Annotated in this window: 41 protein-coding genes and 2 tRNA genes (1 of these 43 only partly in view); 36 read left to right on the top strand and 7 right to left on the bottom strand. The window is 73.0% G+C overall.

What is annotated here, in order from left to right:
* Positions 1–32: 32 nt before the first annotated feature.
* A complete protein-coding gene (gene pepN / locus ACZDWJ_RS02460) occupies positions 33–2,576 on the bottom strand; it encodes an aminopeptidase N (RefSeq protein ID WP_463519327.1) in 2,544 nt (847 codons plus the stop codon).
* Between the two features lie 250 nt (positions 2,577–2,826).
* Between pepN and ACZDWJ_RS02455 the strand changes: the two genes are divergently transcribed.
* The 17 genes from ACZDWJ_RS02455 to clpX all read left to right on the top strand — a co-directional run bounded on the left by ACZDWJ_RS02455 (position 2,827) and on the right by clpX (position 18,040).
* Positions 2,827–4,383, top strand: coding sequence for a CHAP domain-containing protein (locus tag ACZDWJ_RS02455; RefSeq protein WP_463519326.1), 1,557 nt, complete (start codon positions 2,827–2,829; stop codon positions 4,381–4,383).
* Positions 4,384–4,439: 56 nt separating this feature from the next.
* On the top strand, positions 4,440–5,039 hold the full coding sequence (locus ACZDWJ_RS02450) for a mycothiol-dependent nitroreductase Rv2466c family protein (RefSeq protein ID WP_463519325.1): 600 nt from the start codon (positions 4,440–4,442) through the stop codon (positions 5,037–5,039).
* Positions 5,039–5,662, top strand: a complete 624-nt coding sequence (locus tag ACZDWJ_RS02445) for a maleylpyruvate isomerase family mycothiol-dependent enzyme (RefSeq protein ID WP_463519324.1) — start codon at positions 5,039–5,041, stop codon at positions 5,660–5,662. The genes ACZDWJ_RS02450 and ACZDWJ_RS02445 overlap by 1 nt, the downstream gene beginning before the upstream one ends.
* Before the next feature lie 30 nt (positions 5,663–5,692).
* On the top strand, positions 5,693–7,486 hold the full coding sequence (gene metG / locus ACZDWJ_RS02440) for a methionine--tRNA ligase (RefSeq protein WP_463519323.1): 1,794 nt from the start codon (positions 5,693–5,695) through the stop codon (positions 7,484–7,486).
* A gap of 55 nt (positions 7,487–7,541) precedes the next feature.
* Complete coding sequence (locus ACZDWJ_RS02435) at positions 7,542–8,111, top strand: LURP-one-related/scramblase family protein (protein WP_463519322.1); 570 nt, start codon at positions 7,542–7,544, stop codon at positions 8,109–8,111.
* A 14-nt stretch (positions 8,112–8,125) separates the two neighbouring features.
* A complete protein-coding gene (locus ACZDWJ_RS02430) occupies positions 8,126–9,013 on the top strand; it encodes an alpha/beta hydrolase (RefSeq protein ID WP_463519321.1) in 888 nt (295 codons plus the stop codon).
* A 58-nt stretch (positions 9,014–9,071) separates the two neighbouring features.
* Positions 9,072–9,581 carry a ribose-5-phosphate isomerase gene (locus ACZDWJ_RS02425; RefSeq protein WP_463519320.1) on the top strand — a complete coding sequence of 170 codons (510 nt, stop codon included), beginning with the start codon at positions 9,072–9,074 and terminating at the stop codon, positions 9,579–9,581.
* Between the two features lie 13 nt (positions 9,582–9,594).
* A complete protein-coding gene (locus tag ACZDWJ_RS02420; protein WP_463519319.1) occupies positions 9,595–10,425 on the top strand; it encodes an Fpg/Nei family DNA glycosylase in 831 nt (276 codons plus the stop codon).
* A gap of 64 nt (positions 10,426–10,489) precedes the next feature.
* On the top strand, positions 10,490–11,530 hold the full coding sequence (locus ACZDWJ_RS02415) for a PP2C family protein-serine/threonine phosphatase (RefSeq protein ID WP_463519318.1): 1,041 nt from the start codon (positions 10,490–10,492) through the stop codon (positions 11,528–11,530).
* 77 nt (positions 11,531–11,607) lie between these two features.
* Positions 11,608–11,681 (top strand) — tRNA-Gly (locus tag ACZDWJ_RS02410).
* A gap of 44 nt (positions 11,682–11,725) precedes the next feature.
* A tRNA-Pro gene (locus tag ACZDWJ_RS02405) sits at positions 11,726–11,798 on the top strand.
* 196 nt (positions 11,799–11,994) lie between these two features.
* Entirely contained in the window at positions 11,995–13,392 is a 1,398-nt protein-coding gene (tig, locus tag ACZDWJ_RS02400; RefSeq protein ID WP_463519317.1) for a trigger factor, read from the top strand.
* A gap of 203 nt (positions 13,393–13,595) precedes the next feature.
* Complete coding sequence (locus tag ACZDWJ_RS02395; protein ID WP_463519316.1) at positions 13,596–14,786, top strand: esterase/lipase family protein; 1,191 nt, start codon at positions 13,596–13,598, stop codon at positions 14,784–14,786.
* A complete protein-coding gene (locus ACZDWJ_RS02390; RefSeq protein WP_463519315.1) occupies positions 14,783–15,265 on the top strand; it encodes an SRPBCC family protein in 483 nt (160 codons plus the stop codon). The genes ACZDWJ_RS02395 and ACZDWJ_RS02390 overlap by 4 nt, the downstream gene beginning before the upstream one ends.
* A gap of 83 nt (positions 15,266–15,348) precedes the next feature.
* Positions 15,349–15,990: an ATP-dependent Clp protease proteolytic subunit gene (locus ACZDWJ_RS02385; protein WP_463519314.1), complete on the top strand. Its 642-nt coding sequence runs from the start codon at positions 15,349–15,351 to the stop codon at positions 15,988–15,990.
* 10 nt (positions 15,991–16,000) lie between these two features.
* On the top strand, positions 16,001–16,606 hold the full coding sequence (locus ACZDWJ_RS02380; protein WP_463519313.1) for an ATP-dependent Clp protease proteolytic subunit: 606 nt from the start codon (positions 16,001–16,003) through the stop codon (positions 16,604–16,606).
* Positions 16,607–16,756: 150 nt separating this feature from the next.
* Positions 16,757–18,040, top strand: coding sequence for an ATP-dependent Clp protease ATP-binding subunit ClpX (clpX, locus tag ACZDWJ_RS02375; protein WP_463519312.1), 1,284 nt, complete (start codon positions 16,757–16,759; stop codon positions 18,038–18,040).
* Between the two features lie 256 nt (positions 18,041–18,296).
* On the opposite strand, the gene valS is transcribed toward clpX, so the two are convergent.
* A complete protein-coding gene (valS, locus tag ACZDWJ_RS02370) occupies positions 18,297–20,921 on the bottom strand; it encodes a valine--tRNA ligase (protein WP_463519311.1) in 2,625 nt (874 codons plus the stop codon).
* Positions 20,922–21,032: 111 nt separating this feature from the next.
* Here valS and ACZDWJ_RS02365 point away from each other — a divergent pair, with 111 nt between their 5' ends.
* The gene (locus ACZDWJ_RS02365) at positions 21,033–21,917 is read left to right on the top strand and encodes a GNAT family N-acetyltransferase (RefSeq protein WP_463519310.1); all 885 of its coding nucleotides are present in this window, start codon (positions 21,033–21,035) and stop codon (positions 21,915–21,917) included.
* Here the strand turns inward: ACZDWJ_RS02365 and ACZDWJ_RS02360 are convergent.
* The gene (locus ACZDWJ_RS02360) at positions 21,907–23,001 is read right to left on the bottom strand and encodes an NAD(P)-dependent alcohol dehydrogenase (protein ID WP_463519309.1); all 1,095 of its coding nucleotides are present in this window, start codon (positions 22,999–23,001) and stop codon (positions 21,907–21,909) included. The two genes, ACZDWJ_RS02365 and ACZDWJ_RS02360, sit on opposite strands and share 11 nt — an antisense overlap.
* A gap of 67 nt (positions 23,002–23,068) precedes the next feature.
* Between ACZDWJ_RS02360 and ACZDWJ_RS02355 the strand changes: the two genes are divergently transcribed.
* Both ACZDWJ_RS02355 and ACZDWJ_RS02350 read left to right on the top strand, forming a co-directional pair.
* Positions 23,069–24,445, top strand: a complete 1,377-nt coding sequence (locus ACZDWJ_RS02355; protein ID WP_463519308.1) for a bifunctional folylpolyglutamate synthase/dihydrofolate synthase — start codon at positions 23,069–23,071, stop codon at positions 24,443–24,445.
* Positions 24,442–24,906: a DUF4233 domain-containing protein gene (locus ACZDWJ_RS02350; RefSeq protein WP_463519307.1), complete on the top strand. Its 465-nt coding sequence runs from the start codon at positions 24,442–24,444 to the stop codon at positions 24,904–24,906. The genes ACZDWJ_RS02355 and ACZDWJ_RS02350 overlap by 4 nt, the downstream gene beginning before the upstream one ends.
* A 25-nt stretch (positions 24,907–24,931) precedes the next feature.
* Here the strand turns inward: ACZDWJ_RS02350 and ACZDWJ_RS02345 are convergent, their stop codons facing one another.
* On the bottom strand, positions 24,932–26,251 hold the full coding sequence (locus ACZDWJ_RS02345; protein WP_463519306.1) for an aminotransferase-like domain-containing protein: 1,320 nt from the start codon (positions 26,249–26,251) through the stop codon (positions 24,932–24,934).
* A gap of 72 nt (positions 26,252–26,323) precedes the next feature.
* Here ACZDWJ_RS02345 and ACZDWJ_RS02340 point away from each other — a divergent pair, with 72 nt between their 5' ends.
* The 7 genes from ACZDWJ_RS02340 to rodA all read left to right on the top strand — a co-directional run bounded on the left by ACZDWJ_RS02340 (position 26,324) and on the right by rodA (position 33,687).
* Entirely contained in the window at positions 26,324–27,007 is a 684-nt protein-coding gene (locus tag ACZDWJ_RS02340) for a pyridoxamine 5'-phosphate oxidase family protein (protein ID WP_463519305.1), read from the top strand.
* A gap of 9 nt (positions 27,008–27,016) precedes the next feature.
* Positions 27,017–27,424, top strand: coding sequence for a nucleoside-diphosphate kinase (gene ndk / locus ACZDWJ_RS02335; RefSeq protein WP_463519304.1), 408 nt, complete (start codon positions 27,017–27,019; stop codon positions 27,422–27,424).
* Positions 27,425–27,752: 328 nt separating this feature from the next.
* Positions 27,753–28,781, top strand: a complete 1,029-nt coding sequence (locus ACZDWJ_RS02330; RefSeq protein ID WP_463519303.1) for a rod shape-determining protein — start codon at positions 27,753–27,755, stop codon at positions 28,779–28,781.
* Complete coding sequence (mreC, locus tag ACZDWJ_RS02325) at positions 28,781–29,788, top strand: rod shape-determining protein MreC (RefSeq protein ID WP_463519302.1); 1,008 nt, start codon at positions 28,781–28,783, stop codon at positions 29,786–29,788. The genes ACZDWJ_RS02330 and mreC overlap by 1 nt, the downstream gene beginning before the upstream one ends.
* Positions 29,785–30,306, top strand: a complete 522-nt coding sequence (gene mreD, locus ACZDWJ_RS02320) for a rod shape-determining protein MreD (RefSeq protein ID WP_463519301.1) — start codon at positions 29,785–29,787, stop codon at positions 30,304–30,306. Before mreC ends, mreD begins: the two co-directional genes overlap by 4 nt.
* Positions 30,303–32,474: a penicillin-binding protein 2 gene (mrdA, locus tag ACZDWJ_RS02315; protein ID WP_463519300.1), complete on the top strand. Its 2,172-nt coding sequence runs from the start codon at positions 30,303–30,305 to the stop codon at positions 32,472–32,474. The genes mreD and mrdA overlap by 4 nt, the downstream gene beginning before the upstream one ends.
* 1 nt (position 32,475) lies before the next feature.
* Positions 32,476–33,687, top strand: coding sequence for a rod shape-determining protein RodA (gene rodA / locus ACZDWJ_RS02310; protein WP_463519299.1), 1,212 nt, complete (start codon positions 32,476–32,478; stop codon positions 33,685–33,687).
* Positions 33,688–33,711: 24 nt separating this feature from the next.
* Here rodA and ACZDWJ_RS02305 read toward each other — a convergent pair whose 3' ends face one another.
* Positions 33,712–34,827, bottom strand: a complete 1,116-nt coding sequence (locus ACZDWJ_RS02305; protein ID WP_463519298.1) for a calcium:cation antiporter — start codon at positions 34,825–34,827, stop codon at positions 33,712–33,714.
* An 86-nt stretch (positions 34,828–34,913) separates the two neighbouring features.
* On the opposite strand from ACZDWJ_RS02305, the gene ACZDWJ_RS02300 reads away from it, so the two are divergent.
* Both ACZDWJ_RS02300 and ACZDWJ_RS02295 read left to right on the top strand, forming a co-directional pair.
* Positions 34,914–36,551, top strand: a complete 1,638-nt coding sequence (locus ACZDWJ_RS02300; RefSeq protein WP_463519297.1) for an MDR family MFS transporter — start codon at positions 34,914–34,916, stop codon at positions 36,549–36,551.
* 68 nt (positions 36,552–36,619) lie between these two features.
* Positions 36,620–38,584: a TIGR03960 family B12-binding radical SAM protein gene (locus ACZDWJ_RS02295; RefSeq protein WP_463519296.1), complete on the top strand. Its 1,965-nt coding sequence runs from the start codon at positions 36,620–36,622 to the stop codon at positions 38,582–38,584.
* Positions 38,585–38,602: 18 nt separating this feature from the next.
* On the opposite strand, the gene ACZDWJ_RS02290 is transcribed toward ACZDWJ_RS02295, so the two are convergent.
* Entirely contained in the window at positions 38,603–38,953 is a 351-nt protein-coding gene (locus tag ACZDWJ_RS02290; RefSeq protein WP_463519295.1) for a GntR family transcriptional regulator, read from the bottom strand.
* 98 nt (positions 38,954–39,051) lie between these two features.
* Between ACZDWJ_RS02290 and ACZDWJ_RS02285 the strand changes: the two genes are divergently transcribed.
* Complete coding sequence (locus ACZDWJ_RS02285; protein WP_463519294.1) at positions 39,052–39,636, top strand: dihydrofolate reductase family protein; 585 nt, start codon at positions 39,052–39,054, stop codon at positions 39,634–39,636.
* Positions 39,637–39,680: 44 nt separating this feature from the next.
* On the opposite strand, the gene ACZDWJ_RS02280 is transcribed toward ACZDWJ_RS02285, so the two are convergent.
* Positions 39,681–40,631 (bottom strand): DUF4190 domain-containing protein, encoded by a 951-nt coding sequence (locus ACZDWJ_RS02280; RefSeq protein ID WP_463519293.1) that lies wholly within the window; start codon positions 40,629–40,631, stop codon positions 39,681–39,683.
* A 94-nt stretch (positions 40,632–40,725) separates the two neighbouring features.
* Between ACZDWJ_RS02280 and ACZDWJ_RS02275 the strand changes: the two genes are divergently transcribed.
* From ACZDWJ_RS02275 to obgE, 6 genes are all read left to right on the top strand, one after another.
* Positions 40,726–41,901, top strand: coding sequence for a winged helix DNA-binding domain-containing protein (locus tag ACZDWJ_RS02275; RefSeq protein ID WP_463519292.1), 1,176 nt, complete (start codon positions 40,726–40,728; stop codon positions 41,899–41,901).
* Entirely contained in the window at positions 41,894–42,643 is a 750-nt protein-coding gene (locus ACZDWJ_RS02270; protein ID WP_463519291.1) for a TIGR03936 family radical SAM-associated protein, read from the top strand. The genes ACZDWJ_RS02275 and ACZDWJ_RS02270 overlap by 8 nt, the downstream gene beginning before the upstream one ends.
* Positions 42,644–42,962: 319 nt before the next feature.
* Positions 42,963–46,136, top strand: coding sequence for an Rne/Rng family ribonuclease (locus ACZDWJ_RS02265; RefSeq protein WP_463519290.1), 3,174 nt, complete (start codon positions 42,963–42,965; stop codon positions 46,134–46,136).
* A gap of 159 nt (positions 46,137–46,295) precedes the next feature.
* Positions 46,296–46,598: a 50S ribosomal protein L21 gene (gene rplU, locus ACZDWJ_RS02260; protein WP_463519289.1), complete on the top strand. Its 303-nt coding sequence runs from the start codon at positions 46,296–46,298 to the stop codon at positions 46,596–46,598.
* Positions 46,599–46,656: 58 nt separating this feature from the next.
* Complete coding sequence (gene rpmA, locus ACZDWJ_RS02255) at positions 46,657–46,911, top strand: 50S ribosomal protein L27 (protein ID WP_463519288.1); 255 nt, start codon at positions 46,657–46,659, stop codon at positions 46,909–46,911.
* Between the two features lie 120 nt (positions 46,912–47,031).
* A protein-coding gene (gene obgE, locus ACZDWJ_RS02250; protein ID WP_463519287.1) for a GTPase ObgE crosses the window boundary here: on the top strand, positions 47,032–47,597 show its beginning. It continues 988 nt past the right edge of the window; 566 of the gene's 1,554 nt are visible here — the first part of the coding sequence; its start codon is at positions 47,032–47,034; its stop codon lies beyond the right edge, outside the window.

The raw sequence follows: 47,597 nt of genomic DNA, 5'->3' as shown, positions 1-47,597 counted from the left end.
GTCGCCGGGCCCTGGTGGCGTCGGGGCGGGGATCAGCCCTGCGCGTCACGCTCCTGCGCCGCGAGGGCGCGGGCGGCGTCGGCGCGACCCTCGGTGACCAGGCGCTTCGCGCCGGGGGCGGCCGAGGTGGAGGCCAGCCAGGCGTCGACGCGCTCGAGGAGCTCCGCCGAGGCCAGCGGGTGCGGGAAGAGCGCCATCAGCGCCACCTGCGCCTTGTGGGTGCCCAGGTGCTCCCACGCGGTGTCGGCCGCCTCGAGGTACTTCTCGAGGTAGGGCGCGAGGACGTCGGCCTGGCCGTGCCGCATGAACGACACCGCCACCGAGCGCGAGGTCTCGTTGGGGGTGTCGGTGCGCTCGACGACCTGGGCCCAGGCCTCGGCCTTGGCCTCCGCGGTGGGCTGGGTGGCCCGGGCGGCGGCCGCGTGCTCCTGGCCGGCGATGGTCTTGTCGGTCTCGAGCTCGGCGTCGATGCGACCCTCGGCCCGGCCGTGGGAGGCGAGGGCGGTGATGAGGATCCAGCGCAGGTCCTGGTCGACGGCGAGGCCCTCGAGGACGACGGCGCCGTCGAGCAGCCCGGCGATCTCCTCCAGCGCGGCGTCGCTCTTCGCGGCACCGGCCCACGCGCGGACGAACGTCAGCTGGTGGTCGCTGCCCGGCTCCGCGGCCCAGGCGAGCTCGCGCAGGCCGGCCTCGAAGCGCGCCGTGAGCTCGTCGCGGTGCGCGGGGGCGGAGTAGTAGGACGCGGCCGTCGCGGCGGTGGCCGGGATGCGGCTGACGCCCCAGGAGTCGGTCTCCTGGCCGATGTTGGCCAGGACCAGGGCGACGTAGTCCGAGGCCGCCATCTCCGCGTCGCGGGTCATGTCCCAGGCGGCGCCCCAGACGAGGGCGCGGGCGAGGGAGTCCTCGAGGGCGGAGAGGTGCTCGATCGCGGTGGCCAGCGAGCGCTCGTCGAGGCGGATCTTGGCGTAGGCGTGGTCGCTGTCGTTGAGCAGCAGCAGGTCGGGCTGCTTCACGCCGACCAGCTGCGGGACCTCGGTGAGCTCGCCCTCGACGTCGATCTCGATCGCGTCGCGGCGCACGAGGCGGCCGTCGACGAGGTCGTAGAGGCCGACGCCGATGCGGTGACGGCGCAGGGTCGGCCAGTCGGGGTGGGCGGTCTGCCGCACGGCGACGCGCGCGAACGCGCCGTCGGCGTCGAGCTCGAGCTCGGGGGCCAGCGTGTTGACGCCGGCGGTCTGCAGCCACTCCTGCGCCCAGCCCTTGAGCTCGCGGCCCGAGGCCTTCTCGAGGGCGGCGAGCAGGTCGGTGAACTCGGAGTTCCCGAAGGCGTGGTCCTTGAAGTACTGACGCAGGCCCGCGAGGAAGGGCTCGAGGCCGACCCAGGCCACCAGCTGCTTGAGCACCGAGGCGCCCTTGGCGTAGGTGATCATGTCGAAGTTGACCTCGACGGCCGCGAGGTCGTGGTTGTCGGCGGCGATCGGGTGCGTCGAGGGCAGCTGGTCGGCGCGGTAGCCGGTGACCTTGCGGGCGTTGGCGAAGCCGGTCCACGCGTCGGTGTACTCGGTGACCTCGGCCTCGGCCCAGTAGCAGGCCCACTCCGCGAAGGACTCGTTGAGCCAGAGGTCGTCCCACCACCGCATGGTCACGAGGTCGCCGAACCACATGTGGGCCATCTCGTGGAGGATCACCGAGCAGCGGAACTCGTGGAACGAGCGCGGCTGACGGCTGCGGGGGAGGTACTCGTCGCGCAGGGTCACGCAGCCGGCGTTCTCCATCGCGCCCATGTTGTACTCCGGCACGTAGAGCTGGTCGTACTTGCCGAAGGGGTAGGGGAAGTCGAACTGCTCCTCGAAGAAGGCGAAGCCCTTCTGCGTGATGTCGACGAGCACGTCGACGTCGAGGTGCTCGGCCAGCGACTGTCGGCAGTAGTGGCCCAGCGGGATGGTGCCGAACTTGCCCTCGTAGACGTGCTGGACCTCGTGGTACTCACCGGCCACCAGCGCGGTGATGTAGGTCGACATGCGCTCGGTGGTGGGGAAGGTCCACACCGCGACGCCGTCTCCGGCGGGCGCGGGCTGCGGGGTCGGGGCGTTGGAGACGACCTTCCAGTGCGCCGGGGCGGTGACGCGGAAGTCGAAGACGGACTTGAGGTCGGGCTGCTCGAAGGTGGTGAAGACGCGGCGGGCGTCGGGCACCTCGAACTGCGTGTAGGTGTAGACGCGGTCGTCGACGGGGTCGACGAACCGGTGCAGGCCCTCGCCGGAGTGGGAGTAGGCGCAGTCGGCGCGGACGACGAGCACGTTGTCCGACTCCAGCCCCTCGAGCGTGATCCGGCTGTCGGCGTAGACCGTCGCGGGGTCGAGGCTGCGGCCGTTGAGGGTCACCTCGTGCACCGTGGCGCCGACGAGGTCGGCGAAGGTCGAGGCGCCGGGCTCGCGGCAGGTGAAGGTCAGGGTGGTCGTCGACCCGAAGGTCGTCTCGCCCGTCGTGAGGTCCAGATCGATGGCGTACGACGTGACGTCCAGGAGGGCGGCGCGGGTGGCGGCCTCGTCCCGGGTCAGATTGGTTCCAGGCATGCCGATGATCCTGCCACCCGGGTGTCGGCAACGTCACGGGCCCCGTCCCGGGGCGCGTGACGTGCCCGCCGGCCGCGGGTCTGCTGGTGCGCCCGAGACGGGGGAGCACTGGTGGGACAGGTGAGAGAATTGTGAAATTCTTGAACGGTTTCCGCGTGTCGGTGCTTGACCTCGGGTTTACTACCGGCTCGTGATGCATCTACGGCGTGTCGGCTTGACGTTGCTCATCGGCCTTCTCTCGGCGGTGGGCGTGGTGGTCGTGTCCCCGCCGTCGCCCGTCGCCGCGGCCAACGCCTACCTGTGCACCGGGTACGACGCCTGCGCGTCGGCCGGCTACAGCCACGCCGGCTACAAGACCGCCGGCTCGAAGATGTACTGGCGCATGTACGGTGGCCACAACTGCACCAACTACGTCGCCTACCGCCTCGTCCAGAGCGGACTGCCGAACACCCGTCCGTGGGAGGGCAACGGCAACGCCACCAACTGGGGCGTCGCGATGTCCGACATCACCGACCAGACCCCGCGCGTCGGCGCCGTGGCCTGGTGGCGCGCCAACACCCCCGGCGCCGGGTCGAGCGGGCACGTCGCCTACGTCGAGAAGGTCGTCTCCGCCACCGAGATCGTCATCTCCGAGGACATGTGGAGCGGCGACTTCCACTGGCGCCGCATCACCAAGGACAGCGGTCGCTGGCCGGCCGGCTTCATCCACTTCAACGACGTGCCGCTGACGGCGAGCGAGAAGCCGAGCGTCGTCGGCACGCCGGTGGTCGGCAAGAGCGTCTCCGCCGACATCGGCACGTGGCCCGCCGGCGCCAAGCTGTCGCTGCGCTGGTACGCCGACGGCAAGGCCCTCTCGGGCGCCACCTCCAAGACCCTCGCCATCACCCCGGCCCTGCTCTCCAAGCGCCTCAAGGTGCGCGTGGCGGCGAGCAAGACTGGCTACGCGTCGGGCGCCTCGACCTCGAGCAGCAGCTCCGCGACCGCTCCGGGCACGCTGGGCGTCGAGGCGCAGCCGGCCGTGCAGGGCACCACCCGGGTCGGCCAGACCCTGAGCCTCGCCGCGGCGAGCTGGTCGCCGTCGCCGGAGAAGGTCGACGTCCAGTGGCTCGCCGACGGCCAGCCGATCGACGGCGCGACCGAGCCGTCCCTGACCCTGCCGCCCGACCTCGTCGGGTCCCGCATCTCCGCGCGCCAGACCGCCACGGAGTACGGCTACCGCACCTCCACCCTCACCGCGCCGACGAGCACCGCCGTCGCGCCCGGCCTCATCGAGGTCACCAAGCCGTTCGCGGTCACCGGCACCGCCCGCGTCGGCCGCACGCTCACCGTCGGCGGCGGCACCACGACGCCGTCCGACGCGACCCGGCGCTACGCCTGGCTGCGCGACGGCCAGGTGATCTCCGGGGCGAACGAGGCCACCTACGCCGTCGGCTCCGCCGACGCCGGGCACGTGATCACCGCCCGGGTGATGCTCGCCCGCAGCGGCTACTCCGACAAGTGGGCCAAGGCGGCCACCAACGGGCCGGTCACCACCACGCCCACGGTCTCGGTGAGCACCGCCACCAGCCCGGGCGGCGCGCTCATCGTCACCCTGCGGGTCACCGCGCGCGGCGTCAGCAGCGTCACCGGCGCCGTCACCGCCACCGTCGACTCGGTCGTGGCGAAGGGCGACCTCGTCGACGGCCGGCTGCGGCTGGTCATGCGGGGCATCCCCGCCGGGCGCCGCGTGCTCGACCTCGTCTACGACGGCACCGACGTCGTCGAGGCCGCGCACGTGCGGATGGCGGTCACGATCCCGCGCACCTGAGGTCCTGGCCCCGCACGGGTGGAACATCGGACGGGGCGGCGCGGTTGAATGCGGTCATGACGAAAGCCGACTTCTGGTTCGACCCGCTGTGCCCCTTCGCCTGGATCACCTCGCGGTGGATCCTCGAGGTCGAGAAGGTGCGCGACATCGAGGTCGAGTGGCACATCATGAGCCTGGGCTACCTCAACCAGGACAAGGACATCCCCGAGGACTACCGCAAGATGCTCGAGGGCGCCTGGGGTCCGGTCCGCATCGCGATGGCCGTCCAGCAGCAGCACGGCCAGGAGAAGCTCGCCGAGCTCTACACCGCCATGGGCACCCGGATCCACAACGAGGGCAAGGGCCGGGAGAAGCCGGTGATGGCCGAGGCGCTCGCCGCCGTCGACCTGCCCGCCGAGCTCGTCGAGGCCTTCGACGACCCCCAGTACGACCAGGCCATCATCACCTCCCACCACGAGGGCATGGACCAGGTCGGCGACGAGGTCGGCACCCCGACCATCGCCATCGACGGCGTCGCGTTCTTCGGACCCGTCATGACCTCGATCCCGAAGGGCGAGGAGGCCGGCAAGGTCTGGGACGGCGCGGTGGCGCTCGCGGCCTACCCGTACTTCTTCGAGCTCAAGCGCTCGCGCAACCAGCCCCTCGACTTCAGCTGATGGCCGACGGGCACGACCACGCGCACGATGACACCGGCCACGGGCACGGCCACGGGCACGACGGCGGGGGAGCCGGCGGCGTCGACCGCCTCGCGATCCTCGCGCTGATCCGCTCGTTCACCCAGGCCGGCGAGCTCCTCGACCGCATCGGGCCCGACGACCTCGGACGTCCCACTCCCTGCCCGGAGTGGGACGTCCTGGCCCTGGCCAACCACCTGGTCGCCCAGCCCCGCATCTTCGTGACGATGCTCCAGGGCTCGCCCCCGGGCTGGGGACGCGAGGTGCTCACCGCCGAGTTCGGCGAGGAGCTGCGCCGCCGCGGCAACGTCGTCGTCAACCTGTGGCGCGAGGTCCAGGACGCCCCGATGCTCGACCCCGACTGGCACAGCGCCGAGATCGCGGTGCACTCGTGGGACCTCGCCTGCGCGCTCGGCGTCCCCACCGACGGCCTCGACCAGCAGGTCGCCGAGCGGGCCGTCGTCGCGATGGACCGCATCCTCGGCCCCCAGCGCACCGGTCGGGCCTTCGCCGACGCCCGCTCGGCCCCGGCCGGCTCCTCGGCCTACGACCACCTCGCCGCCTACGCCGGCCGCACCGTCCCGTGGGAGCGCCCGGCGGGCTGAGGCCGACCCCCGACTCCTAGGATCCTCCCCATGACCCGCGTGCTCTCCGCCGTCGCCTGGCCCTACGCCAACGGCCCCCGCCACATCGGCCACGTGGCCGGCTTCGGCGTGCCCTCCGACGTCTTCAGCCGCTACATGCGGATGGCGGGTCACGACGTCCTCATGGTGTCGGGATCCGACGAGCACGGGACGCCGATCCTCATCGCCGCCGACGAGGCCGGCCTCACCCCGCAGCAGCTCGCCGACCAGAACCACCGGATCATCGCCGAGGACCTCTGCTCCCTCGGGCTGAGCTACGACCTCTACACCCGCACCACCACCCGCAACCACCACGCGGTGGTGCAGGAGATGTTCCGCGGCGTCCACGACAACGGCTACTTCGTCGAGCAGACCACCTTCGGCGCGATCTCGCCGTCCACCGGCCGCACCCTGCCCGACCGCTACATCGAGGGCACCTGCCCGATCTGCAAGACCCCCGGCGCGCGCGGCGACCAGTGCGACACCTGCGGCAACCAGCTCGACCCCGCCGACCTCATCGAGCCGCGCTCGCGCATCAACGGCGAGGTGCCGGAGTTCATCGAGACCCAGCACTTCTTCCTCGACCTGCCCGCGCTCGCCGAGGCGCTGGGGGAGTGGCTCGACGAGCGCGAGGCCACCGGCCTGTGGCGTCCCAACGTCATCCGGTTCAGCCAGAACATCCTCAAGGACATCCGCCCGCGCGCGATGACCCGCGACATCGACTGGGGCATCGCGGTGCCGCTGGACGGCTGGCGGGAGAACCCCACCAAGAAGCTCTACGTCTGGTTCGACGCCGTCATCGGCTACCTCTCCGCCTCCATCGAGTGGGCCCGCCGCAGCGGCGACCCCGACGCCTGGCGGCAGTGGTGGAACGCCGAGGACGCCCGCTCGTACTACTTCATGGGCAAGGACAACATCACCTTCCACAGCCAGATCTGGCCCGCCGAGCTGCTCGCCTACGACGGCGGCGGCTCCCGCGGCGGCCAGCCCGGCCCGTACGGCACCCTGCAGCTGCCCACCGAGGTCGTCAGCTCGGAGTTCCTGACGATGGAGGGCCGCAAGTTCTCCTCCTCCAAGAAGGTCGTCATCTACGTCCGCGACCTGCTGAGCCGCTACCAGCCCGACGCCTTCCGCTACTTCGTCGCGGCCGCCGGGCCCGAGGCGCAGGACTCCGACTTCACGTGGTCGGAGTTCGTGCGGCGCACCAACGACGAGCTCGTCGCCGGCTGGGGCAACCTGGTCAACCGCACCGCGAGCCTGATCCACAAGAACTTCGGCGAGATCCCCGCCGCGGGCGCGCTCACCGACGCCGACCGCGCCGTCCTGGCCGTCGCCCACGACGCGTTCGGCGTCGTCGGCGACCTCATCGCCCGGCACCGCCAGAAGGCGGCCGTCGGCGAGGCCATGCGGGCCGTCGGCGAGGTCAACAAGTACGTCTCCGACCACCAGCCGTGGAAGCTCAAGGCCCCCGAGGAGCGCGAGCGCCTCGGCACGATCCTCCACGTCGTCGCCCAGTGCGTCGCCGACCTCAACCTCGTGCTCGCGCCGTTCCTGCCGTTCTCGGCCAACGCCGTCGACGCCGCCCTCGGCGGCGCGGGCGACGTCGCGCCGATGCCGCGGCTGGAGGAGGCCGAGGACCTCGACGGCGGTGCCGGCTACCCGATCATCACCGGCGACTACACCCGCGTCCCGGCGTGGGAGCGTCGTCCGATCACCGTCGGAGCGCCGGTGGCCAAGCCGACCCCCGTCTTCGTCAAGCTCGACCCCTCGATCATCGAGGAGGAGCTGGCCCGGCTCGGCTCCTGAGCCCGTCCCGCGCGGCGGGGGACGGACGTCGCGCCCACCGGCTAGATTTCCGGCCATGAGCGCCGCCATGTACCTGCCCTCGTTCCAGGTCAAGCAGAAGTTCGCGATGACCACCAACCGCTACGAGCTCTACGCGCTCGACCCCGACGGATCCGAGGGCCAGCTCATGGGCTTCGCGGAGCAGAAGCGGCTGGCGTTCAAGGAGCAGGTCACCTTCTACACCGACTCCTCGAAGTCGCGGCAGGTCTTCGGGTTCAAGGCGCGCAAGCGCATCGACCTCAACTCCGGCTACGACATCGTCGACGAGGCCGGCGCCCCGCTCGGCTTCTTCCGCAAGGACTTCGGCGCCAGCCTCATGCGCTCCACCTTCCACATGGAGGGCCCCGGCTTCGCCGGCACCGGCCAGGAGCGCAGCCAGCTCACCGCGATCCTGCGGCGCTTCACCGACCTGCCGTTCCTCTCGATCCACTTCGACTTCGTCGCCAGCGACGGCGCGCCGCTGATGAGCGTCGAGCGCGAGTTCAAGCTGCGCGACCGCTACGTCGTCACCGTGCCCGACCAGCGCGTCGACTTCCGCGTCGCCGCCGCCGTGGCCGTCGGCCTCGACGCGCTCATGCAGCGCTGACCCGAGCCGACGCCATGGTGCTGCACCCCGAGGCCCGCAAGGCCGTCGAGCTCGCCGAGCTCGAGCGCAAGGTCTTCGAGCCCGGCTTCGACATCGCCGACGCGCGCCGTCAGGCCCAGGAGACCGCGGCGGCGCAGGACCGCGAGGACGTCGCCTCGGTCCGCGACGTCGACGCCGACGGCGTCGCCTGCCGCGTGTACGTGCCGAGCGACGCCCGACCCGGCGTCATCGTCCACCTCCACGGCGGTGGGTTCGTGTTCAACGACGTCGAGGTGCACGACGTCATCGCCCGGCGCCTGGCCAACCGGGCCGGGCGCGCCGTGGTGAGCGTCGACTACCGGCGCCCGCCCGAGCACCGGTTCCCGGCCGCGCCCGACGACGTCGACGCCGTGCTGGGCTGGCTGGAGCGCGAGGGCGCCGCGCACGGCCTCACCGGACCGCTCTACGCGCACGGCGACAGCGCCGGCGGCAACCTCGCGCTCGTGGCCGCCCTGCGCAACCCGGGCCGGTTCGCGGCGGTCGTGCTCATCTACCCCTTCCTCGACCCGTCCGCGTCCTTCGAGTCCTACCGCACCGAGCAGCACGCCTTCGACGAGCGCGAGGCCGCCTGGTACTGGGAGCAGTACGCCGCCAGCGAGGACGACCTCACCCACCCCGACCTCGCACCGCTGCGCTCGGACCTGCTCTGGACGCTGCCGCCGACCCTCGTCGTCACCGCCGAGCACGACCCGCTGCGCGACGAGGGAGAGCACCTCGCCCGCCAGCTCGCCGAGCTGGGCGTCAGCGTCGTCGGCACCCGGTGCCTGGGGCAGATCCACGGCTTCTGGCGTCACGTCGACGCCTTCACCGCCGCCGACCCGTTGATGCTGCAGGTCGTCGGGTTCCTCGACCTCCACGGCTGACGTCTCGCCGCGCGCCCCCGGGCGTCGCGGCCGGCGACCTCCTTGGGAGGATGGGCGCATGCGCGTGCACCTCGGCTCCGACCATGCCGGACTCGACCTCAAGGACCACCTGCTCACCTGGCTCGGCGAGCACGGCTACGAGGCGGTCGACCACGGGCCGTTCGTCTACGACGCCCTCGACGACTATCCGGTCTTCTGCATCCGCGCCGCCCGCGGCGTCGCGCAGGACCGGGCCGCCGGGCTCGACAGCCTCGGCGTCGTCATCGGCGGCTCGGGCAACGGCGAGCAGATGGCCGCCAACAAGGTCGAGGGCATCCGCTGCGCCCTGGTGTGGTCCGAGGACACCGCCCGTCTGGCCCGTGAGCACAACGACGCCCAGGTCGTCTCCGTCGGCGGCCGCATGCACACCCTCGAGGAGATGACCCGCTTCGTCGAGCTCTTCCTCGTCGAGCCCTTCAGCGGCGACGAGCGCCACGTCCGCCGCATCAACCAGCTGCTCGACTACGAGCGCACCGGCGAGCCGCCCGCGCTCCCGGAGTCCGCGGCAGGCCGCGGCCCCGACGCCTGACCGGGGCCGGCTCGTGCCCGAGGGCCACACCCTCCGACGGCTCGCGCTCGCCCTGGGTGAGGCGTTCGCCGGCGACGCCGTCGCCGTCTCCAGCCCGCAGGGGCGCTTCGCCGCCGAGGCAGCCGAGCTCGACGGCGCCGTCCTGCTGGGCGCCGACTCCGCCGGCAAGCACCTGTTCGTCGAGTTCGAGGGCGAGCGGCTCGTCCACGTCCACCTCGGCCTGATCGGCGTCTTCGACGTGACGCCGGGCCCCGCCCCCGAGCCCCGCGGAGCCGTGCGGCTGCGGATCGAGGGCCCGCGCGCGCACGCCGACCTGCGCGGCGCCACCCGCTGCGACCTCGTCACCCCCGAGCGGCGCGCGGCCGTGCTCGCCGACCTCGGCGCCGACCCGCTGCGTCCCGACGCCGACCCCGACCGCGCCTGGGCGCGGATCTCACGCAGCCGACGCAGCATCGGCGAGCTGCTCATGGACCAGTCGGTCGTCGCGGGCGTCGGCAACGTCTACCGCGCCGAGGTGCTCTTCCGGCAGCGCATCGACCCCTTCCGCGCCGGCACCACCCTGCGGCGCGCGCAGTGGCGGGCGATCTGGGACGACCTCGTCGACCTCATGCCCGAGGGCGTCGCCACCGGACGCATCGACACCGTGCGTCCCGAGCACGCCCCCGAGGCGATGGGCCGCGAGCCGCGCCGCGACGACCACGGCGGCGAGGTCTACGTCTACCGCCGCACCGGCCAGCCGTGCTTCCTGTGCGGCACCACCGTGCGCACCGAGCCGATGGCCTCGCGCAACCTCTTCTGGTGCCCGCGCTGCCAGCGCCGCCACCGTCCGCGCACCGTAGGATGACCCTCTCCGAGGTCGTGGGCGGTGCCGTCACGGCCCTGGAGGTCTCTGCACCGACAGGAGCACCATGACGTCCGTCTCCGCCCTCCGGGCGACGATGAGCCGGCCCGCGCTGGGCCTGGCGGCCGTGGCCGCCGTCGTGGTGCTCTGCGTCGCGCTGGCGCCGGTCGACGTCCCCTTCACCGCGCTGATGGTGCCGCTGCTGGTCGGCAGCCTCCTGCTCAGCCCGCGCGAGATGCCCTGGTTCCTGGCCTGGATGAGCCTCATGCTCGCGCTCTCGGTGGCGCTGCAGCCCGACAAGACCGCCCGCATCATCGGCGCGTCCGGCATCCAGGTGCTGATGATCCTCATCGTCCTGGCCGTCTCGGTGCGGCGCAGCCGCCTCGGCGTCGGCGGGATGCTGGGGGAGTCGATGTTCGTCGACCTGCGCGACCGGCTCCTCGACCAGGGCCGCATGCCGGCGCTCCCGCACGGCTGGACCGTCGAGTCCGCGCTGCGCTCGGCGGGCGGCACGCCGTTCGCGGGCGACTTCGTGGTCTCGACGCGTCGGGCCGAGGGCACGCTCGAGGTGGTGCTCGTCGACGTCTCCGGCAAAGGGGAGGCCGCCGGCACGCGGGCGCTCCTGCTGTCCGGCGCCTTCGGCGGCCTGCTCGGCGCCGTGCCGCCCGGGGACTTCCTCTCCGCCGCCAACGAGTACCTCCTCGGCCTGGACTGGGAGGAGGGCTTCGCCAGCGCCGTCCACCTCTCCCTCGACCTCGACACCGGCGTCGCGGAGGTGCGCAGCGCCGGCCACCCGCCCGGCGTGCACCGGGCGGCCGGCTCCGGACGCTGGAACGTGCTCGGCGCCGAGGGCCCCGTCCTCGGCCTGCTGCCGGGGGAGGACTACCCGCCCGTGCGCATCCGCCTCCAGCCCGGCGACGCCGTGCTCCTCTACACCGACGGCATGGTCGAGGAGCCCGCTCGCGACCTCGACCGCGGCATCGACCGGATGCTCGGCGGCGCCGAGCAGATCGTCCGCGGGCACTGGGACGCCGCCGCCGCACGGCTGGTCGAGCGGCTCGGCTCGGCCACCGACGACCGCGCGCTCGTCGTCATCGCCCGCGGCTGAGCGCGGCGGTTGCGGGCCGCGTCGCGGCCTGTGGCACGATGAGCCCGCACCGGCGCTCGACGAGCGACCGGGGGCACGCGGATGTAGCTCAATGGTAGAGCCCCAGTCTTCCAAACTGGCTACGCGGGTTCGATTCCCGTCATCCGCTCCAAGCCGCTCCGCCGGCCTCCGCGAGGCCCGGCTCGGACGGCTTGGCGGGGCGTAGCGTAGTGGCTAGCGCGCCTGCTTTGGGAGCAGGAGATCGCAGGTTCGAGTCCTGTCGCCCCGACTCCCGGCCCGCCTCCCGGCCTGACCCGGTCCTCGGCCCCTTCCGCGCTCGACGTCCGCCGGTGCCGGGTGATTTCGGCGCGTCGAGCCGCGCTGGGTAGGCTGCCCCGAGGTCCCGTGCGCTGCGGGTGCCGGAGTCCTCCGGCCGGTCGCGAGCGCCGGCACCGCCACCCATCATTCGAACGTAGGAGAAGTCTGTGAAGAGCGCCGTCGAGACCTTGAGCCCGACCCGGGCCAAGCTGACCGTCGAGGTGCCCTTCGAGGAGCTCAAGCCGAGCCTCGACGCGGCGTACAAGAAGATCGCGCAGCAGATCAACATCCCCGGCTTCCGCCGCGGCAAGGTCCCGCCCGCGATCATCGACCGCCAGGTCGGCCGGGGCGTCGTGCTCGACGAGGCCATCAACGACGTCCTCCCGAAGAAGTACGTCGAGGCGCTGCAGGAGAACGACCTCGAGCCGCTCGCGCAGCCCGAGATCGAGGTGACCAGACTCGAGGACAACCAGCTCGTCGAGTTCACCGCCGAGGTCGACGTCAAGCCCGAGTTCGAGCTGCCCTCCTACGACGGCCTCGAGGCCGAGGTCGAGGACGTCGCCGTCTCCGACGAGGACCTCGAGGAGCAGATCAAGGCGCTGCGCGAGCGCTTCGGCACCCTCGCCGACGTCGAGCGCGCGGCCGCCGAGAACGACTTCGTGACCCTCGACCTCGTCGCGGTCCAGGACGGCGAGGTCGTCCCGGGCGCCGAGGTCAGCGGCATGAGCTACCAGGTCGGCCGCGGCGGCATGATCGACGGCCTCGACGAGGCCCTCGTCGGCATGGCGGCCGGCGAGGAGAAGACCTTCTCCTCCCAGCTCGTCGGCGGCGACCTCGTCGGCCAGGATGTCGAGGTCCAGGTCAAGGTCACCGGCGTCCAGGAGCAGGAGCTCCCCGAGTTCGACGACGAGTTCGCCCAGCTCGCCTCGGAGTTCGACACCGCGGAGGAGTTCCGCGACGACCTCCGCGAGCGTCTGGGCCGTGGCAAGCGCCTCGAGCAGGCCGCCGCCGCCCGCGACGCCGTCCTCGAGGTCCTCCTCGAGCAGGTCTCGATCCCGCTGCCGGAGTCCTTCGTCACCGACGAGCTCAACTCCCGCCGCGAGAGCGTCGAGCAGCAGCTCGCCTACGCCGGCATCACGATGGAGAAGTACCTCGAGGACGAGGGCCAGACCCAGGAGGAGTTCGAGGCCGACCTCGACCGCCGGGTCCGCGACGCCGTCACCGCGCAGTTCATCCTCGACGCGATCGCCAAGAAGGAGGAGTTCGGCGTCGACCAGAACGAGCTCTCCCAGCACCTCGTGCGCCGCGCCCAGCAGTCCGGCCAGGACCCGCAGGAGTTCGCGAACCACATGTTCGCGCACAACCACATCCCCGAGCTGGTGCAGGAGATCCTGCGCGGCAAGGCGCTGGCCCAGATCGTCGAGGCCGCGGTCGTCAAGGACGCCTCCGGCAACGTCGTCGACCTGAAGAACCTGCGTCCCGACGGCACCATCGGCGAGCCCGAGGCGGAGGTCGACTCCGACGCTCCTGCCGAGGCCGACGCCGAGGAGACCACCGAGGCCTGAGGTCTCACCCCCACCGCCCCCGTCGTGATCGACGGGGGCGGTGGTGTTTCGCGGGGGGTTGAAAGCTTTGGCGGCCAACCGCTGAAACCCACGGTTGGCGTTCGAAGCTTCGAACGCCAACCGGAAGGTCTGGCGGCTGACCGCCGATACTTTCACCGCGGGCGCCAGTGCACAGATGTACTCCGAACCGGTACCCTGCTTCCATGACCACCGCCCCCGGACCCACGCTGCTCGACGCCGCCTCGCTGCTGTGCGAGGTGGCCGACGAGCTCGTCGTGCGCAGCGCGCGCGACACCCACCTCGCGGTGGTCGACCGCGTGCACGGCGTCGGGCGAGCGGTGACACGCGCTCCGGCGGGGCCCATCGAGCGGGCGCACCGCGGCATCGCGGGCGCGGTCTACGGCGGCCTGGGCGTGGGCCTGCGGGCGGCGTCGAAGGGGCTCGACAGGGCGGCCGAGACCGGAGCCGGGCCGCGCCTGGAGGGACGGGCCGAGGGCCGCTTCCTCTCCGCGGCGGTCAACGGCCTCATCGGCGACCGGCTGCTGCGCGAGCGGCCCCAGATGGCGATCCCGATGGCCGTGCGGCGGTCGGGCGCCGACGTCCAGCCCGAGACCGTGGCCCTCGCGGCGGCGTTCCCGCAGGCCACGGGGCGCATCGCCGTCCTGCTCCACGGCCTGTGCGAGGACGAGTCGGCGTGGGGGCTGGGCCGCGAGCAGCGCGGCACCTCCTACGTCGAGGCGCTGGAGGAGCTCGGCTGGACGCCGGTGCTGCTGCGCGCCAACACCGGTCTGCCGCTGCGCGAGAACGGCGTGGCGCTCACGGCGCTGCTGCGCGACGTCGTCGAGGCCTGGCCGGTGCCGGTCACGCGGATCGCGCTCATCGGGCACTCCATGGGCGGGCTGATCATGCGCGCCGCGGCCGCGGTGGCCGCCGAGCGGCCCGGGGAGAGCGCCCCGTGGACCACGCACGTCACCGACGTCGTCACCCTCGGCACCCCGCACCTGGGGGCCCCGCTGGCCACCCACGTCGGGCACGGCAGCCGCGGCCTGGGCGTGCTCGCCGAGACCGCCGCCTTCAGCCGCATCCTCGAGCTGCGCTCGGCCGGCGTCCGCGATCTCGTCGCGGGGCTCGCCGAGGACGTCGCGGCGCTCCCGCACGCGCGCTACCGGCTGGTGGCCGCGACCCTCACCGACGCCGACGCCCACCCGGTGGTCGGCGCGCTCGGCGACCTCCTGGGCGACCTGCTGGTGCGTCCGGCCTCCGCCGAGGGACGCGACCGGCGCGGCCGCACCCTCTTCCCGGGCGCCGAGGTGCTGCGGGTCGGCGGCACGCACCACTTCGGGCTGCTGAACCACGTCGAGGTCGAGCGCGCTCTGCGAGACTGGCTGGCGTGACCCTCTCCTCCCCGGCGGCGCGCGAGCTGCGCGCCGAGGCCGTCCTCCCCGTCGCCCCCGAGCAGGTCTGGTCGGTGCTCACCGACCTGGGCCGGATGCGCGAGTGGAGCCCCGAGACCCTCGCCATGCTGCCGCTCAAGCGCGGCGGCCTGCGCGTCGGCCAGTGGTACCTCGGCGTCAACCGCCGCAAGGCCTTCGTGTGGCCCACCCGCAACGTGCTGGCGGTCCTCGATCCGGGTCGCGTGCTCGCCTGGGACACCACCTCCTCGGGCGCGCGCTGGATCTGGGAGCTCGAGCCCGTCGACGCCGGCACCCGCGTCGTCCACCGCCGCCCCGTGCCCCGCGACGTCACCCGGCTCTCCAAGCTCGTCGCGCCCCTGTTCCTCGGCGGCAGCGAGGGTCACGCCGACGAGCTCGAGGCCGGCATGGCCACCACGGTGCGTCGCCTCGGCGAGGCGATCGCCGCGTCGGGACGCTGACCGGCCGGCGGCGGCTTCCGCTGTCGGCGAACAGGACCCCGAACCCCCTGGAACCGGGGCCGGGACGGGCTAGGGTCGGCGACGTGAACCAGTACTCGAGCCCTTCGGCGTCCGGCTCCACCCTGGGTGGCGGTGGCGGACTCAACGTCCTCGACGACCACATCTACCAGCGCCTGCTGCGCGAGCGCATCGTGTTCCTCGGCTCCGAGGTCCGCGACCAGAACGCGAACGCGATCTGTGCTCAGCTGCTGCTGCTCTCGGCGGAGGACCCCGAGGCCGACATCTTCCTCCACATCAACAGCCCCGGCGGCTCCGTCGACGCCGGCATGGCCATCTACGACACCATGAACTACATCCCCAACGACGTCGCCACCGTGGCCATGGGCCTCGCCGCGTCGATGGGCCAGTTCCTGCTGTGCGCCGGCGCGAAGGGCAAGCGGTACGCCCTCCCGCACGCGCGGATCATGATGCACCAGCCGTCGTCGGGCATGGGCGGCTCCGCCTCCGACATCAAGATCCAGGCTCAGCAGTCGCTGCACATCAAGAAGGTGCTCCTCGACCTCATCGCCGAGCACACCGGCCAGCCCATCGAGCAGGTCGTCGCCGACGCTGACCGCGACCGCTGGTTCACCGCCGACCAGGCCCTGGAGTACGGCCTCGTCGACCAGGTCATCACCAGCGCCCGCGAGGCCGTCGACTCCGGCCGTCCCGCCCACACGAAGTGAGGTCCCGCGCATGAACTACTACATCCCCCAGTGGGAGGAGCGGACGTCGTACGGCTTCCGCCGCATCGACCCCTACGCCAAGCTGTTCGAGGACCGCATCATCTACCTCGGCACCCCGATCTCCGACGACGTCGCGAACGCCGTCATCGCTCAGCTGCTGTGCCTGCAGTCGATGAACCCCGACCAGGACATCAGCATCTACATCAACTCCCCGGGTGGCTCGATCACCGCGCTCGCGGCGATCTACGACACGATCCAGTTCATCAAGCCCGACGTGCAGACCGTCTGCATCGGTCAGGCGGCCTCGGCGGCGGCGATCCTGCTCGGCGCCGGCGCCAAGGGCAAGCGCCTCGCGCTCCCGAACAGCCGGATCCTCATCCACCAGCCCTACACCGAGGGCACCTTCGGCCAGACCTCCGACATCGAGATCCAGGCCAACGAGATCCTGCGCATGCGCGAGATGCTCGAGCGGATGATCAGCCAGCACTCCGGCCGGGCGATCGAGGAGGTCAGCCGCGACATCGAGCGCGACAAGATCCTCACCGCCCCCGAGGCCATCGAGTACGGCCTGATCGACTCCATCCTGGAGTCGCTCAAGACGCCCGCTCTCGTCTGAGCGCAGCGTCCCCGGACGCCTGACCCCGTGTCGCCCGTGCCTTCACGGGCGCACGGGGGGTAGCGTTCCCGAGAGTTCCAACCGGTTCAGTCAGATGCCGTCCCCGACGGCCGATGGACCACCCGTGAGACCCCGACTGGGAGGAAGCCCGTGGCACGCATCGGCGACGGCGGTGACCTGCTGAAGTGCTCGTTCTGCGGCAAGTCGCAGAAGCAGGTCAAGAAGCTCATCGCAGGCCCTGGGGTCTACATCTGCGACGAGTGCATCGATCTGTGCAACGAGATCATCGAGGAGGAGCTCTCCGAGGGCACCGAGGTCGGTCTCGAGGAGCTGCCCAAGCCCCGCGAGATCTTCGAGTTCCTCAACTCCTACGTCATCGGCCAGGAGCAGGCGAAGAAGTCGCTGGCCGTCGCGGTCTACAACCACTACAAGCGGGTCCAGGCGGGCCTGCAGCCGGTGGCCGGGAAGCACTCCAAGGAGGAGAGCGTCGAGGTCGCGAAGTCGAACATCCTCGTCATCGGCCCCACCGGCTGCGGCAAGACCTACCTGGCCCAGACCCTGGCGCGCATGCTGAACGTCCCGTTCGCCATCGCCGACGCCACTGCGCTCACCGAGGCCGGCTACGTCGGCGAGGACGTCGAGAACATCCTCCTCAAGCTCATCCAGGCCGCCGACTACGACGTCAAGAAGGCCGAGACGGGCATCATCTACATCGACGAGATCGACAAGGTGGCCCGCAAGGCGGAGAACCCCTCGATCACCCGCGACGTCTCCGGCGAGGGCGTGCAGCAGGCGCTGCTGAAGATCATCGAGGGCACCACCGCCTCGGTGCCGCCGCAGGGCGGGCGCAAGCACCCGCACCAGGAGTTCATCCAGATCGACACCACGAACATCCTGTTCGTCGTGGGCGGCGCCTTCGCCGGGCTCGAGCACATCGTCGAGCAGCGGGTCGGCAAGAAGACCCTCGGCTTCACCGCGGAGGTCCGCGGCCAGGCCGAGCGCGAGGCCGAGGACCTGCTCCAGCTGGTGCGGCCCGAGGACCTCACCAAGTTCGGCCTGATCCCCGAGTTCATCGGCCGTCTGCCGCTGATCGCGAGCGTCAACAAGCTCGACCAGGCCGCGCTGGTGCAGATCCTCACCGAGCCGCGCAACGCGCTGGTCAAGCAGTACCAGAAGCTCTTCGAGCTCGACGAGGTCTCCCTGGAGTTCACCGACGAGGCCGTCGCCGCCATCGCCGACAAGGCCATGGAGCGCGGCACCGGCGCCCGAGGCCTGCGCGCCATCATCGAGGAGGTCCTCCTCCAGGTGATGTACGACGTCCCCTCCCGCGGCGACATCGCCAAGGTCGTCGTCACGGCCGAGGCCGTGCTCGGCGAGGCGGCCCCGACGCTCGTGCCGCGCGAGGCGGAGTCGAAGAAGAAGAAGTCGGCCTGACGCCGACCACCGAGACGCCCGAGGGGCGCTCCCGCCACATGCGGGGGCGCCCCTCGCGTCGTTCCGGGCGAGAGCACGAGGGGCAGGACCTCCACCGTTCGCCCGGCCCGCTGCTGCGACGTCGACGGCCGGCCGCTCCCGGGGCGGCCGTCGTCGGCCTTGGCCCCCGCGGTGGCCGTTCCGAGCGCGCGGCGCTGGATCCTCGCCACGCCGCGGGGGCTGGTGGCCTACGCCCGCCGGTGAGGCGGGCGTGCGGTCAGTCCTGCTTCTCCTCCACCGGCGCGAGCTCGGCGGTGACGCTGAGCTCGGTGGCGGCGTCGTCGACGACGAAGGTGAGCTCGCCGACGATCCGGCCGGTCTTGCGCAGGTCCTCGGCGGCCGTGCGGGCGCCGTCGACCAGGGCGGCCGGGCCGGTGACGGTGGCGTGCGAGAGCGGCGCGCGCATCGAGACCTTCGCGGTGGACTTCACGCCGCGCAGGCCGATGAGGGCGGCGGCGACGCCGTCGAGGGTGGCGGGGTCGGCGGCCGCCGCGGAGCCGAGGTCGAGCTCGGTGGGCCACGAGGCGTGGTGCACCGAGCCCTCCTGCCACCACGACCAGACCTCCTCGGTCACGTAGGGCAGGAACGGCGCGAGCAGGCGCAGCTGGGCGTGCAGCGCGATCGCCAGCGTCGCCTTGGCCGAGGCCGTGCCGGGGCCGCGCTCGGCGTCGTAGGCGCGCTCCTTGACCAGCTCGAGGTAGTCGTCGCAGAACTCCCAGAAGAACTTCTCGGTGGTCTCCAGCGCCGTGGTGTAGTCGTAGGCCTCCAGCGCCTTGGTGGCCTTGCGGATCACCAGGACGAGGCGGGCCAGGAGCGCGCAGTCCACCGGGTCGGAGACCTCGAAGGCGTTGAGCTCGGTGGCGCCGACGCCGCCGAGCACGAACTTCGAGGCGTTGAGCACCTTCATCGCCAGGCGGCGGCCGACCTTCATCTGCGACTCGTCGAAGGGGGAGTCCAGACCCGGGCGCGCCATCGCGGCACGCCAGCGGACGGCGTCGGCGCCGAACTTGTCGAGGATCTCGTTGGGGACCACGACGTTGCCCTTGGACTTCGACATCTTCTTGCGGTCGGGGTCGACCACGAAGCCGGAGACCAGCGCGTGATGCCACGGGGCGACGCCGTTCTCCAGGTGCGAGCGCACCATGCGGGAGAACAGCCAGGTGCGGATGATGTCGTGGGCCTGGGTGCACAGGTCCATCGGGAAGACCCGGCCCCACAGGTCGGGGTCGGACTCCCAGCCGCCGGCGATGTGCGGCGTCAGGGACGAGGTGGCCCAGGTGTCCATGACGTCGGGGTCGCCGATGAAGCCGCCGGGCTTGCCGCGCTGGGCCTCGTCGAAGCCGCGGGGGGCATCGGTGGACGGGTCGACCGGCAGCTCGGCCTCGGTGGGCATGAGCGGGTGGGCGTAGTCCGGCTCGCCCTCGGCGTCGAGGGGGTACCAGACCGGGAACGGGATGCCGAAGAAGCGCTGGCGCGAGATCAGCCAGTCGCCGTTGAGGCCGCCGACCCAGTTGTCGTAGCGGTGCCACATGTGCTCGGGCACCCAGGTGAGCTCGGTGCCGCGCTCGAGCAGCTCGGCGCGCAGGGCGGCGTCGCGGCCGCCGTTGCGGAGGTACCACTGGCGGGTGGCGACGATCTCGAGCGGCTTGTCGCCCTTCTCGTAGAAGTTCGCCATGCGCTGGGTGGGCTTGGGCTCGCCGTCGAGGTCGCCGCTCTCGCGCAGCATGGCGACCATCTCCTCGCGGGCGGAGAAGGTGGTCTTGCCGGCGAGCCGCTCGTAGGCGCCGGCGGCGGTCTCCGAGGAGAGCCACTCGGGGGTCTCGCGCGTGAGGCGGCCGTCGCGACCGACGACGGTGCGCACGGGGAGGTTCAGCTCGCGCCACCAGGTGACGTCGGTGAGGTCGCCGAAGGTGCAGCACATCGCGATGCCGGCGCCCTTGTCCATCTCGGCGGCCGGGTGCGCCAGCACGGGCACCTCGACGCCGAAGACCGGGCTGGTGACCGTGGTGCCGAACAGCGGCTGGTAGCGCTCGTCGTCGGGGTGGGCGATGAGGGCGACGACGCTCGGGATCAGCTCGGGACGGGTGGTCTCGATGTGCACCGGGGTGCCGTCGGCGCGGTGGTAGGCCACGCGGTGGTACGCGCCGGCGTACTCGCGGGCCTCGAGCTCGGCCTGGGCGACGGCGGTCTGGAAGGTGACGTCCCAGAGGGTCGGCGCCTCCTGCAGGTAGGCCTCGCCGCGAGCGTGGTTGCGCAGGAACGCACGCTGGCTGGCGACCTGCGCGCTGCGGCCGATCGTGGTGTAGGTGGTGTCCCAGTCGACCGAGAGGCCGAGGGTGCGCCACAGGGACTCGAAGACCTGCTCGTCCTGCTCGACGAGCTGCTCGCACAGCGCGACGAAGTTCGGACGGCTGATCGGGATCTGCCGCTTGGGGTCCGGCTTCTCCGGGGGAGTGAAGTCGGGGTCGAAGGGCAGCGTGGGGTCGCAGCGCACGCCGAAGTAGTTCTGGACCCGACGCTCGGTGGGCAGGCCGTTGTCATCCCAGCCCATCGGGTAGAAGACGGCCTTGCCGCGCATGCGCTGGAAGCGCGCGACGAGGTCGGTGTGGGTGTAGGAGAAGACGTGGCCCACGTGCAGGCTGCCGCTGACGGTGGGCGGCGGGGTGTCGATGGAGTAGACGTTCTCCCGCGGCTGGGTGCGGTCGAAGGCGTAGGTGCCCTGCTCCTTCCAGCGGGCGGCCCAGCGCTCCTCGAGGCCCTCCAGGGCCGGCTTCTCCGGTACGACGACGGCGCGGCGGGCGCTCGTCGACGTCTCGGATGAAGTGGCCGTGGTCTCAGTCATGGTCGAATCCTAAGGACACGCTGAGTGCGAGGCGAAAGCGGCGTCGCCCCCCGGACGGAGAGGGTCTTGCGGCGCGACCTGCGCGGACGCGCCTCCGGCTAGGTTGCGGGCATGGCTCCCGAGGTGCTCGTGCTGACCGATCCGGCCGAGGTGGTGGAGGTGGCCGGAGCCTGGATGGCCCGCCAGCCGGTGCTCTCCACGGTGGTCGCGACGGTGACCGTCCGCTCCATCGGCACGCCGGCTCCGGAGCATCCGCGCTGGTGGATCGTCGTGCGCGAGGCCGGCGAGGTGCGCGGCGTCCTCATGCGCACCGCGCCCTACGAGCCCTACCCGATCTACACCCTCGGCCTGCCCGCCGACGCGGTCGAGGCGGTGGCGGCGTGGTGCGTGGAGCACAGGGAGACCTCGAGCCTGGTCAACGGCGTGCTGCCGGCCTCGCGGCTGCTCGCCGAGGCGTTCGCCCGGGCGTCGGGCACCTCGGCCTCGCTGCTGGAGTCGATGCGGCTCTTCGAGCTCGACGCGCTGCGTCCGCCGGTCGGGGTGCCCGGCGGCGCGCGACCCGCCACCCGCGACGACCTCGAGGTCTGCGTCCCCTGGCTCGGCCGGTTCCACAGCGACGCCGACGAGCAGGCCGGACGCCCGGGCGGTGCCGCCGCGCTCGACCTGGGGCCGGCCGACGTCGAGGGCATGATCGACGCCGCGCGGCTGTGGCTGTGGGAGGTCGAGGGACGCCCGGTGAACCTCACCGGCTTCAACCACCCGGCGCTCGGCGTGGCGCGCATCGGTCCGGTGCACACCCCGCTCGAGCACCGCGGACGCGGCTACGCGGCGGCGCTGGTGAGCGAGGTGGCCGCCCGGCTGCGTGAGCGGGGCGCCCGCGTATGCCTGTTCGCCGACGCCGACAACGCCGTGTCGACCGCCCTCTACCGGCGGCTGGGCTTCGTCGAGGCCGCGGTGACCGGCGCCTATCGCCTCGAGGCCTCGCTCACCACGTGAGGACGGCCTTGACGACCTCGCCGGACTCGACGTCGCGCACGGCCTCGCCGATGCGCTCGAAGGGATAGGTGCGGATCAGCTCGTCGAGGGGCAGGTCGCCGGCGGCGTTCATGGCCAGCAGGCGCGGCACCATCGTGAGCGGGTCGGACTCGCCCTCGATGGAGGAGGTGATGCGCTTGCCGGTCTGCAGCAGGTCGACGGCGTCGACGACGTACTCCGCGGCGCCCAGGCCCAGCGCCACCAGAGTCCCGCGGGGAGCCAGGGCCAGCTGCGCCTGACGTACGACCTCGGGCACCGCGGTGGTGTCGATCGCGTGGGTGGCGCCGCCGTCGGTGAGCTCCTTGACCCGCTCGACGACGCCCGCGCCGAGGGCGGAGGCGTCGACGGCAGTGGCGCCGAGGCGCTCGGCGATCGCCAGGCGCGAGGGCTGCAGGTCGACGGCGAGGATCGTGCCCGTGCCGTGCGCGCGGGCCGCGGCGATCGCCGCCAGGCCGACGGCGCCCGCGCCGAAGACCACCAGGCTCTGGTCGGGGCCGGTGCGCAGCAGGTTGAGCACGGTGCCCGCGCCGGTCTGGAAGCCGCAGCCGTAGGGCGCGACCAGGGAGAGGTCGAGCGCGGGGTCGACGACGACGCAGTTGTCGGCGTAGGCGATCGCGTGCCGCGAGAGGCTCGACTGGCCGAAGAAGGACCCCAGCACGGGGGAGCCGTCGTGGCGGTAGGTGGTGGAGCCGTCCATGCGCAGGCCCATGTAGTTGAGCAGCAGGGAGGACTCGCAGTAGCCGACCGCGCCCTCCCGGCAGGGCCCGCAGGCGCGGCAGGAGCGGAAGGAGAGGGCGACGTGGTCGCCCACCGCTATGCCCTCGACCGCGGCGCCGACCGCCTCGACGACGCCGGCTCCCTCGTGGCCGAAGACGTTCGGGAACATCTCCGGGGGCAGCATCGAGCGCATCGTGAGGTCGGTGTGGCACAGGCCGGCGGCCTCGATGCGCACGAGCACCTCGTCCTCCCGCGGCTCGTCGAGCTCGACCTCGGCCAGCTCGAAGTCCGCGCCCTGCTCGGGCACCCAGGCCACCGTCGTCCGCATGGGCTCAACCTAGAACCTGTTCCAGTCTCGGGGTCAAGGGGAGCGGCTCCCTAGAATGGGGGACATCATGAGCGAGACCCCTGCACCGGCCGGCCCCCGCCTCGCCGAGACGATCGAGGAGGTCGAGGACGCCCTGCTGTCGCGGTGGCCCGAGACCCGCCTCGAGCCCTCCCTCGACCGCATCGAGGCCTTCACCGAGCTGCTCGGGCGCCCCCAGGACGCCTACCCGGTCGTCCACCTGACCGGCACCAACGGCAAGACCTCGACCTCGCGCATGATCGAGGCCCTCCTCGGCGCGCTCGACCTGCGCACGGGGCGCTTCACCAGCCCCCACCTCGAGCGCATCAACGAGCGCATCGCCGTCGACGGCGAGCCGCTCGACGACGAGGCCTTCGTGCGTGCCTTCAACGACGTCGCGATGTTCACCCACCTCGTCGACGACGACCAGCCGCACCCGCTGTCGTTCTTCGAGACCGTCGTCGGCATGGCCTACGCCGCGTTCGCCGACGCGCCCGTCGAGGTCGCGGTCGTCGAGGTCGGGATGGGCGGCTCGTGGGACGCCACCAACGTCGTCGACGCGCAGGTCGGCGTCGTCACCCCGATCGCCATCGACCACGCCAAGTACCTCGGCGCCACGCCCGAGGCCATCGCGCAGGAGAAGGCCGGCATCCTCAAGCCCGGCGCCATCGGCGTCATCGCCGCCCAGACCCCCGAGGTCGCCGCCGTGCTGAACGCCCGGGCCGCCGAGGTCGGCGCGCGGCTGGTGCGCGAGGGCCTGGACTTCGGCGTCGTCGAGCGCACCGCGGCCGTCGGCGGCCAGGCCGTCACCCTGCAGGGCCTGCGCGGACGCTACGAGGAGGTCTTCCTCCCGCTCTACGGCGCCCACCAGGCGCAGAACGCCGCCGTCGCGCTGGCCGCGGTCGAGGCGTTCATCGGCGGCGACGAGCCGCTGGGCGACGACGTCGTCCGCAAGGCCTTCGCCGAGGTCACCTCGCCCGGCCGCCTCGAGGTCGTCCGCCGTGGCCCGACGGTGGTGCTCGACGCCGCGCACAACCCGGCCGGTGCCGAGGCCACCGCGGCCGCGCTCGACGACTCCTTCCGCTTCTCCCCGCTCGTCGGGGTCTTCGGCGTGATGGCCGACAAGGACGCCGAGCCGCTGCTCGCGGCCTTCGAGCCGCACCTGGCCCACGTCGTCGTCACCCAGAACTCCACCGAGCGGGCGATGCCCGTCGAGGAGCTCGCCGCGGTGGCGCGCGAGGTCTTCGGCGAGGACCGCGTCAGCGTCGAGCCCCGCCTGCCCGACGCCCTCGACGCCGCCATGGCGCTCGCCGAGGCGGGCGAGGCCTTCGGCGACCCGCTCGGCTCCGGGGCCGTGCTGGTCACCGGCTCGGTGGTCACCGCGGGTCAGGCCCGCACCCTGCTGCGACGAGGAGGTCAGGCATGAGCGAGCGTCCGGAGCCCGTGGAGCCGGTGGGGCCCGGGGAGCCCGGCCATGACTCCGACCTCGACTCCGCGCTGGACCGGGAGCGGACCAAGTCGCCCAAGCGCAGCATGGCCGCGGCCGTGCTGGCGCTGCAGTGCATCACCCTCGGCCTCACGACCCCGGTGCTGATCTCGATCGCCGACGTGCCCGTCGGGCTCTCGCTCGCCATCGGTCTCGGCCTGGCCGTGCTGTGCCTGGTCGCGGCCGGACGCCTCGGCTCGTCGTGGGCCTACGGCCTGGGCTGGGCGATCCAGGTGGCCTCGATCGCGCTCGGCCTGGTCATCGGGCTGATGTTCGTGCTCGGCGGCATCTTCGCCCTCCTGTGGTGGGGCGCGCTCCACCTGGGCACGCGCATCGAGCGCGAGCGGGCCGAGGCGTTCGCCGCCTACGACGCCGAGCGCGCGGCGCGCGGCGAGATCTGACCCTCGTCGCGGGCTCGTCCCGGCCTCAGTCGAGCACCGAGGCGATGGCCGCGAGCGCGGCGTCCAGCTGGGCGTCGGTGCAGCCGCCGAAGCCGAGCACGAGCCCGTGCCGCGGCGTCGAGCGGGCGTAGTCGGCGAGCGTCGGGACGTTGAACCCGGCCCGGCGCGCGGCCTCGCGCGCGGCGGCCGTGGTGGCCTCGTCGAGATCGACGCAGGCGTACATGCCGGCCACCGACCCCGGCGCCACGTGGGGGCCGAGCACCTCGGCGACCCGGGCCGCGCGGGCCGCGTAGACCCGCCGCGCGGAGCGGACGACGCGGTCGACGTAGCCGTCGCGCAGCAGGGCCAGCATGGCGCGCTGCACCGGCCAGGCGGCCACCTCGTGGGTGCGGGCCCGGTGGTGGTCGAGCGGCTCCTGCAGCCACGGCGGGGCGACCAGCCAGCCCAGGCGCAGGCTGGGCGCCACGGCCTTGCTGGCGGTGCCGAGGTAGGCGACCCGCTCGGGGTCGAGCGTGGTGAGCGCCGGGATGGGCGCCACGTCGTAGCGGAACTCGGAGTCGTAGTCGTCCTCGATGACGAGGGCCCCGGCGCGCCCCGCCGCCTCGAGCAGCGTCAGCCGGTGCGCGCCCGGCATCGGCGGCCCCAGGGGGTGCTGGTGGGCGGGAGTGACGTAGGCGGCGGCGCAGCCGGCGAGATCGTCGACCGGCGCAAGCGCCGGCAGGTCGCGCACCTGCCGTCCGCTCGCGCGCACCACGGCCACGGCCGCGCGGTAGCCGGGATCCTCGACGCCGACCGCGCCGGGGCCGAGCGCCGCCAGCAGGTGACGCAGGCCGTCGGTGGTGCCGGCGGTGACGCGCACGGCGTCGGGGTCGACCGCGATCCCGCGGGTGCGGGCGAGGCGCTCGGCGAGCGCGGCGCGCAGGGCAGGCACGCCGCGCGGGTCGTCGTAGCCGGCCGGCGGTCGCGCGGCGCCGACCTCGCGCCAGGCGCGACGCCACAGCGCGGCGTGGCGGGGGTCGATCCAGGGAGTGCCGGCGTCGAGGCGCACCAGACCGGAGTCGGCCGCGCCGGGGGCGGGCGCGCGGCGCGGCTCGACGGCGTGCCCGGAGGCCGCGACGAACGTGCCGGCGCCCCGGCGCCCCTCGAGCCAGCCCTCGGCCACCAGCTGGGCGTAGGCCTGCTCGGTGACGGCGCGGGCGACGCCGAGGTCGGTGGCGAGCGCGCGCGAGCTCGGCAGCCGATCGCCGCGGGCGAGGGTGCCGCCGGCGACGAGGTCGCGGATGCGCCCGGCGACCTGGGTGGTGAGCGGCTCGGCGGAGGAGCGGTCGAGCCGGAGGGGCAGCATGCGAAGTGGCCTGTCGTTCTGGGGTCGGATTGGCCCGTGCGGGCAGGCCAATCCTGACGCAGGATCGTCGTCGTGCCCACCCTGCCGCTCCAGCCCACCGCCCGCACCACCATCGTCCGGGGCCGCCGCCGTGCGGTCGAGGAGCGGGCTGCGCTGCACGCCCTGCTGGCCGACGCCCTCGTCGCGCACGTCGGCGTCGTCGTCGGCGATCACGCGATCGTGCTGCCCTCGGCCTTCGGCGTCGACCTCGACGGCCCCGACGAGGGCGGCACGCTCTACCTGCACGGCTCGGTCGCTGCGCGATGGCTGCGCGCGGCCGTCGGCGCGACCGTGTGCGTCACGATCACCGAGCTCGACGGCCTCGTCGCCGCCCGCTCCGGCTTCCACCACTCGATGAACTACCGCTCGGGAGTGGTGATCGGCGTCGCGCGGGAGGTCGTCGACGTCGACGAGCGGGCCCGCGCGCTCGACCTGGTCGTCGACCAGATGATCGCCGGCCGTGCGGCGACCCTGCGACCGCCGACCCGCAAGGAGCTCGCCGCCACCGCCGTCCTGGCGCTGCCCCTGGCCGAGGCCTCGCTCAAGGTGCGCGACGGCGACCCCGTCGACGACGAGGACGACGTCGGCGCGGGCGCCTGGGCCGGCGTCGTCCCGGTGCGCCGGGTGCTGGGGGAGCCGGTGACCGCCGCCGACGCCGCCGGCGTCGCGGTGCCCGCCGACGTACGCGCCTGCGCGCGCGGACCGCGAGGTCAGTAGGGTGCGGGCATGACCCAGCGCACCCTGGTCCTGCTCAAGCCCGACGCCGTGCGGCGGGGCCTGGTCGGCGAGATCCTCTCCCGCTACGAGGCGAAGGGGCTCACGCTCGTGGCCCTCGAGCAGCGCACCATCGACGCCGCCCAGGCCGACGCCCACTACGCCGAGCACGTCGAGCGCGACTTCTACCCGCCGCTGCGCACGTTCGTCACCAGCGGCCCGCTCGTCGCGCTGGTGCTCGAGGGCGACGAGGTGATCGAGGTCGTCCGCGCCCTCAACGGCGCCACCGACGGCCGCAAGGCCGCCCCGGGCACCATCCGCGGCGACCTCTCCCTCTCGAACCGCGAGAACCTCGTCCACGGCTCGGACTCCCCGGAGTCGGCCGAGCGCGAGATCGCCCTCTGGTTCCCCTCGCTCTGACGCGCTGACCTCCGGCTCCACGGGCCGTCGACCTCCGGGTCGGCGGCCCGTTCGTCGTCGGTGCGCACGAATCTTTCGGTGGGCGTTCGAACCTTCGAACGCCCACCGTCCGTTTCGGCGGCCAGCCGCTGAAGCTTCGGCGGTCAGCCGCCGAAACCCCCACCCCCGCCCGACCACACCCGTCACATCCTCACCACCGACACCACCAGCCCCGGCGTGCCTGCGCGAATCGGGGCGTCGGCGTCCCTACCCTCCAAGCAGGGCCGGTGGAAGCGCGTGCATCGACCCGCTTCCCCGCACCCACGCGCAGAGCACGCGAGGACGCCCGATGGCGAACAGCTTCTTCGGCCGCGACATGGCCGTCGACCTCGGCACCGCCAACACCCTCGTCTACGCGCGCGGTCGCGGCGTGCTGCTCGACGAGCCGAGCGTCGTCGCGCTGAGCACGTCCACCGGCGAGGTGCTGGCCGTGGGCCACGAGGCCAAGCGGATGCTCGGCCGCACCCCCGACGGCATCGTCGCCATCCGGCCGCTCAAGGACGGCGTCATCGCCGACTTCGAGGCCACCGAGCAGATGCTGCGCTACTTCATCCAGCAGGTGCACCGCCGGCGGCACTTCGCCAAGCCGCGCATGGTCATCTGCGTGCCCTCGGGCATCACCGCCGTCGAGCAGCGCGCGGTGAAGGAGGCCGGCTACCAGGCCGGCGCCCGACGCGTCTACATCGTCGAGGAGCCCATGGCCGCGGCCATCGGCGCCGGCCTGCCCGTGCACCAGCCCACCGGCAACATGGTCGTCGACGTCGGCGGAGGCACCACCGAGGTCGCGGTCATCTCCCTGGGCGGCATCGTCACCAGCCTCTCGGTGCGCACCGCCGGCGACGACCTCGACGCCGCGATCGTCAGCTGGATGAAGAAGGAGTACTCCCTGCTCCTGGGCGAGCGCACCGCCGAGGAGGTCAAGATCAGCCTCGGCTCGGCCTTCCCGCAGCGCGACGAGCCGGAGGCCGAGATCCGCGGCCGCGACCTCGTCTCGGGCCTTCCCCGCACCGTCGTGGTCTCCGCCGCCGAGGTGCGTCAGGCGCTCGAGGAGCCGCTGCACGCGATCGTCGACGCCGTCCGCTCCACCCTCGACCAGACCCCGCCCGAGCTGGCCGGCGACATCATGGACCGCGGCATCGTCCTCACCGGCGGCGGCGCCCTGCTGCGCGGCCTCGACGAGCGGCTGCGGCACGAGACCGGCATGCCGGTGCACGTCGCCGAGGAGCCGCTCACCTCCGTCGCCCACGGAGCGGGCAAGTGCGTCGAGGAGTTCGAGGCGCTCCAGCAGGTGCTCGTGAGCGACGTGAGGCGCTACTGATGACCATCCTCGACCTGCGCCCCCGGGGCGCCGACCGTCCCGAGGAGCCCGCGCGCCCCGAGCGCGGGCGGCGGCCGATCCGCCTGCCCCGGGCCACCAGCGGACGCCGCTGGGGCGACGACCGCGAGCCGACGCCGCCGCGCTCCCTCGTGGTGGCGATGGTGCTGGCCGCGGCCAGCCTCATGGCCCTCGACGGCGCGGGCGCGCTCGACCCCGCCCGCAGCGTCGTCGCCTCGGTCATGGGCCCGGCCGAGTCGGCCACCAGCGCCGTCGGTCGCCCGCTGGGCGCGATCCCCGACTGGTTCGAGACCCGGGGCGAGCTGCGTCGCCAGGTCCGCGACCTGCAGGACCAGAACGACGCCCTGCGCTCGGAGGTCGCCCGGGCGCCCTACGACGCCAACCGCCTCGAGGAGCTCGACGGCCTGACCCGCCTCGCCGGCGACGTCGGGCACGCGCTCGTGCCCGCCCACGTCATCGGGATCGGCCCGGCGCAGTCCTTCTCCGACACCGTCACCCTCGACGCCGGCTCGGACGCCGGCCTGCGCAAGGACCTCACGGTCGTGAACGCGCAGGGCCTGGTCGGACGCGTCCTGTCGGTCACCCGCTCCACGGCCACCGTCCTGCTCGTCACCGACGCCGACTCCGTCGTCGGCGGCCGGATCGGCGCGACGATGGGGCTGGGCACCGTCCGCGGCCGCGGCGAGAGCGGCGCCCACGGCCGTCTCGACCTCGAGCTCGTCGACGACGCCTCGATCCCGGCCCGCGACGACGTCGTGGTCACCTGGGGCAGCCAGGGCCAGGGGCCCTACGTCTCCGGCGTGCCGATCGGCAAGGTCGTCCAGGTCTTCTCCTCGGTGCGCGAGACCGCCCAGCGCGCGGTCATCGAGCCGCTGGTCGACTTCGGCTCCCTCGACCTCGTCGGGGTGGTCGTCCCGCGCGGCACCGCCTCCGATCGCCGCCTCATCCCGGCCGACGGCTCGGTCACCTCCGCGGAGCTCGGCCGATGACCGCCCTGCGCGCCACCGCCGTCGGCCTGGCCGTCGCGCTCGCCGCCCTCCTGCAGGTCTCCCTGTTCCCGCACCTGGCCTGGCGCGGCATCGGCCCCGACCTGTGCCTGCTGGTCGTTGTCGCGGCCGGCCTGGCGTGGGGCGCCCAGAGCGGGATGGTGCTCGGGTTCGCCTCCGGCGTCCTGCTCGACCTCGTGCCGCCGGCCGACCATCTCGTCGGACGCTGGGCGCTGGCGCTCATGGTCGTCGGCTACGTCGCCGGCCGGGTCCGCGCCGACCTCCGCCCGCACGTGCGTCCGCCGGTCGGCACCGTGGTGGCCACCGTCGCGGCCTGCTCGTTCGTCGGCACCTCGGTCTTCGCGCTCAGCGGCCTGCTGCTCGGCGACACCGAGGTCGGCGTCGGCGGCCTGCTCGAGGTGATCCTCGTCGGGCTGGTGTGGGACGTCGCGCTGACCCCGCTGATCCTCCCGCCGCTGATGCGCGGCTTCGCCCGGCTCGAGCCGGGGCACGCCCGATGAGCCTCGACCCGCGACGCCTGCTCGCGCGCGGCCGCGGGGGAGCGGCCGCCCGGGGCGAGAGCGCGGGCGCCCGCCGCAGTCGGCTGCGACTGATCGTCCTGCAGGCGCTGGTCTTCTCGCTCTTCGCCACCCTCTTCGCTCGCCTCTACTACCTGCAGGTCAGCAGTGGCGAGGCCTACCGCGCCCAGGCCGCCTCGCAGTCGGTGCGCGACATCGTCATCCAGCCCCAGCGCGGCCTCATCGTCGACGCGCAGGGCCGCCCGCTGGTGGCCAACCGCACCGCGTGGGTCGTGTCCGTCGACCGCACCACGCTGGGCCGCATGGGCGAGGACGCCGCCGCGTCGATGCTCGGACGCCTGGGCAAGGTCGTCGACGTCTCCACCGCGGGTCTGCGCGCCCGCCTCCTCGACTGCGGTGACGCAGGCGCGAAGGCCGGTCGTTGCTGGAACGGCTCGCCCTACCAGCCGGTGCCGGTGGCCGAGGACGTCGAGCAGTCCGTCGCCCTGCGGCTGCTCGAGCAGCCCGAGGACTTCCCGGCCGTCGTCGTCGACCAGCAGAGCGTGCGCGCCTATCCCGAGCCGTACGGCGTCAACCTCGCCCATGTGCTCGGCTACCTCAGCCCCGTCACCGAGGGCGAGCTCGACACCGCCAAGGCCGACAACGACCAGTCGCTCAACGGCGCCTCCTCGGTCGGCCGCGCCGGGCTGGAGCGCCAGTACGACTCCTGGCTGCGCGGCATGCCCGGCTACCAGCAGGTGGCCGTCGACTCCATGGGTCGGGTGCTCGGCGACGACGGCGAGATCGCCGCGCGTCCGGGCGACACCCTCGTCACCTCGATCGACGCCAAGGTCCAGGCGGCGGTGGAGAAGCAGCTCCACGAGGCGATCACCACCGCCCGGCGCACCTACGACCCCGTCACGCACAGGAACTACGTCGCCGACTCCGGCGCCGCGGTCGTCATGGAGGCCCGCACCGGCCGCGTCGTCGCGATGGCCAGCCAGCCCACCTACGACCCCTCGGTGTGGGTCGGCGGCATCAGCCAGAAGGCGCTCGACCGGCTCTACTCCACGAAGAGCGGCGACCCGCTCCTGGCCCGCGCCACCCAGGGCCAGTTCGCGCCCGGCTCCACCTGGAAGCCGCTGATGACCGTCGGCGCCCTCAACCACGGCTTCAGCACCAGCACCCGCCTGGACTGCTCCAGCGGTCTGCAGGTCGGCAGTCGCTGGTTCAAGAACTACGAGTCGGCCTCCTACGGGATGATCGGCTTCGATCGGGCCCTGCAGATCTCCTGCGACACCTTCTTCTACCGGGTCGGCCTGAAGTACTGGAACCAGTACGGCTCCGACCCGACGAACGTCGAGGCCAAGGACCCGCTCGTCGACACCGCGAAGGACTTCGGCTTCGGCCGGCGCACCGGCGTCGACCTGCCCGGCGAGGCCGCCGGCCGCATCGCCGACCGTCGCTGGAAGCTGGCGTACTACCAGTCGATGAAGGACTACTACTGCACGATGGATCGCAAGGGCTCGGCGCCCAACGCGTTCCTGCGGGTCTTCTCCCACGAGTTCTGCCTCGAGGGCAGCTACTACCGTGCCGGCGACGCCGTGAACTTCTCCATCGGGCAGGGCGACACCCTCGTGACGCCGCTGCAGCTGGCCCGCGCCTACTCCGCGGTCTCCAACGGCGGCACCCTCTACGAGCCGCGGGTGGCCAAGGCCGTCGTCGGCGCCGACGGGCAGGTGATCGAGCGGATCAGGCCGAAGGTCGCGGGTCACCTCGAGGCCAGCTCGAAGAGCATCGACTACGTCGACCGCGCGCTCCTGGGCACCCCCAAGACCGGAACCCTCGCCTGGCGCTTCGTCGGCTTCCCGCTCGACCAGGTGCCCGTGCGCGGCAAGACCGGCTCCGCCGAGGTCTACGGCAAGCAGTCGACGTCGTGGGTGGCCACCTACGACAAGGACTACGTCGTCGTCATGGTCGTGACGCAGGCCGGCACCGGCTCGGGCACCTCCGGCCCGGCGGTCCGCAAGATCTGGGAGGCGCTCTACGGCGTCACCGGCGAGAAGGTCGACCGCAGCAAGGCCACGATCAAGGGCGTCGTCGCGCCGCAGGGCCTGCCCACGTTCACGAAGGACGGCGCGATCCTGCCGCCGACCGGCCGGAAGGAGTGAGATGACCACCGTCGTCGGTCGTCCCCAGCCCGTCGTCCGCTCCGGGCTGCGCACCCGCGCCTCCGCGACGCGTCCGGCCTTCGCCTGGCGCGCCCTGGACTGGCCGCTGCTCCTCGCGGTGCTCGCCCTCGCCGCGCTCGGCACGCTGCTGGTGTGGTCGGCGACCTCGCGCCGCGATCTGCTCACCGGCGGTGACCCCACCGCCTTCCTGCGCAAGGACCTCGTCAACCTCGCGATCGGCCTGGTGCTGGCGGCGACCGTGGTCGTCGCCGACCACCGCTGGGTGCGCGTCGCCGCGCCGCTGGTCTATCTCGGCTCGCTCGTGGGCCTGGGCCTGGTGCTCGTGATGGGCTCGACGATCAACGGCTCGCGCTCGTGGCTGATGCTCGGCGGGATGTCGATCCAGCCCTCGGAGTTCGCCAAGCTCGCCGTCATCATCGGCATGGCGCTGGTGCTGGCCGAGCGCGCGGCGGGGCGCTGGCGCAGCAGCGTCGGCACCACCGAGGTGCTGCTCATGCTCGCGGTCGCCGCCGTGCCGGCCGTGCTGATCCTGGCCCAGCCCGACCTCGGCACGATGCTCGTGCTCACCGCCACCGTCATCGGCGTGCTCGCCGCCGCGGGCGCGCCCCGCGTCTGGCTCGGCGGTCTGGCCGGCGCGGGCGCCGTGGCCGCCGTCGGCGCCGTGCTGGCCGGGGTCGTCAAGCCCTACCAGCTCGACCGTCTCCTGGCCTTCACCAACCCCGACCTCGACCCGCGCGGCGCCGGCTACAACGTCGAGCAGGCTCGCATCGCCGTCGGCAACGGCGGCCTGTGGGGGGAGGGGCTCTTCCACGGCTCGCAGACCCGCTCGGGCTTCGTCCCCGAGCAGCACACCGACTTCGTGTTCACCGTCGCCGGCGAGGAGCTCGGGCTGATCGGCGCCACCGCGCTCATCGCGCTGCTGCTGGTCGTGCTCTGGCGGGCGCTGCGGATCTCGGCGGCCACCCAGGACGTCTTCGGACGCGTGGCCGCGGCCGGCATCGCCTGCTGGTTCGGCTTCCAGGCCTTCCAGAACATCGGCATGTGCCTGGGCATCATGCCGGTCACCGGCGTGCCGCTGCCGTTCGTCTCCTACGGCGGCAGCTCGCTGTTCGCCTCGATGCTCGCCGTCGGGCTCCTGCAGAACATCCACCTGCGCTCGCGCCAGGTGACCCGCCGCGGCCTCGCCGGCTGAGCGACCCGCGCCGGGGGAGCCCCGCTAGGGGTTGACGGAGAGGAACAGGTAGGCGGCCAGCAGGATCAGGTGGACGCCGCCGTTGAGCGGCTTCGCGCGCCCGGGCACCACCGTCAGCACCGAGACGACGACGGTGAGCAGCAGGAGCACGGTCTGGGTCTGGTCCAGGCCGAGGGCCAGCGGGCCGTCGAGCCAGATCGACGCGATCGCGATGGCCGGGATGGTGAGGCCGATCGAGGCCATCGCCGAGCCGTAGGCCAGGTTGAGGCTGATCTGCACCCGCTCGCGGGCCGCGGCCCGGGTGGCGGCGATCGACTCCGGCAGCAGCACCAGCAGGGCGATGACGACGCCGACGAAGGAGGCGGGGAAGCCGACGGCCGCCACGGCGTCCTCGATGGCGCCCGACTCCACCTTGGCCAGGCCGACGACGGCGACGAGCGCCGCGACGAGCAGGCCGAGCGAGATCAGGGCCTGACGGCTCGACGGCGGGTCGGCGTGGCCGTCCTCGTCGTCGTCGGGCAGGCCGGGACGACCCTGCGCGTCGACGGGCAGGAAGAAGTCGCGGTGCCGCACGGTCTGGGTGAACACGAAGATGCCGTACAGCGCGGCGGAGGCGACGGCGGCGAAGGTGAGCTGCTCGCCGGTGAACTGCGCGCCGGGCGCGCCCGTGGTGAAGCTCGGCAGCACCAGCGTCAGGCCGGCCAGGGCGACGACGGTGGCCAGCGCGGAGCCGGTGCCCTCGGCGTTGAACACCGCGAGATGGTGGCGCACGGCGCCGACCACGAGGGCGAGCCCGACGATGCCGTTGAGGGTGATCATCACGGCCGCGAAGACGGTGTCGCGCGCCAGGGAGGAGGTGTCCTTGTCGCCGGTGACCATGAGGGTCACGATCAGCGCCACCTCGATCACGGTCACGGCGACGGCGAGCACGAGCGACCCGTAGGGCTCGCCGACGCGGTGCGCGACGACCTCCGCGTGGTGCACCGCCGCGAGCACGGCGCCGATGAGGAAGACCGCGATGCCGGCGGAGACGGCCGTGCCCGGGTGGTGGCCCCAGGCGGCTGCCAGCACCGCGAGCGCGAGCAGCGGCATCCAGACGGTCCAGGCGAATCGGCCGGAGGTGTGTCCCGTCGCGCTCATGGCGCCACCCTACGGACAGGTCCGCTGCGGATCAGGTCACCCTTCGGTGCCCGCTTCCCCCGGATCCCGGGCTAGTCTGGTTGCCGATGGCAACCAACACCTCGGCGGCTGGTGCCGCCCCGGCGGAGACCGGCGAGTACTCCCACGCGCAGATCCTCACGATCCTGACCGGGCTGATGCTCGGCATGTTCCTCGGCGCCCTGGACCAGACGATCGTCTCGACGTCGATCCGCACCATCGCCGACGACCTCAACGGGCTCTCGGTGCAGGCGTGGGTGACGACCAGCTACCTGATCGCCTCCACCATCACCACGCCCATCTACGGCAAGCTCGGCGACCTCTACGGACGCAAGCGCCTGTTCCTCTTCGCGATCACGGTGTTCGTGCTCGGCTCGGCGCTGTGCTCCTTCGCCACCTCGATGTACCAGCTCGCCGCGTTCCGGGCCTTCCAGGGCCTGGGCGCCGGCGGTCTGTTCACGCTGGTGCTGGCGATCATCGGCGACATCGTCTCCCCGCGCGAGCGGGCCCGCTACAGCGGCTACTTCATGGCGATGTTCGGCACCTCGAGCGTCCTCGGCCCGGTCATCGGCGGCTTCTTCGCCGGCCGCGACGAGCTGCTGTTCATGTCGGGCTGGCGCTGGGTGTTCCTGGTGAACGTGCCGATCGGCATCCTCGCGCTGGTCGTCGTCGTCCGCACCCTGCACGTGCACCACACCCGCCCGACCCACGCCATCCGCATCGACTGGTGGGGTGCCGTGACGCTGACGCTCGGCCTGGTGCCGCTGCTCACCGTCGCCGAGCAGGGCCGCGAGTGGGGCTGGGACTCCGGCCGCTCGATCGCCTGCTACGCCATCGCCGCCTTCGGCATCGTCTCGTTCATCGCCGTCGAGCGGGCGATGGGCGCGGCCGCCCTCATCCCGCTGCGCCTCTTCCGCATCCGCGCCGCCGCGGTGACGATCGTGGCCAGCATCGTCGTCGGCGCCGCGATGTTCGGCGGCATCATGCTGCTGCCGCTCTACATGCAGATCGTCCACGGCGCCTCGCCCACGGAGTCCGGCTTCCTGATGCTCCCGATGGTGGCCGGTCTGATGGTCGCCTCGATCACCTCGGGTCGCCTCATCGGCCGCACCGGCGTGGTGCGGCCCTTCCCGATCGTCGGCTCCGCGCTGATCGTCGTGGGTCTGCTGCTGCTCTCCTTCACCTCCGCCGACACCGCGCTTCCGCTGGTGATGGGCGCGATGGTCGTGCTCGGCCTCGGCCTGGGCAACTGCATGCAGCCCCTGCTGCTCATCGTCCAGAGCTCGGTGCCGCCCACCGAGATCGGCGTGGCCACCGCGTCGGCCACCTTCTTCCGTCAGATCGGCGGCACCCTCGGCGTCGCGGTGTTCCTCTCGCTGCTCTTCAGCACCGTCGGGGACAACATCAAGGAGGCCGTCGCCACGGCCAGCCGCACGCCGCAGTGGCGCGAGGCGGTCGGCTCCAGCGGCGGGCTCGACCCGTCGGTGGTGGCGAAGGTGCAGGACGACTCCTCGGTCATCGACACGCTGAACCCCGTCATCGCGCACCCGTTCAAGGTGGGCTTCGCGGAGTCGATGGACCTGGTGTTCCTCTGCGCTGCCGGCGTCGCGGTCGTCGCGTTCGTCGTCCTGCAGCTGATGCCGCAGGTGCGGCTGCGCGACACCTCCGCCGCGGCGGCGCGTGCCGCCCAGGCTCCCGTGGAGTAGGCAGGGAGTAGGCAGGGCGTGAGGCAGGGAGTAACGCGGCGTCGCGACGGCGCCGTACGATGATCCCCATGTCCGCGAGCGTCTTCCCCGTGCTCGAGGCGCACCTGCCGAGCGTCTCCAAGCCCATCCAGTACGTCGGCGGCGAGCTGAACTCCACCGTCAAGGAGTGGGACTGCGCGCCCGACGGCGAGACCGTCCGCTGGGCGCTGATGTACCCCGACGCCTACGAGGTCGGCCTGCCCAACCAGGGCGTCCAGATCCTCTACGAGGTGCTCAACGAGCGGCCGTGGATCCTCGCCGAGCGCACGTACGCCGTGTGGCCCGACCTCGAGAAGATCATGCGCGAGCAGGGCATCCCGCAGTTCACCGTCGACGCCCACCGGCCGATCGGCGACTTCGACCTGCTCGGCCTGAGCTTCTCCACCGAGCTCGGCTACACCAACATGCTCAACGCCCTCGACCTCGGCGGCATCCCGCTGCAGGCCGTCGACCGCACGGGCGAGCACCCCGTCGTCATCGCCGGCGGCCACGCCGCGTTCAACCCCGAGCCGATCGCCGACTTCATCGACGCCGCCGTGCTCGGCGACGGCGAGGAGGTCGTCCTCGCGATCTCCGACGTCGTGCGGGAGTGGAAGCAGCAGGGCCGCCCCGCCGGCGAGATGGCCTCCCCGCGCCTGGAGCTGCTGCGTCGCCTCGCCGTCACCGGCAACGTCTACGTGCCGCAGTTCTACGACGTCTCCTACGGCGAGGACGGCGCCATCGCCGCCGTCACGCCGAACCGCGCCGACGTGCCCGAGCGCGTCCGCAAGCACACGCTGATGGACCTCGACGCCTGGCCCTACCCGGCCAAGCCGCTGGTGCCGCTCGCCGAGACCGTCCACGAGCGCTTCAGCGTCGAGATCTTCCGCGGCTGCACCCGCGGCTGCCGCTTCTGCCAGGCCGGCATGATCACCCGCCCCGTCCGCGAGCGCTCGATCCAGACCGTCGGCGCGATGGTGGAGAACGGCATCCGCAAGACCGGCTTCGAGGAGGTCGGCCTGCTCTCGCTCTCCAGCGCCGACCACACCGAGATCGGCGAGATCGCCACCGACCTCGCCGACCGCTACGAGGACCAGAACGTCTCGCTGAGCCTGCCCAGCACCCGCGTCGACGCCTTCAACATCACCCTGGCCAACGAGTTCTCCCGCAACGGCCGCCGCTCCGGCCTGACCTTCGCCCCCGAGGGCGGCAGCGAGCGGATGCGCAAGGTGATCAACAAGATGGTCACCGAGGACGACCTCATCCGCACCGTCGCCGCGGCCTACTCCCACGGCTGGCGACAGGTGAAGCTCTACTTCATGTGCGGTCTGCCCACCGAGACCGACGAGGACGTCCTGCAGATCGCCGAGCTCGCCAAGCGCGTCATCGCGACGGGCCGCGAGGTGTCGGGCCGCAACGACATCCGCTGCACCGTCTCCATCGGCGGCTTCGTGCCCAAGCCGCACACGCCGTTCCAGTGGGCCGCCCAGCTCGACCACGAGACCACCGACGAGCGCCTGCGCAAGCTGCGCGAGGAGGTCCGCACGGACAAGCGCTACGGCCGCGCCATCGGCTTCCGCTACCACGACGGCAAGCCCGGAGCCGTCGAGGGACTCCTCTCCCGCGGCGACCGTCGCGTCGGCCGCGTCATCGAGGCCGTGTGGCGCGACGGCGGCCGCTTCGACGGCTGGAGCGAGCACTTCTCCTACGAGCGCTGGATGGACGCCGCCGACCAGGCGCTGGCCGGCACCGGCGTCGACGTCGCCTGGTACATTACCCGCGAGCGCGGCTACGACGAGACCCTGCCCTGGGACCACCTCGACTCCGGCCTCGACAAGGACTGGCTGTGGGCCGACTGGGAGGACGCCCTCGCGGTGGCCGACGGCTCGGCCGACGTCGAGGTCGAGGACTGCCGCTGGACGCCGTGCTACGACTGCGGCGTGTGCCCGGAGATGAACACCGAGATCCAGATCGGCCCCACCGGTCAGCGGCTGCTGCCGCTGTCGGTGGTCTGACCCCGGCCGAGGCCACAGTTACCCGGCTGACCGGGTAACTGTCCCCCGTGTGACGTGTCCGGCAGGTTCTGGCGTCCTCGAACCTGCGAGACACGCCCCGCGGGGGTGGTTTCCGCGCGCTTCGGCGTCGACGCCGCGGCCGGCGACGAAGGTGCCCGCGCGGCCCCGGGTGTCCAGGACGCCGTCGGCCTCGAGCTCGCGGTAGGCGCGCGCGACGGTGTTCGCGGCCACGCCGAGCTCCTCGGCGAGCGCGCGCACGGTCGGCATCCGGGTCCCGGCGGCGAGGTGACCGCTCTCGACCTGCGCGGTCACCTGGCTGCGGATCTGCTCGTAGGGCGGTGCGGCCGCGGCGGGGTCGACGCTGATCACGCGGTCGAGCATCCCAGGTGCCAGGGTGGACGGCGATGAGTCCGGCGGGCGGGACCGGTCGTCCCTGGACGACACCCGCCGCCCCACCAGGAGGAGCCATGCCCGCCACCTACACCGTCGACCTCTTCAGCAGCCTGGACGGATACGGCTCCTACCGCGCGCCCGGCGACTGGGGCGGCTACTGGAGCAAGCAGGGGCCGGAGCTGCTGGCGTCCCGGCAGACGCTGCTCGAGGGGATGACGCGCGTCGTCCTCGGGGCGCGGACCTTCCGCCAGTTCGCCCGCTTCGCGCAGATGGAGCGGGACGGCGAGCTGCCGACGGCCGACGCGTGGTCGCTGACGATGCGCTCGCTGCCGCTGCACGTCGTCACCTCCACGGTGGAGGGCGACCTCGGCTGGCCGTCGGTGAGCCTCGAGCGGGGGACGGCCGTCGACGTGGTGCGTCGCCTCAAGGAGGAGCACGACGGCGCGATCGTCTCCCACGGCAGCGTCTCGCTGAACGGGGCGCTGCTGCGCGCCGGCCTCGTCGACGTCCTGCAGGTCACGATCTTCCCCGTGGTGACGGCCGCGACGGGGGACGTCCCGGTGCTGGCCTCCGCCGGCGATCTCGACCTCGAGCTGCTCGACGCCGCCACGGTGGACGGACGCACGCAGGTGCTGCGCTACCGGCCGCACCCGCGCTGACTCAGCCGGCGCCGCGCAGACGCCACTCGTCGCCCCCGGCGGGGTCAGCTCTGGGTGCCCGAGCCGAGGCCGTCGCTGGAGGCGAAGGAGTCGAGCTTCGTGCCGTCGGCGTTGTGGACGACGCAGGCGATGTCGTCGCCGGCCTTGGGCTCGTCGCGGTCGAAGATGCCGAGGACCTCGAGGTCCGGCTGCTCGCTGAGGTACTGGATCGCCGCCCGGTTGGTGGAGACCGCCCGGGTGCACAGGGCGTTGATGTCGCCGTCGGCGTTGACCTTCTCGGCCTCGGCCGCGGTGAGGGTGGCGGTGGCGAGCACCTGGGCGTCGTGGGACTTCGAGCAGTCGACGGTGCGCAGCACGCCGACCTCGCGGTTGCCCTTGACGCCGTCGATGCACTCCAGCGCCTGCACGTCGTTGACGGTGGTGACGTCCTTGGCCGCGACGTAGATGCCGATCGTGGCCAGGGTGGCCCCGATCAGCAGGAGGGGCGCGACGACGAGGGCGCCGATGGCCAGGCCCTTGCCGTGGTTGCGGCCGTCGCGACCGCGCACCAGCACGATGATGGCCAGGACGATCGCGACGATCGGCAGGATCGGGATGCACACCAGGAAGCTGAGGACCAGCGCGGTGATCGCCATGCCCTTCGAGGGCGCGAGCTCGGTCGGGCCGCCGTACGCCTCGCCGTAGCCGCCCGGCCCGCTGGGGGGCACAGGGCCGCCGTACGGGCCGGGCTGGCCGTAGGGCGCGGCGCCGGGCGTGCCGTAGCCGCCGGGCTGGCCGTACGCCGGGGGGCTCTGCGGGGCCTGGGGGGCCTGGGGGGCCGCGTAGGGGTCGGCCGGAGCCTGCGGAGCCGAGGGCGACGGTGCGGACGGGTAGGCCGGCGGCGGGGCGCCGTAGTCGGGCCCCGAGCCGGTGCCGCCCGTGCCGTAGTCGGGTCCGGACGCCGGCTGACGGCCGTCCTCGGTGCTGTCGCGGGGGTCTTCCGGCGTCTGGGTCACGGGCGTCAGCCTAGGTGGTCCGCCGCCGCGGCCCGCGACGCCGTCCCGCCGGGGCGGGCCCAGGACGTCGGTGCCGTCGGCGAGGATGCTCGCCGTGACCCTCCACCACGTCGACGACGACGAGCGACGCGCCCGCATCGGCGTCCGCCACGCGCTGGCCCGGCGGGCTCCGGACGCCGTCGCCGCCACCCGCGCGGTCGGGGTGCTCCACGCCACCGAGCCCGCCACCGTCTACCTCTCCCTGCACGCGCGCGTCGAGGGGCTCACCCGCGCGCAGGTCGACGACGTGCTCTATCGCGAGCGCAGCCTGGTCAAGCAGCTGGCCATGCGCCGCACCCTCTTCGCCTTCCCTCGCGACCTCCTCCCCGCGGCGTGGGGGAGCAGCTCGCGGCGCGTGCTGCTCGCCGAGGCGGCGCGCATCGCCAAGGACGCCGAGCTCGCGGGGGCCGACGACGGCGCCGCCTGGCTGGAGCAGATGCGCGGACGCATCCTGGCCGAGCTCGCCCAGGAGCCCGCCGGCCTCACCGCCGCCGAGGTGCGCGAGCGGGTGCCGGAGATCGACCTCCTCGGGCCCGGACGCCACCGCGTCATGACCAACCTCGGCCTCTCCGCCCACGTGATGCGCGGGGAGAACACCCAGCACTGGCGGGTCTTCCGTCCTCGGTGGCGACTCACCCGCGACTGGCTCGACCCCGTCCCGGTGCCCGCCGAGGCCGCGGACGGATTCCGGCGCCTGGTCGCGGTGTGGCTCGAGCGCTTCGGCCCGGGCACCGAGGACGACCTCGTCTGGTGGCTCGGCGCCACCAAGGGCGTCGTGCGCGCCGCCCTGGCCGAGCTCGACGCCGTGCCGGTCACCACCGACGCCGGCGCGGCGTGGCTGCTGCCCGACGATCCGCTGCTCGACGGCCACCGCACCGCGGACGAGCCGTGGGCCGCGCTCCTGCCCGTGCTCGACCCCACGATCATGGGCTGGCGCCACCGCGACTTCCACCTCGGCGCGCATGCGCCGCTGCTCTTCGACCGCAACGGCAACGCCGGCACCACCGCCTGGTGGTGCGGCCGGGTGGTCGGCGCCTGGACCCAGGACGAGGACGGCGTCGTGGAGGTGCGGCCGCTCGAGCGCCTCCCGCGGGAGGCCGCGCAGGCCCTGCGTCGCGAGGCGGCCCGGCTGACCGCATGGCTCGACGGCGAGCGCGTCGGCACCGTCTACCCCTCGCCGACGATGCGGGCCGACCCCGCCGACCTCCCCTACCCTGTGCTCCGTGCGTGAGCAGCCCGAGCAGCAGGCCCCGCCCGTCCAGCGGCTGAGGATCCGCTACGCCAAGCGCGGACGGCTGCGGTTCACCAGCCACCGCGACTTCAGCCGGGCCTTCGAGCGGGCGGTCTTCCGGGCCCGCCTGCCGATGGCCTACTCCTCGGGGTTCAACCCGCACCCGCGCATCTCCTACGCCGGCGCCGCCCCCACCGGCTCGGCCAGCGAGGCGGAGTACCTCGAGATCGGGCTCGCGGCCGTCGTCGACCCCGCACGGGTGCATGCCGAGCTCGCGGAGGCTCTGCCGCCCGGCCTCGACGTCCTCGAGGTCGTGGAGTCGCCCGGCGGCTCCCTGGCCGACCGGCTCGAGGCCAGCCGGTGGATCGTCGCCGTCGACGCCTCGGCCCAGGACGCCGCCACCGCGGTCGCCGCCTTCCTGGCCGCCGAGGAGGTCTCGGTCGAGCGGATGACGAAGAAGGGCCTGCGCACCTTCGACTGCCGCGGGGCGGTCGTCTCGCTGGAGGTCCGCCCGCCTGCGGCCGAGTCCGCGGAGCCTGCCGGGCCGGCCGACACGCCCGGGCCGCGCACCGAGCTCGACCTCGTGCTGCGCCACGGCGTCCCCGCGGTGCGACCCGACGACGTCCTGCGCGGGCTGGCTCAGGCGGGCGCTCTCGAGGCCGGCCCGGCCCCGCTCATGACGCGCCTGGCGCAGGGCCCGCTCACCGCCGACGGCGTCGTGGATGACCCGCTGCGGGCGTGATGTGCGATACTCGCCGTGATCAGCCACCGCGGAGACGCGCCTGATCCGACGACGTCCTCGCCGGCCCCCAGCAGGGTCGGCACACCGAGCAGACGTCGTCACCGGACCGCGACGCGGCCGGCGAGCCTGGTGACAGCGGGCCCGCCACGATCCGAGAGATCCTCGGACAGGCCCGGCGACCGCGGCGGGTGACGACCGGCGCGAGGTGGCCAGCGCGGAGGAGGTCGCCGCCGACCACAGGCTTAGCGTGTCCCGCCGCTGCGGCGGGGGAGACGTGTGAGGGGTCCGGCGCCGCGAGGTCCGGGCCGAGGAGCAGTCCATGCCCGACGAGAACCAGGTGGAGAACCAGGCCGACCAGCCGGTCACCACCCCCGACGCGCCTGGCGAGGCCGACGCGAGCCAGCCGGCCGCCAAGCCGGCCAAGAAGACCGCCGCGAAGAAGGCCGCCAAGAAGGCGCCGGCCCGGAAGAAGGCCGCCGCGGCCGAGGTGGCCGACGAGCCGCTGCCGATCGATGCCCAGGCCCCGGAGGCCCCGGAGGCCCCGGGGGCCTCCGAGCCCGCGAAGCCGGCGAAGAAGGCCGCCGCCAAGAACTCGGCCGCGAAGAAGGCCCCCGCGAAGAAGGCGGCCTCCAAGAAGACCGCCGCTGCCGCGGCTCCCGCGGAGTCCGCTGCCGAGTCCGCTCCCGAGGTCGCCCCCGAGGCGGTGGAGGCTCCGGCCAAGAAGACCGCGGCCAAGAAGACGGCCGCGAAGAAGACCGCGGCCAAGAAGGCCCCCGCGAAGAAGACGGCCGCGAAGAAGACCGCTGCGACGGCCGAGCCCGCCGACGCCGCTGCCGAGGTCGTTGCCGAGGCCCCCGCCGACGAGCCGGCCACCGCGTCCGCCGCGGTCCTGTTCCAGGCGCCGGCGGCCACCACCACCCGTCGCACCCGCACCCGCAAGGCCGCGGCGCCCGCCCCCGTCGAGGAGCCCGCCGAGGACGCCGGCGAGACCGAGGACGCCTCGCCTGAGGCTGCCGAGTCGGCCGAGTCGGCCGAGTCGGCCGAGGCTCCCGCCGACCAGGACGCCGACGCCGACTCCGACTCCGACGACGAGGACTCCGACGAGGACTCCGACGGCGAGCAGCGTCCGCGCCGCCGTCGTCGCCGCGGTGGCCGTCGTCGCCGTAAGCCCGGCGACGGGTCCGACTCGGCCGACGACGCCGGCGACTCCCAGGAGTCCGGTCAGGGCGGCTCGGGCCGGGTCGCGACGTCCGAGGCCGAGGGCTCGGAGGAGACCGAGAGCGCTGACGGCGCCGAGGCCGAGGGCTCCGAGGCCTCCGACTCCGACGACGCGGGGGAGGGCGGTGGCAGCTCGCGCCGTCGTCGTCGCCGCCGGCGTGCCGGCGAGGGTGGCGGCTCGTCCGACGACGACCCGGAGAACACCGTCACCCGGGTGCGCAGCGCGCGCTCCGCCGAGGACCAGATCACCGCCGTCTCCGGCTCCACCCGCCTGGAGGCCAAGAAGCAGCGCCGCCGCGAGGGCCGCGAGGCCGGCCGCCGCCGCGCGCCGATCGTCAGCGAGGCCGAGTTCCTGGCCCGCCGCGAGGCCGTCGAGCGGGTCATGGTCGTGCGCGAGCGCGAGGACCTCACCCAGATCGCCGTCCTCGAGGACAAGGTGCTCGTCGAGCACTACGTCGCGCGGGAGTCGCAGACCTCGCTGATCGGCAACGTCTACCTGGGCCGCGTCCAGAACGTGCTGCCCTCGATGGAGGCCGCCTTCATCGACATCGGCAAGGGCCGCAACGCCGTGCTCTACGCCGGCGAGGTCAACTGGCAGGCGCTGGGCCACAAGGACGGCCAGCCTCGCAAGATCGAGTCCGTGCTCAGCTCGGGCCAGTCCGTGCTCGTGCAGGTCACCAAGGACCCCATCGGCCACAAGGGCGCCCGCCTCACCAGCCAGGTCAGCCTGGCCGGCCGCTTCCTGGTCTACGTGCCCGACGGCACCACCAGCGGCATCTCCCGCAAGCTCCCCGACACCGAGCGCGCCCGCCTGAAGGCGCTGCTCAAGGAGATCGTCCCCGACACCGCCGGCGTCATCGTGCGCACGGCTGCGGAGGGCGCCTCGGAGGACGAGCTCACGCGCGACGTCGAGCGGCTCAAGGCCCGCTGGGAGGACATCGAGGCCAAGTCGAAGGGCAGCGCCCCGCAGCTGCTCTACGGCGAGCCCGACCTCACGCTCAAGGTCGTCCGCGACCTGTTCACCGAGGACTTCTCGCGCCTGGTGATCCAGGGTCAGGACGCCTGGGACACCGTCCAGGGCTACGTCTCCCACGTCGCGCCCGACCTCGTCGACCGCGTCGAGCGCTACGAGGCGCCCGCCGAGGGCAAGAACGCCGGCGCCGACGTCTTCGCGACCTTCCGCATCGACGAGCAGATCGCCAAGGGCCTGGACCGCAAGGTCTGGCTGCCCTCGGGCGGCTCGCTGGTGATCGACCGCACCGAGGCGATGACCGTCGTCGACGTCAACACCGGCAAGTTCACCGGCTCCGGGGGCAACCTCGAGGAGACGGTCACCAAGAACAACCTGGAGGCGGCCGAGGAGATCGTCCGCCAGCTCCGCCTGCGCGACATCGGCGGCATCATCGTCGTCGACTTCATCGACATGGTGCTGGAGTCCAACCGCGACCTCGTGCTGCGGCGCATGGTCGAGTGCCTGGGCCGCGACCGCACCCGTCACCAGGTCGCCGAGGTCACCTCGCTCGGCCTGGTGCAGATGACCCGCAAGCGCATCGGCACCGGCCTGCTGGAGGCGTTCTCGGAGAACTGCCCCAGCTGCCAGGGCCGCGGCGTCGTCGTGCACGACCACCCGGTGGAGAAGGGCTCGGGCGTCGCCGACGACGAGCCGCGCCGGTCCAAGCGCTCGCGCGGTGGTCGCGGCGGCCAGAACGGCCAGCAGAACGGCCAGGGCCAGGGCCAGCAGAGCGGCCAGCAGAACGGCCAGCAGAACGGCGCGCCGTCGCCGAAGGACGTCGCCGCCAAGGCGCGTCCCGAGGAGCTGGCCGAGGCCCCGGACGCCGCGGACGTCGCGGAGGCACCCGTCGAGCCCGTCGTGGAGCCCGTGGTGGAGCCCGTGGAGGCGGAGGTCGTGACCCCCGTCGTCGAGGCGACGCTCACCCCCGAGCCCGAGCCCGAGCCCGAGACCCAGCCCGAGACCCAGCCCGAGGCCGGCACCCGCGTGGTGACCCGCACCCGGCGGGCCGCGACGCGGCCGGCGGGCCGGCCCGAGTCCGGCGCCGTCGCGATCGTCGTGGCGCCCACGGCGGAGCCGGCGTCGGTGCCGGTGCCCGACGCGCCTGCGCCCACCGTCGTCACCCGCACGCGCTCGGCCCGCAAGCCGGTCACGCCGGCCGCGACGCCGGATCGGGCGGGGGAGCAGTCGGGCGAGACGTCCGAGACGTCCGAGACGTCCGTCGAGCACGTCCCCGTGAAGCGCAAGGGCACGCGCAAGCGCTGACCCCGGAGGCCGGGAGGTGCGCGGTTTTGCCACTTCCCGGCCCCACCCGTAGCATTGACCCTCGTTGCACGCTCCGGCGTGCCCTGTCCAGGCGGCGCCGCTCCGGCGTTGCGCCCCGGACCCGAAGACCACTCGAAGAACCCGACGAAGGAGACCGCGGTGTACGCGATCGTGCGCGCTGGCGCCAAGCAGCAGAAGGTTGCCGTGGGCGACGTCATCGAGATCGACAAGGTCGCCACCCCCGTCGGCGAGACCCTGACCCTCCCGGTCGTCCTCGCGGTCGACGGCGATTCGGTCACCTCGGCCGGCCTGGACAAGGCGTCGGTCACCGTCGAGGTCGTCGGCGCCACCAAGGGCCCGAAGATCATCATCCAGAAGTACAAGAACAAGACCGGCTACAAGAAGCGCCAGGGTCACCGCCAGAAGTACACCCAGGTCAAGGTCACCGACATCTCGCTCTGAGCCCCGCGGCTCACCACTTCGGCCCGCTCGGGCCGTCTTCGACAACGAGGGACTGAACATGGCACACAAGAAGGGCGCCGCGTCCACCAAGAACGGCCGCGACTCCAACTCCCAGCGCCTGGGCGTCAAGCGGTACGGCGGCCAGCTCGTCAACGCCGGCGAGATCATCGTCCGCCAGCGCGGCACGCACTTCCACCCGGGCTCCGGCGTCGGCCGGGGCGGCGACGACACCCTGTTCGCCCTGCAGGCCGGTGCGGTGCAGTTCGGCACCCGCCGCGGCCGCAAGGTCGTCAACATCGTCCCGGGCGAGTGATCTGACGCTCGCACCTCCGGCCTCACCAGGCCACCCACGCTAGGGCGTCCCGTCTCGGGGCGCCCTTCGTGCTTCCTGGGCCGCCCCTCGGCGGCCCGCACCTCCACCCGAAGGATCCCCATGGCTGTCCCCACGTTCGTCGACCAGGTCACGCTGCACATCAGCGCCGGCCGCGGGGGCAACGGCGTCGCGTCGGTCCACCGGGAGAAGTTCAAGCCGCTGGGCGGCCCCGACGGCGGCAACGGCGGCCCGGGCGGCTCGGTGATCCTGCGGGTCGACCCCGACGTCACCACGCTGCTCGACTACCACCACTCGCCGCGCCGCAAGGCCGAGCACGGCGGCCACGGCGCCGGCTCGATGCGCAACGGCGGCCACGGCTCCGACCTCGTGCTGCCCGTCCCTGACGGCACCCTGGTGCGCACCGCCGACGGCGAGGTGCTCGCCGACATGGTCGGCCCCGGCACCGAGCTGGTCATCGCCCAGGGCGGCCGCGGCGGCCTCGGCAACGCCGCGCTGGCCTCCTCCAAGCGCAAGGCGCCCGGCTTCGCGCTGCTCGGCGAGCCCGGCGAGGAGCTCGAGGTCGTCCTCGAGCTCAAGGTCGTCGCCGACATCGGCCTCGTCGGCTACCCCAGCGCCGGCAAGTCCAGCCTGATCGCCGCGATCTCGCGCGCCCGGCCCAAGATCGC

It is taken from the genome of Nocardioides sp. B129/18, from assembly GCF_055282735.1.
The sequence above is the reverse complement of the archived record's forward strand: the minus strand, read 5'-3'. Positions and strand labels throughout refer to the sequence as shown.

Excerpts from the sequence above, each read along its gene's own strand:
- pepN (WP_463519327.1), bottom strand. The coding sequence starts at position 2,576 with ATGCCTGGAACCAATCTGACCCGGGACGAGGCCGCCACCCGCGCCGCC.
- ACZDWJ_RS02450 (WP_463519325.1), top strand. The coding sequence starts at position 4,440 with ATGACGAAAGCCGACTTCTGGTTCGACCCGCTGTGCCCCTTCGCCTGG.
- ACZDWJ_RS02445 (WP_463519324.1), top strand. The coding sequence starts at position 5,039 with ATGGCCGACGGGCACGACCACGCGCACGATGACACCGGCCACGGGCAC.
- metG (WP_463519323.1), top strand. The coding sequence starts at position 5,693 with ATGACCCGCGTGCTCTCCGCCGTCGCCTGGCCCTACGCCAACGGCCCC.
- ACZDWJ_RS02435 (WP_463519322.1), top strand. The coding sequence starts at position 7,542 with ATGAGCGCCGCCATGTACCTGCCCTCGTTCCAGGTCAAGCAGAAGTTC.
- ACZDWJ_RS02430 (WP_463519321.1), top strand. The coding sequence starts at position 8,126 with ATGGTGCTGCACCCCGAGGCCCGCAAGGCCGTCGAGCTCGCCGAGCTC.
- ACZDWJ_RS02425 (WP_463519320.1), top strand. The coding sequence starts at position 9,072 with ATGCGCGTGCACCTCGGCTCCGACCATGCCGGACTCGACCTCAAGGAC.
- ACZDWJ_RS02415 (WP_463519318.1), top strand. The coding sequence starts at position 10,490 with ATGACGTCCGTCTCCGCCCTCCGGGCGACGATGAGCCGGCCCGCGCTG.
- ACZDWJ_RS02395 (WP_463519316.1), top strand. The coding sequence starts at position 13,596 with ATGACCACCGCCCCCGGACCCACGCTGCTCGACGCCGCCTCGCTGCTG.
- ACZDWJ_RS02380 (WP_463519313.1), top strand. The coding sequence starts at position 16,001 with ATGAACTACTACATCCCCCAGTGGGAGGAGCGGACGTCGTACGGCTTC.
- valS (WP_463519311.1), bottom strand. The coding sequence starts at position 20,921 with ATGACTGAGACCACGGCCACTTCATCCGAGACGTCGACGAGCGCCCGC.
- ACZDWJ_RS02365 (WP_463519310.1), top strand. The coding sequence starts at position 21,033 with ATGGCTCCCGAGGTGCTCGTGCTGACCGATCCGGCCGAGGTGGTGGAG.
- ACZDWJ_RS02360 (WP_463519309.1), bottom strand. The coding sequence starts at position 23,001 with ATGCGGACGACGGTGGCCTGGGTGCCCGAGCAGGGCGCGGACTTCGAG.
- ACZDWJ_RS02355 (WP_463519308.1), top strand. The coding sequence starts at position 23,069 with ATGAGCGAGACCCCTGCACCGGCCGGCCCCCGCCTCGCCGAGACGATC.
- ACZDWJ_RS02350 (WP_463519307.1), top strand. The coding sequence starts at position 24,442 with ATGAGCGAGCGTCCGGAGCCCGTGGAGCCGGTGGGGCCCGGGGAGCCC.
- ACZDWJ_RS02345 (WP_463519306.1), bottom strand. The coding sequence starts at position 26,251 with ATGCTGCCCCTCCGGCTCGACCGCTCCTCCGCCGAGCCGCTCACCACC.
- ndk (WP_463519304.1), top strand. The coding sequence starts at position 27,017 with ATGACCCAGCGCACCCTGGTCCTGCTCAAGCCCGACGCCGTGCGGCGG.
- ACZDWJ_RS02330 (WP_463519303.1), top strand. The coding sequence starts at position 27,753 with ATGGCGAACAGCTTCTTCGGCCGCGACATGGCCGTCGACCTCGGCACC.
- mreC (WP_463519302.1), top strand. The coding sequence starts at position 28,781 with ATGACCATCCTCGACCTGCGCCCCCGGGGCGCCGACCGTCCCGAGGAG.
- mreD (WP_463519301.1), top strand. The coding sequence starts at position 29,785 with ATGACCGCCCTGCGCGCCACCGCCGTCGGCCTGGCCGTCGCGCTCGCC.
- mrdA (WP_463519300.1), top strand. The coding sequence starts at position 30,303 with ATGAGCCTCGACCCGCGACGCCTGCTCGCGCGCGGCCGCGGGGGAGCG.
- rodA (WP_463519299.1), top strand. The coding sequence starts at position 32,476 with ATGACCACCGTCGTCGGTCGTCCCCAGCCCGTCGTCCGCTCCGGGCTG.
- ACZDWJ_RS02305 (WP_463519298.1), bottom strand. The coding sequence starts at position 34,827 with ATGAGCGCGACGGGACACACCTCCGGCCGATTCGCCTGGACCGTCTGG.
- ACZDWJ_RS02300 (WP_463519297.1), top strand. The coding sequence starts at position 34,914 with ATGGCAACCAACACCTCGGCGGCTGGTGCCGCCCCGGCGGAGACCGGC.
- ACZDWJ_RS02295 (WP_463519296.1), top strand. The coding sequence starts at position 36,620 with ATGTCCGCGAGCGTCTTCCCCGTGCTCGAGGCGCACCTGCCGAGCGTC.
- ACZDWJ_RS02285 (WP_463519294.1), top strand. The coding sequence starts at position 39,052 with ATGCCCGCCACCTACACCGTCGACCTCTTCAGCAGCCTGGACGGATAC.
- ACZDWJ_RS02265 (WP_463519290.1), top strand. The coding sequence starts at position 42,963 with ATGCCCGACGAGAACCAGGTGGAGAACCAGGCCGACCAGCCGGTCACC.
- rpmA (WP_463519288.1), top strand. The coding sequence starts at position 46,657 with ATGGCACACAAGAAGGGCGCCGCGTCCACCAAGAACGGCCGCGACTCC.